At 60.6% G+C, this 56,186-nt stretch carries 56 protein-coding genes (2 of these 56 cut by a window edge); 33 read left to right on the top strand and 23 right to left on the bottom strand.

The genetic code is table 11. The features are described 5' to 3' along the window. Positions 1–1,114: the 5' portion of a DUF5050 domain-containing protein gene (locus ACSEXW_RS16395; RefSeq protein ID WP_438447249.1), read on the bottom strand. It extends 305 nt beyond the left edge of the window; only the first 1,114 of its 1,419 coding nucleotides appear in the window; it begins with the start codon at positions 1,112–1,114; its stop codon lies off the left edge, out of view. A gap of 180 nt (positions 1,115–1,294) precedes the next feature. On the opposite strand from ACSEXW_RS16395, the gene ACSEXW_RS16390 reads away from it, so the two are divergent. Both ACSEXW_RS16390 and ACSEXW_RS16385 read left to right on the top strand, forming a co-directional pair. Then, positions 1,295–1,531, top strand: coding sequence for a hypothetical protein (locus ACSEXW_RS16390; RefSeq protein WP_438447248.1), 237 nt, complete (start codon positions 1,295–1,297; stop codon positions 1,529–1,531). A gap of 92 nt (positions 1,532–1,623) precedes the next feature. After that, positions 1,624–2,115 (top strand): hypothetical protein, encoded by a 492-nt coding sequence (locus ACSEXW_RS16385; protein WP_438447247.1) that lies wholly within the window; start codon positions 1,624–1,626, stop codon positions 2,113–2,115. A gap of 63 nt (positions 2,116–2,178) precedes the next feature. Here the strand turns inward: ACSEXW_RS16385 and greA are convergent, their stop codons facing one another. After that, entirely contained in the window at positions 2,179–2,649 is a 471-nt protein-coding gene (greA, locus tag ACSEXW_RS16380) for a transcription elongation factor GreA (protein ID WP_438447246.1), read from the bottom strand. 125 nt (positions 2,650–2,774) lie between these two features. Further along, a complete protein-coding gene (locus ACSEXW_RS16375; protein ID WP_438447245.1) occupies positions 2,775–4,196 on the bottom strand; it encodes a hypothetical protein in 1,422 nt (473 codons plus the stop codon). 160 nt (positions 4,197–4,356) lie between these two features. Here ACSEXW_RS16375 and ACSEXW_RS16370 point away from each other — a divergent pair, with 160 nt between their 5' ends. The 7 genes from ACSEXW_RS16370 to yfcE all read left to right on the top strand — a co-directional run bounded on the left by ACSEXW_RS16370 (position 4,357) and on the right by yfcE (position 11,910). Continuing rightward, positions 4,357–5,811 (top strand): MFS transporter, encoded by a 1,455-nt coding sequence (locus ACSEXW_RS16370; RefSeq protein ID WP_438447244.1) that lies wholly within the window; start codon positions 4,357–4,359, stop codon positions 5,809–5,811. A gap of 33 nt (positions 5,812–5,844) precedes the next feature. Then, positions 5,845–7,074 (top strand): aminopeptidase, encoded by a 1,230-nt coding sequence (locus tag ACSEXW_RS16365; RefSeq protein WP_438447243.1) that lies wholly within the window; start codon positions 5,845–5,847, stop codon positions 7,072–7,074. 539 nt (positions 7,075–7,613) lie between these two features. Next, positions 7,614–8,240, top strand: coding sequence for a DUF4004 family protein (locus ACSEXW_RS16360; protein ID WP_438447242.1), 627 nt, complete (start codon positions 7,614–7,616; stop codon positions 8,238–8,240). A 17-nt stretch (positions 8,241–8,257) separates the two neighbouring features. Beyond that, positions 8,258–8,953, top strand: a complete 696-nt coding sequence (locus ACSEXW_RS16355; RefSeq protein WP_438447241.1) for a polymer-forming cytoskeletal protein — start codon at positions 8,258–8,260, stop codon at positions 8,951–8,953. A gap of 27 nt (positions 8,954–8,980) precedes the next feature. Continuing rightward, positions 8,981–9,655: a bactofilin family protein gene (locus ACSEXW_RS16350; protein WP_438447240.1), complete on the top strand. Its 675-nt coding sequence runs from the start codon at positions 8,981–8,983 to the stop codon at positions 9,653–9,655. Between the two features lie 23 nt (positions 9,656–9,678). Continuing rightward, on the top strand, positions 9,679–11,196 hold the full coding sequence (locus ACSEXW_RS16345) for an MDR family MFS transporter (RefSeq protein ID WP_438447239.1): 1,518 nt from the start codon (positions 9,679–9,681) through the stop codon (positions 11,194–11,196). Between the two features lie 168 nt (positions 11,197–11,364). Continuing rightward, entirely contained in the window at positions 11,365–11,910 is a 546-nt protein-coding gene (gene yfcE / locus ACSEXW_RS16340; RefSeq protein WP_438447238.1) for a phosphodiesterase, read from the top strand. A 38-nt stretch (positions 11,911–11,948) separates the two neighbouring features. Here yfcE and ACSEXW_RS16335 read toward each other — a convergent pair whose 3' ends face one another. Both ACSEXW_RS16335 and ACSEXW_RS16330 read right to left on the bottom strand, forming a co-directional pair. Then, positions 11,949–12,896, bottom strand: coding sequence for a DMT family transporter (locus ACSEXW_RS16335; protein WP_438447237.1), 948 nt, complete (start codon positions 12,894–12,896; stop codon positions 11,949–11,951). A gap of 176 nt (positions 12,897–13,072) precedes the next feature. After that, entirely contained in the window at positions 13,073–13,639 is a 567-nt protein-coding gene (locus ACSEXW_RS16330; protein ID WP_438447236.1) for an NAD(P)/FAD-dependent oxidoreductase, read from the bottom strand. A gap of 93 nt (positions 13,640–13,732) precedes the next feature. On the opposite strand from ACSEXW_RS16330, the gene ACSEXW_RS16325 reads away from it, so the two are divergent. Continuing rightward, a complete protein-coding gene (locus ACSEXW_RS16325) occupies positions 13,733–14,800 on the top strand; it encodes a glycerol dehydrogenase (protein ID WP_438447235.1) in 1,068 nt (355 codons plus the stop codon). A 132-nt stretch (positions 14,801–14,932) separates the two neighbouring features. Here the strand turns inward: ACSEXW_RS16325 and ACSEXW_RS16320 are convergent, their stop codons facing one another. From ACSEXW_RS16320 to ACSEXW_RS16300, 5 genes are all read right to left on the bottom strand, one after another. Continuing rightward, positions 14,933–15,583 (bottom strand): amino acid ABC transporter permease, encoded by a 651-nt coding sequence (locus tag ACSEXW_RS16320; RefSeq protein ID WP_438447234.1) that lies wholly within the window; start codon positions 15,581–15,583, stop codon positions 14,933–14,935. A 15-nt stretch (positions 15,584–15,598) separates the two neighbouring features. Further along, positions 15,599–16,258 (bottom strand): amino acid ABC transporter permease, encoded by a 660-nt coding sequence (locus ACSEXW_RS16315; protein WP_438447233.1) that lies wholly within the window; start codon positions 16,256–16,258, stop codon positions 15,599–15,601. Positions 16,259–16,276: 18 nt separating this feature from the next. Further along, entirely contained in the window at positions 16,277–17,158 is an 882-nt protein-coding gene (locus tag ACSEXW_RS16310; protein ID WP_438447232.1) for a glutamate ABC transporter substrate-binding protein, read from the bottom strand. Positions 17,159–17,193: 35 nt separating this feature from the next. Further along, a complete protein-coding gene (locus ACSEXW_RS16305) occupies positions 17,194–17,922 on the bottom strand; it encodes an amino acid ABC transporter ATP-binding protein (RefSeq protein WP_438447231.1) in 729 nt (242 codons plus the stop codon). 218 nt (positions 17,923–18,140) lie between these two features. After that, a complete protein-coding gene (locus ACSEXW_RS16300) occupies positions 18,141–19,082 on the bottom strand; it encodes a peptidylprolyl isomerase (protein WP_438447230.1) in 942 nt (313 codons plus the stop codon). Between the two features lie 1,217 nt (positions 19,083–20,299). Between ACSEXW_RS16300 and ACSEXW_RS16295 the strand changes: the two genes are divergently transcribed. The 5 genes from ACSEXW_RS16295 (at position 20,300) to ACSEXW_RS16275 (ending at position 24,950) form a co-directional block, all read left to right on the top strand. After that, on the top strand, positions 20,300–21,202 hold the full coding sequence (locus tag ACSEXW_RS16295) for a branched-chain amino acid ABC transporter permease (RefSeq protein ID WP_438447229.1): 903 nt from the start codon (positions 20,300–20,302) through the stop codon (positions 21,200–21,202). Between the two features lie 9 nt (positions 21,203–21,211). Next, positions 21,212–22,192 carry a branched-chain amino acid ABC transporter permease gene (locus ACSEXW_RS16290; protein ID WP_438447336.1) on the top strand — a complete coding sequence of 327 codons (981 nt, stop codon included), beginning with the start codon at positions 21,212–21,214 and terminating at the stop codon, positions 22,190–22,192. Further along, on the top strand, positions 22,161–22,943 hold the full coding sequence (locus ACSEXW_RS16285; protein ID WP_438447228.1) for an ABC transporter ATP-binding protein: 783 nt from the start codon (positions 22,161–22,163) through the stop codon (positions 22,941–22,943). Before ACSEXW_RS16290 ends, ACSEXW_RS16285 begins: the two co-directional genes overlap by 32 nt. 2 nt (positions 22,944–22,945) lie before the next feature. Continuing rightward, a complete protein-coding gene (locus ACSEXW_RS16280) occupies positions 22,946–23,650 on the top strand; it encodes an ABC transporter ATP-binding protein (protein ID WP_438447227.1) in 705 nt (234 codons plus the stop codon). Positions 23,651–23,726: 76 nt separating this feature from the next. Further along, positions 23,727–24,950, top strand: coding sequence for an ABC transporter substrate-binding protein (locus ACSEXW_RS16275; RefSeq protein ID WP_438447226.1), 1,224 nt, complete (start codon positions 23,727–23,729; stop codon positions 24,948–24,950). A 67-nt stretch (positions 24,951–25,017) separates the two neighbouring features. On the opposite strand, the gene ACSEXW_RS16270 is transcribed toward ACSEXW_RS16275, so the two are convergent. Continuing rightward, a complete protein-coding gene (locus ACSEXW_RS16270) occupies positions 25,018–25,842 on the bottom strand; it encodes a helix-turn-helix transcriptional regulator (protein WP_438447225.1) in 825 nt (274 codons plus the stop codon). Between the two features lie 124 nt (positions 25,843–25,966). Between ACSEXW_RS16270 and ACSEXW_RS16265 the strand changes: the two genes are divergently transcribed. From ACSEXW_RS16265 to ACSEXW_RS16240, 6 genes are all read left to right on the top strand, one after another. Continuing rightward, positions 25,967–26,743 (top strand): sugar phosphate isomerase/epimerase family protein, encoded by a 777-nt coding sequence (locus ACSEXW_RS16265; protein WP_438447224.1) that lies wholly within the window; start codon positions 25,967–25,969, stop codon positions 26,741–26,743. Positions 26,744–26,805: 62 nt separating this feature from the next. Continuing rightward, entirely contained in the window at positions 26,806–27,831 is a 1,026-nt protein-coding gene (locus tag ACSEXW_RS16260; RefSeq protein WP_438447223.1) for a Gfo/Idh/MocA family protein, read from the top strand. A 147-nt stretch (positions 27,832–27,978) separates the two neighbouring features. Continuing rightward, entirely contained in the window at positions 27,979–29,007 is a 1,029-nt protein-coding gene (locus ACSEXW_RS16255) for a sensor histidine kinase (protein ID WP_438447222.1), read from the top strand. Between the two features lie 13 nt (positions 29,008–29,020). After that, positions 29,021–29,566: a SiaB family protein kinase gene (locus ACSEXW_RS16250; RefSeq protein WP_438447221.1), complete on the top strand. Its 546-nt coding sequence runs from the start codon at positions 29,021–29,023 to the stop codon at positions 29,564–29,566. Positions 29,567–29,581: 15 nt separating this feature from the next. Next, complete coding sequence (locus tag ACSEXW_RS16245) at positions 29,582–29,968, top strand: DUF1987 domain-containing protein (RefSeq protein WP_438447220.1); 387 nt, start codon at positions 29,582–29,584, stop codon at positions 29,966–29,968. A 2-nt stretch (positions 29,969–29,970) separates the two neighbouring features. Next, positions 29,971–31,845: a SpoIIE family protein phosphatase gene (locus ACSEXW_RS16240; RefSeq protein WP_438447219.1), complete on the top strand. Its 1,875-nt coding sequence runs from the start codon at positions 29,971–29,973 to the stop codon at positions 31,843–31,845. 40 nt (positions 31,846–31,885) lie between these two features. On the opposite strand, the gene ACSEXW_RS16235 is transcribed toward ACSEXW_RS16240, so the two are convergent. Then, positions 31,886–34,291, bottom strand: a complete 2,406-nt coding sequence (locus tag ACSEXW_RS16235; protein WP_438447218.1) for a putative bifunctional diguanylate cyclase/phosphodiesterase — start codon at positions 34,289–34,291, stop codon at positions 31,886–31,888. Between the two features lie 201 nt (positions 34,292–34,492). Between ACSEXW_RS16235 and ACSEXW_RS16230 the strand changes: the two genes are divergently transcribed. Both ACSEXW_RS16230 and ACSEXW_RS16225 read left to right on the top strand, forming a co-directional pair. Then, a complete protein-coding gene (locus ACSEXW_RS16230; protein WP_438447217.1) occupies positions 34,493–35,254 on the top strand; it encodes a YheC/YheD family protein in 762 nt (253 codons plus the stop codon). A 157-nt stretch (positions 35,255–35,411) separates the two neighbouring features. After that, entirely contained in the window at positions 35,412–37,517 is a 2,106-nt protein-coding gene (locus tag ACSEXW_RS16225) for a sensor histidine kinase (RefSeq protein WP_438447216.1), read from the top strand. Here ACSEXW_RS16225 and ACSEXW_RS16220 read toward each other — a convergent pair. Continuing rightward, the gene (locus ACSEXW_RS16220) at positions 37,501–38,172 is read right to left on the bottom strand and encodes a response regulator (protein WP_438447215.1); all 672 of its coding nucleotides are present in this window, start codon (positions 38,170–38,172) and stop codon (positions 37,501–37,503) included. The genes ACSEXW_RS16225 and ACSEXW_RS16220 overlap by 17 nt on opposite strands. Positions 38,173–38,422: 250 nt before the next feature. Between ACSEXW_RS16220 and ACSEXW_RS16215 the strand changes: the two genes are divergently transcribed. From ACSEXW_RS16215 to ACSEXW_RS16205, 3 genes are all read left to right on the top strand, one after another. Continuing rightward, positions 38,423–39,565 (top strand): acyltransferase family protein, encoded by a 1,143-nt coding sequence (locus ACSEXW_RS16215; protein WP_438447214.1) that lies wholly within the window; start codon positions 38,423–38,425, stop codon positions 39,563–39,565. 33 nt (positions 39,566–39,598) lie between these two features. Next, positions 39,599–39,910, top strand: coding sequence for a hypothetical protein (locus tag ACSEXW_RS16210; RefSeq protein WP_438447213.1), 312 nt, complete (start codon positions 39,599–39,601; stop codon positions 39,908–39,910). A 120-nt stretch (positions 39,911–40,030) separates the two neighbouring features. Continuing rightward, positions 40,031–40,927 (top strand): DMT family transporter, encoded by an 897-nt coding sequence (locus ACSEXW_RS16205; protein WP_438447212.1) that lies wholly within the window; start codon positions 40,031–40,033, stop codon positions 40,925–40,927. Positions 40,928–40,976: 49 nt separating this feature from the next. Here ACSEXW_RS16205 and ACSEXW_RS16200 read toward each other — a convergent pair whose 3' ends face one another. The 3 genes from ACSEXW_RS16200 to ACSEXW_RS16190 all read right to left on the bottom strand — a co-directional run bounded on the left by ACSEXW_RS16200 (position 40,977) and on the right by ACSEXW_RS16190 (position 42,362). Further along, a complete protein-coding gene (locus tag ACSEXW_RS16200; protein WP_438447211.1) occupies positions 40,977–41,114 on the bottom strand; it encodes a hypothetical protein in 138 nt (45 codons plus the stop codon). Between the two features lie 31 nt (positions 41,115–41,145). Then, on the bottom strand, positions 41,146–41,454 hold the full coding sequence (locus ACSEXW_RS16195) for a YciI family protein (RefSeq protein WP_438447210.1): 309 nt from the start codon (positions 41,452–41,454) through the stop codon (positions 41,146–41,148). Positions 41,455–41,540: 86 nt separating this feature from the next. Further along, a complete protein-coding gene (locus tag ACSEXW_RS16190) occupies positions 41,541–42,362 on the bottom strand; it encodes a helix-turn-helix domain-containing protein (RefSeq protein WP_438447209.1) in 822 nt (273 codons plus the stop codon). A 186-nt stretch (positions 42,363–42,548) separates the two neighbouring features. On the opposite strand from ACSEXW_RS16190, the gene ACSEXW_RS16185 reads away from it, so the two are divergent. Then, complete coding sequence (locus tag ACSEXW_RS16185) at positions 42,549–43,979, top strand: hypothetical protein (protein ID WP_438447208.1); 1,431 nt, start codon at positions 42,549–42,551, stop codon at positions 43,977–43,979. Between the two features lie 390 nt (positions 43,980–44,369). Beyond that, the gene (locus ACSEXW_RS16180; protein ID WP_438447207.1) at positions 44,370–46,028 is read left to right on the top strand and encodes a glutamine--tRNA ligase/YqeY domain fusion protein; all 1,659 of its coding nucleotides are present in this window, start codon (positions 44,370–44,372) and stop codon (positions 46,026–46,028) included. Positions 46,029–46,109: 81 nt separating this feature from the next. Here ACSEXW_RS16180 and ACSEXW_RS16175 read toward each other — a convergent pair whose 3' ends face one another. Both ACSEXW_RS16175 and ACSEXW_RS16170 read right to left on the bottom strand, forming a co-directional pair. After that, complete coding sequence (locus tag ACSEXW_RS16175) at positions 46,110–46,724, bottom strand: PH domain-containing protein (protein WP_438447206.1); 615 nt, start codon at positions 46,722–46,724, stop codon at positions 46,110–46,112. A gap of 69 nt (positions 46,725–46,793) precedes the next feature. After that, entirely contained in the window at positions 46,794–47,672 is an 879-nt protein-coding gene (locus tag ACSEXW_RS16170; RefSeq protein ID WP_438447205.1) for a helix-turn-helix domain-containing protein, read from the bottom strand. Between the two features lie 172 nt (positions 47,673–47,844). Here ACSEXW_RS16170 and ACSEXW_RS16165 point away from each other — a divergent pair, with 172 nt between their 5' ends. Both ACSEXW_RS16165 and ACSEXW_RS16160 read left to right on the top strand, forming a co-directional pair. Continuing rightward, entirely contained in the window at positions 47,845–48,495 is a 651-nt protein-coding gene (locus tag ACSEXW_RS16165; RefSeq protein ID WP_438447204.1) for a TetR/AcrR family transcriptional regulator, read from the top strand. Between the two features lie 28 nt (positions 48,496–48,523). Next, positions 48,524–48,988 (top strand): DUF2269 family protein, encoded by a 465-nt coding sequence (locus tag ACSEXW_RS16160; RefSeq protein WP_438447203.1) that lies wholly within the window; start codon positions 48,524–48,526, stop codon positions 48,986–48,988. An 84-nt stretch (positions 48,989–49,072) separates the two neighbouring features. Here ACSEXW_RS16160 and ACSEXW_RS16155 read toward each other — a convergent pair whose 3' ends face one another. The 5 genes from ACSEXW_RS16155 to ACSEXW_RS16135 form a co-directional block, all read right to left on the bottom strand. Next, positions 49,073–49,633 carry a peroxiredoxin gene (locus ACSEXW_RS16155; protein ID WP_438447202.1) on the bottom strand — a complete coding sequence of 187 codons (561 nt, stop codon included), beginning with the start codon at positions 49,631–49,633 and terminating at the stop codon, positions 49,073–49,075. A gap of 41 nt (positions 49,634–49,674) precedes the next feature. Then, entirely contained in the window at positions 49,675–49,932 is a 258-nt protein-coding gene (locus ACSEXW_RS16150; RefSeq protein WP_438447201.1) for a glutaredoxin family protein, read from the bottom strand. A gap of 28 nt (positions 49,933–49,960) precedes the next feature. Beyond that, entirely contained in the window at positions 49,961–50,884 is a 924-nt protein-coding gene (locus ACSEXW_RS16145; protein WP_438447200.1) for an FAD-dependent oxidoreductase, read from the bottom strand. A 162-nt stretch (positions 50,885–51,046) separates the two neighbouring features. Beyond that, on the bottom strand, positions 51,047–51,832 hold the full coding sequence (locus ACSEXW_RS16140) for a winged helix-turn-helix transcriptional regulator (protein WP_438447199.1): 786 nt from the start codon (positions 51,830–51,832) through the stop codon (positions 51,047–51,049). Beyond that, the gene (locus ACSEXW_RS16135; RefSeq protein ID WP_438447198.1) at positions 51,811–52,203 is read right to left on the bottom strand and encodes a Fur family transcriptional regulator; all 393 of its coding nucleotides are present in this window, start codon (positions 52,201–52,203) and stop codon (positions 51,811–51,813) included. Before ACSEXW_RS16135 ends, ACSEXW_RS16140 begins: the two co-directional genes overlap by 22 nt. 325 nt (positions 52,204–52,528) lie before the next feature. Here ACSEXW_RS16135 and ACSEXW_RS16130 point away from each other — a divergent pair, with 325 nt between their 5' ends. The 3 genes in view from ACSEXW_RS16130 to ACSEXW_RS16120 are tightly spaced (each overlapping or abutting the next) and all read left to right on the top strand, a layout consistent with a single transcriptional unit that may run on beyond the window. Next, a complete protein-coding gene (locus ACSEXW_RS16130) occupies positions 52,529–53,038 on the top strand; it encodes a MarR family winged helix-turn-helix transcriptional regulator (RefSeq protein ID WP_438447197.1) in 510 nt (169 codons plus the stop codon). Further along, positions 53,032–54,759 (top strand): ABC transporter ATP-binding protein, encoded by a 1,728-nt coding sequence (locus tag ACSEXW_RS16125; protein ID WP_438447196.1) that lies wholly within the window; start codon positions 53,032–53,034, stop codon positions 54,757–54,759. The genes ACSEXW_RS16130 and ACSEXW_RS16125 overlap by 7 nt, the downstream gene beginning before the upstream one ends. After that, positions 54,756–56,186 carry the 5' portion of an ABC transporter ATP-binding protein gene (locus tag ACSEXW_RS16120; RefSeq protein WP_438447195.1) on the top strand. 477 nt of this gene lie beyond the right edge of the window, so the window shows 1,431 of its 1,908 coding nt (coding positions 1–1,431); its start codon is at positions 54,756–54,758; its stop codon lies beyond the right edge, outside the window. The genes ACSEXW_RS16125 and ACSEXW_RS16120 overlap by 4 nt, the downstream gene beginning before the upstream one ends.

The raw sequence follows: 56,186 nt of genomic DNA, 5'->3' as shown, positions 1-56,186 counted from the left end.
AGATCCATCCGTCGATGACGACGGCATGGGTCACCTCTTCACGAAGCTTCCGGTTGTCCGTACCGTCCAGGTTCATCCGGAACAAGGCATTTTGTCTGACATAATAAATCGTATCCCCCTCCAGGAAAAAACCGGCAAAGGACGAGGTTTGGTCTTTGGCCAGAAGCTCCTGATCCTCCGTACCGTCCGTCTTCATCCTGTGAATGCCGTCGGTCCAGAACGTGCCGCCGCTGTTGGTATCATGCAGGTAATAGATCCAGCCATCCTTGACCCAGAGCTTCTCGGCATAGCCGGTGAATAGCTGTTTCCGCCCTGTCCCGTCGGTCCGAATCTTGTAGATGCCCCCCGGTTCCTGACGGGAGGGGATCGTGTAATACAGCCAATCCCCTTCGAGGTTCAGATACGCGGCATTGTCGTCCGACAGCTTCACCTCTTCGCTGCCATCCCGTTTCCGTTTCACCAGATGACCGGGCTCGTAGGTCTTGATTTCCGGATTCATATAGATCCAGTCGCCTTGTACCACCAGCTGTCCGTTATTGGCCGCATTGAGCGCATCAGCCTGCTTGGCTTGCGCATTCGTTCGGCCTTCACAGGCTTCAAGCTCGAGGCCCTTCTCCGGATCCCAGCCCGTCGCCCAGCCGAATACATCGTGTGTATACCGCCACGTCATGGGGAAATACGTGATGCTGCGGTAAAGCAGCAGCGGATACGGTTCAGCCGAAGGGTGAATCTCTTGGCCGTCTATGGTGACCGGAAACGGAACAAGCTCGGCCATCGGCGGAGAGTCGTTGGAATTCACGGCCGAAGTCAGGTTCTGCTGGAGCGGCTGGCATGCGCTCGTGTGATTCAGGGACAGCCCGGCCTCTGCGTCCCACCGCACCGTGAGGCCCAGTGCGGCCGTATGGTTCCAGGTCATCGGGAAATAGGTGATGTCCTTATATACGAGAAGCGGATATTCCATGTGCCTGACATCCAGTGCGGTACCGTTCACGGTAACGGGGAAATCAGGAAAGCGGGCACTGACCGGATCGGCTGCGGCATGGGAGGGGGCCGGCTGCAAGGCCAGAAGCAGGCTCCCCAACAAGACACAAAGACAAAGGCGTAATTGGTTCATATCGAATTCATCTCCCACATAGAAGGTACTCTCTATGTATAAACGCCTTATGAATCCAAAATGTTCTGGATCATGCAACATTTACCTCCGAATAGAGGACACTAGTTCCTAGTACTAGAATCGAGCTCCGATGCATAGGCTAGGTTTAGAGTGTTGACCAAGCAGCAAGGAGGCAGGCACATGGCTATAGCCGTATTCATCCTCATCGTATTGGTTTCCGTCGTCATCTTTGTGCTCGTCGATATCAACAGCAAGCTGCCGGCAAGGGATTATGCGGAAGAGGCTCTCTGGCGGGACAAACGCAGGAAGGACGCCGCGTCTGTGGGAGGCCCCCTCCCCGTACCGGAGGCAGCCCGGAAGCCGGAGAGCGTCACGACTCCGGATCCGGATCCGGCCCAGCCGCCCCAAGCTCCGTGACGGGACACGGAGCTTTTTTTTGACCTTCCGGTGCAACCGGGAAGCGCCTGGAGCCGTATGGGAGAGTAGGAAGCATACGGGAGGGACGGAAGATGAAGCTGATATTCCGGGACAATTTTTTCTGTGCGGGGAAGACGGAGATCGTGGATGAGAACTCCCATCCTATGGGAAGTCTGGATCTGAAGAGCGCCTTCGGCTCCTCCTTGGACGTCTATGACCGGGAGGGCCGGCTCGTTGGCGGGGGAAGGTTCCGCTCCTTCTCCGGCAAATGGGAGGTCACCGGGGCCAACCGGGAGGTGTTGGGAGTGCTGCGCGCCCGATTCTCCTTTGTCGATAAGAAGTATGAGTACGACGCCGGGGCCCGAGGCATCTTCTCGATCCGATCGCCGGCCTTCTCGCGGGAGTATACGGTGACGGACCACATGGAGCGGAAGGCCGCCCATTTCGGCCGGGTCAGCGGGTGGTTCTCCGCGGGGGCTTACGCCCTGGAGAACAGCACTGACAAGCTGTCGGATGCCGAGCTGATCGCCGTCGTCATGGGGGTCCACTCGATTCAGAAGAGACAGAGCTCCGCCCAAGCGTAGTTTATCCGGATCAAAAAAAGGCTCTCCCGCACGGTCCATAGACCGGGGGAAAGCCTTTTTGCGTTACATCTTGATCTCGAGGATCTCGTAGACCAGATCTCCCATGGGGGCGTTGACGATGACCTTGTCGCCTGCGGCCTTGCCGAGAAGCGCTTTGCCCATCGGACTCTCGTAGGAGATCTTGTTCTCTCCCACATTCGCCTCGGACGGGCCGACGATCTTGTACTCGATCTTCTCGTTGAATTCCACATCCAGCAGGACCGCCGTCGAGCCGACCTGCAGGCTGGAGGAGTCGGTCTTCTCCACGACGCGGACCTTCTTCAGCATCCGTTCGATGGTCTGGATCCGGGTCTCCATAAATGCCTGTTCATCCTTGGCCGAGTGGTACTCGCTGTTCTCCTTCAGATCGCCGTAGCTGAGCGCAATCTTAATCCGATCGGCGATCTCTCTGCGCTTCGGTCCCTTGAGCTCCTCGAGCTCCGCTTCCAGGTTCGCCAGACCCTCCGCCGTTAATAGAATTTCGTCGTTTGACATTCACGCATCTCCCGGTTCGTTGGATTTCGTTTGGATGGTTCCGCCTAAGAGCATTTTACCCTATAACGGGGGCCAAAGGGAAATCGGCTTGTCAAAAAGACGGCGGAGCCCCGAAGAGCCTCCGGTCAGAGCAGGAACATGGCCACGACGGTGGTGACGGCCAGCCCGATAACGACGGGCTTCAGGTTGCGCCGGGCCAGCTCGAAGGGATCCACGCCGCAGATGGCGGCGGCGGGAATCAGCGCCCACGGGATCAGCGTGCCGCCGCCGACCCAGATGGCGGCCACCTGGCCCAGGGCGGTCAGCGTGGCGATGCCGTGGCCGATGGAGGCGGCGAAGAGGCCGGCCACCGATCCGGCCAAGGAGATGCCGCTGAAGCCGGAGCCGTCCAGGCCGGTGATGGCGCCGACGGAGGTCAGCGTGACCGCCGCCAGGCCAGCGTTGACGGGCGCGATGGAGGCGAGGGCGGAGCCTAGATCGTTCACGAGGCCGTGGGAGCCCTCCGGCAGAATCTTGCCGAAGACGTCCGTCAGGGCCGAGTCGCCGAGGTAGAAGAAGGCGGCGATGGGAATGACCGGGCTGAAGACCCGGAACCCGAAGAGGAAGCCGTCCGTGATGTAGGAGGTGGCCTGCTCCAGTCCGCGCTGCCGGTGGGCGGCCAGGGAGATCAGCAGCATGATCAGCAGAGCCGTGCCCCCGATCAGCGCCGTGGCGTCGCCGCCTTGCAGGTCTTGGGCGACCATGACGGCCACGTCCGCCGCGAACAGGACAGGCACCAGGACAGCGAAGAGGAGGCGGGAGCGTGCGTTCAGGAAGCTGGGGGCGTCCATGCCGCCGGCGGCTGTTCCGGATGCTCCGCCGGCCATGTCCGTGGCCTTCAGCCCGGTGGATAAGGTCAGGCTGCCGTTCTTCATATCCCGCCGCAGGTACCAGAAGGCGGCCAAGGTGGTCACGGCCCCCATGACCAGCACCAGCGGCACGCTGGCCGCCACCACGTCGCCCACCGGGATGCCCGCGGCATCCGCCGTCAGCTTCGGCGCGCCTTGGATGACGAAGTCGCTGGAGAGGGCAATCCCGTGACCGAATAGGTTCATGGCCATGGCCACGCCGAGAGCGGGCAGGCCCACCCGGACGGCGGCGGGCAAAAGGACGGCGCCCATGAGCGCCACGGCCGGCGAGGGCCAGAAGAACCAGGAGATGACCATCATGAGGATGCCGATGACCCAATACGCCATGGCCGGGCTGCGGATGAGCCGCGCGAAGGGCGAGATCATGGTGGCATTGATGCCGGAGGCGGTCAGCACCCGGCTTAAGGACACGATAATGGAGATAATCAGGATGGTTCCCAGCAGCTCCTTGATGGCATAGATGAAGCTGGCGAACACACCGCTGACCGAGTGGGACACGGAGCCGGTTCCCACCAGGCCCAGGAGGAAGATTCCGGCGATGCAGAGGATGGTCGTATCCTTGCGCCGGACCATAAACCCGATGATCAAGATGATAAAGGCCAGATACAGCCAATGGAGCGAGACCAGCGTCACGTCCATATGAGCACCCCCTATAGACTTTAAGCCCGGACTTCCGGTACTTCAGCCTATGTGAGACAAGTGCAAATGGTGCAATCGCAAGATCAGGAGTATAATGAACAAAGGTTAATTTTGCCTTGCGGGCCAGATAGACAACGAAGATAGGTTAGGAGATTATCGTATGCCGCACTCATCCAAGCCGCAGGAGAGCCTCGGATCGGCAGCCGCCAACAAATGGCTGATTCTGGCCAACCTGTGCATCGGCACCTTCATGTCCACCCTGGACGGGAGCATCGCCAACGTGGCGCTGCCCACCATCTCCACCACCGTGCATGCCCCCGTCCATGACGTGCAGTGGGTGCTGACCTCGTATTTGCTTACCATCTGCGCGACGCTGCCCATTATGGGCAAGCTCTCCGATCTCTTGGGCCGAAGCCGGGTGTACAACTTCGGGTTCCTCCTGTTCGCGGCGGGCTCCGCGCTCTGCGCATGGTCCGGCACCCTGCCGCTCCTGATCCTCTCCCGGATCATCCAGGCGCTGGGCGCCTCGTGCCTGATGACCAACAGCCAGGCCATCGTGGCGGAGGTGTTCACCTCGGGGGACCGGGGGCGGGCTCTCGGCATCGTCGGAACCATGGTGTCCGTCGGCTCCCTTACGGGACCGGGCATCGGCGGCGTGCTGGTCGATCATTACGGGTGGCCCTCCATCTTCTGGATCAACGTCCCCATCGGGCTTATCGGCTTCGCCGCCGGGCTGTTCATTCTTCCGAAGGACCGGGCGGCCGGCCGGCGGGAGCCCTTCGATGTGGCCGGTTCGATCCTCTTCATGGCGGGGATCGTCTCGCTGCTGTACACCTTGTCGAATGCGCAGGACTGGGGCTGGAGCTCCGCCTCCTCGGTGACGGGTCTTACGGCCGCCGGGCTGCTGCTCGTCGTCTTCTACCTGTGGGAACGGCGCCTGGCGCACCCGATGCTGGACTTCGGCCTGTACCGGATCCGGGCCTTCGCTACCGGCAACGTGGCGGCCCTGCTGTCGTTCGTGGCCCTGTTCTGCATCAACGTCATGATGCCCTTCTATATGGAGGACGTGCTGGGATTCTCCCCGGAGATTACCGGCTACACGATGATGATGAACCCACTGGCCATGGCGATCGTGGCCCCCTTGTCCGGCTGGCTCTCCGACCGGATCGGCCCCAATCTCTTGACCACCGCCGGATTGGCCGTCAATGCGCTGGGCTTCGCCCTCTTGAACACACTGGGTGCCGGGGCCAGCGCCTGGCAGGTCGGCGCCCATCTGGTGCTCTTCGGCATCGGCGGCGGCCTGTTCCAGTCGCCGAACAACTCCAGCGTCATGGGCTCCGTGCCCAAGCCTAAGCTGGGCATTGCGGGAGGACTGAACGCCCTGGTCCGCAACGTGGGCATGGTAACCGGCATTGCGCTGTCGGTCTCCATCTACTCCACCCGCTTGAGTCAATTGGGTGGCGGCAGCCGGATGGCCCCGGGCGTCAGCGCCGATCTGGTGATCAGCGCTCTCCACGCGGTATTCTGGACGGCGGCGGGCATCTGTGTGCTGGCGCTTCTGGTATCGGTCCGCAGGATGGGAGGCAGCAAGCCGTCTCCCCAGCAAGCAAGCTAGTGAGGAACATCAACTCAATGGAGGAATGAAACAATGGACGCTTTTACAACCCAATTGGAAAAATACGCGGAGCTCGTCCTGCGGGTCGGGGTCAACATCCAGCCCGGCCAGGTGCTGATGGTGGAAGCTCCCCTCGAGACCGTGGAATTCACCCGGATCGTGGTGTGCAAAGCCTACGAGGCCGGTGCCAAGTACGTCCAGGTCAACTGGGATGACGAGGCCATCACCCGCATTCGCTTCGAGAGCGCGCCGGACGAGTCCTTCAGCTACTATCCGGAGTGGACCGCCAAGATGATGGAGCAGCTGGCCGAAGGCAACGGGGCGCTCCTGAATATCAAGGTGCCGGATCCGGAGCTGTACAAGGGCATCGATTCGGCCAAGGTGAGCTCCGCCTCCAAGGCGGCTTCGGTAGCCCGCCAGAAGTTCCAGGGCTACGTGCGGAAGAGCACCTTCAGCTGGTGCTTGGTCAAGGCTCCGACCCGGGCATGGGCGGACAAGGTATTCGCGGATCTGCCGGAGGAGGAGCGGGTTACGGCCATGTGGGAGACGCTGTTCCGCATGAACCGGGTAGACCGGGACGATCCGGTGGGCGCATGGGGCGAGCACCTGGAGACGCTGCTCGCGAAGCGCAAGGTGCTGAACGCCAAGCAGTACCGCAGGCTGCACTTCCGCGCGCCGGGCACGGACCTGTCTGTGGAGCTGCCGCAGGGCCACATCTGGCTGGGCGGCGGCAAGGCCAATGACGCCGGCGTCGTATTCGTCGCCAACATGCCGACGGAGGAGGTCTACACGATGCCGCACCGTACCGGTGTCAACGGCACCGTCACCAGCACCATGCCGCTGAACCTGAACGGCCGGCTGGTGGACCGCTTCTCCATTACCTTCCGGGACGGCCGGGTGACCGGCTACAAGGCGGAGGTGGGTGAGGAGCATCTGGCCTCGCTGCTGGACACGGACGAAGGGGCCAAGTACCTGGGCGAGGTGGCCCTGGTGCCGTACGATTCGCCGATCTCCAACCTGAACCGGATCTTCTACAACACGGGCATCGACGAGAACGCCTCCTGCCACCTGGCCTTGGGCAGCGCCTATCCGACCAACCTGGAGAACGGCACCAAGCTGTCCCGGGAGGAGCTGCTGGCCCGCGGAGCCAATGTGAGCATGGCCCATACCGATTTTATGATCGGGTCGGCGGAGCTGGAGATCGACGGCGAGCTGCCGGACGGTACGGTGGAGCCGGTATTCCGCAAGGGAAACTGGGCATAGAACGCAGCGCATGACATCTTGCCGGAACCCGGAGCATCAGCCGGGCTCCGGCTTTTTTGATGATAAGAATCCCGCACTGATTATTTGGCATCCCCTCATCGGGAATGATGGCTCCGAGGCCTTGTCGCAACCAAAGGCACAAATGCCGTTAGCCGCCCGGATATAACCCTAAATTTGAGATCAAGGGCTAATTTGCCGTTGATTTTCCCTATAGACGGAAATAAGGGGGTACTTCCCCAGCCAAAGGCTTAAATGCCGCTGAGTGAGTAGGATGAAGGAGAACATGACGGACCAAAGGCAAATGTGCCGTTGATCAGATGGAAGAGCGGGGGATGGAAGGCACCGGCCGGTGGCTATGGCTTGTTGGCGATGTCGGATGCCGCCCTCGCATATCGGTCTCGAGACCGAGGCCGATTTCCATCCCGCGCCGCTGTGCCGGATTTTTGGCGGAGAGTATACTAAGGGCATCGACAGCAGGATCGTTATGCCGAGTCAGCGTAACAATGTTATGTTACATGGACAGCGGGGTGAAGCATCGAGTGGACGATCAAGAGCTGATCTCGAAGAAGGAGCTGCTGGAGGAGGCGGGCATCTCCTACGGGCAATTATACCGATGGAAGCGGAAGCAGCTGATTCCGGAGGAATGGTTCATCCGCAAGTCCACCTTCACGGGGCAGGAAACCTTTTTTCCCCGAGTCCTGATCCTGCCGCGGATCGCCAAGATCCAGGAGATGAAGGAGGAGCTGCCCCTCGACGAGCTGGCGGGAAAGCTGTCCCCTTATGCGGCGGATTACGCGCTGAGCGGCAAGGAGCTGGTTCTTCGCGGCATCGTGAGCGAACGGACCTTGCGCCGTTATGGCGCTCCGCAGAGGACGGCGGGTACCTACCGGTTCGACCGGATCCTGATCTTGTATACGGTGGAGAAGCTGCTGGCTGCAGGCGGGATGCTGGAGGAGGAAGGGGACCTGGTGCTGGATACGCTGGGCGAGCATTTCACCCGGTTCGAGAACGGGCGCTGCGACCTGCTGCTGCTCCGCAAGTCGGGCGTGTCGGTGTGCCAGCTGGTGCCGGCGGGTATTCTATGGTGCGCGGAACGGAGTGTTCAGCTGGTCCTCCGGCAGCCGATGGAGGTTGTCGCCGAGGAGCTTCACAGGCGGTTAGGATAACGGAAGGGGAGAGCAGGATGAGCGGGATGATCTCGAACAAGCCGGATCTGAATCTGAAGGGGATCGGCGGCGGTGCAGGCGGCATCTACCGTCATGTGCGGATGGAGGGCATAGCACGGGTCGATGGCTCCCTGGTCTGTGATACGCTCCGGGTGGACGGCATCGGTACGGTGGAGGGGGAGGTAACCTGCCTCGAAGGCTGCGAGCTCCATGGCAAAATCAAGGTGGACGGCGGCATGAGCGCCCCCAAGCTGTATGTGGAGGGTCAGGCGCGGTGGAACGGACGCCTTCGCGGCGGCGATGTGTTGGTCGAGGGCTTGGCCACGATCACCGGCGATTGCGAGGCGGAGCGCCTCCAGGTGGAAGGGGGATTCACCGTGGAGGGGCTGTTGAATGCGGGAGACATCGAGATTTTCCTGCAGGGACGCAGCGAGGTGCGGGAGATGGGAGGCGCCAGGATCCGGGTCAGCACCAGCGGCAGGTCCAACTGGACCCGGCTGCTGGGCTGGCTGATCCCCTACTTCCAGCCGCATCTGACGGCGGGACTGATTGAAGGGGATGACCTCGAGATCGAGGAGACGACGGCGGAGGCCGTCCGGGGCAACCGGGTGGTCATCGGACCGGGGTGCATAATCCGTCATGTGGAATACGGCGGGCAGCTGACTATCCATCCCTCGGCGCGGGTGGGTTCCAGCGTGCAGCGGTTGATGTAGATCCGAAGACATAGAGGAGGGATGACGATGGCAGGGGCAAGAGCATCGCGCAAGATCCGGATCACGGGAACCGGGGATGTGTCCGGAGGCGAGTACGGCAGCATCCATATCGTCGGGGAGTCCCATATGACGGGGGACGTCAGCTGCGGCACGCTGAAGTGTACGGGAAACCTTAAGGCGGCCGGCAGCCTCACGGCCGAGCTGATGAAGCTGAGCGGCGAAGGGGACGTGGAGGGTGATCTTCGGGCGGGAGCGGCCTTCTCTCTGGGCCAGATCCGGGTGCATGGCCGTGTGAAGGCCGGCCGCATGCGGATGAGAGGGTGGCTGGAGGCGGATGGAGATTGGGAATGCGAGCACCTGAGCGTCAAAGGCGGCTTCCGGGCCGCAGGCCTGTTGAATGCCGGGGAGCTGGATATTCGGTTGTTCGGTCCCTGCAGCGCACAGGAGGTGGCAGGGGGTACGGTCCGGGTGAGCCGAAGCCGGCTGCAGAGCATGAAGGAATGGTTCCGTCCCCAGGGACCTTCTTGTCTGACGGCGGCTCTCATTGAAGCGGACCGGGTGGAGCTGGCGCATACGAAGGCCGATACGGTCCGGGGCAAGCGCGTCGTCATCGGTCCGGGCTGTACCATCGGGGAAGTGGAATATACGGAGACGCTGGTGATTCACCGGAGCTCCAGGGTTCAACGGAAAACCAAGCATTAATCTAGAGGAGGAGCAATATCGCTATGAGTGTGAAACAAACCCATATGGGCTTCGTCCTGGCAGGTCTTCTGCTGGGAATCTTTACGGCGGCCATCGACAACACGATCGTGGCTACGGCCATGGGCACCATTGTGGCCGACCTGGGAGGACTCGACAAGTTCGTCTGGGTCACCTCCGCTTATCTGGTCACGGAGATGGCCGGAATGCCGATCTTCGGCAAGCTGTCCGATATGTACGGGCGGAAGCGGTTTTTTGTGCTGGGCATCCTGCTGTTCCTGGCGGGCTCTGTGCTCTGCGGGACGGCACACAACATTATCGAGCTGTCGGTTTACCGCGCCATTCAAGGCATCGGGGGCGGGGCCATGATGCCTATCGCCTTCACGATCCTCTTCGACATCATCCCGCCGGAGAAAAGAGGGGCCATGGGCGGAATGTTCGGCGCCGTCTTCGGGGCGTCCAGCCTCATCGGGCCGCTCTTGGGCGCCTACATTACGGACCATATCCACTGGCGCTGGATCTTCTACATCAATGTGCCGATCGGTCTGGTGGCGCTGGTTCTGCTCCTGGTCTTCTATAAGGAATCGTTGGAGCACTCCAAGCAGCGGATCGACTGGTGGGGTGCGGCCACGCTGGTGGGCGCCGTCGTCTGCCTCATGTTCGCCCTGGAGCTGGGTGGCCAGGAGTTTGCGTGGGACTCCTCCGTCATTCTCTCCCTGTTCGCCGGAGCGGCGGTGCTGACCGCCGTGTTCCTCTATGCGGAGACCAAGGCGGCCGAGCCCATCGTCAGCTTCAGCATGTTCCGCAAGCGGCTGTTCGCAGCGAGTACGATCATCGGCCTGTTCTACGGGGCGGCCTTCATCACCTTCGCCATGTACATTCCGATCTTCGTGCAGGGGGTCCGCGGGGGTTCGGCCACGAACTCGGGACTGATCCTGCTGCCCATGACGCTGGCTTCCGTGGCGGCGGCCCAGATCGGAGGTTTCGCCTCCACCAAGACCTCGTACCGGAACATCATGCTGGTATCCGCCGTGATCCTGATCGCCGGCACGTGGCTGCTGTCGACCATCGACCCCGGCACCTCCCAGACCGCTCTGACGCTGTTCATGATCGTCGCCGGATTGGGAGTCGGCTTCTCCTTCTCGGTCCTCGGCATGTCGGGCATCCATGATTTCGATATGCGCCAGAGGGGCTCCGCCAGCTCCACCATGTCCTTCGTCCGGTCCCTGGGCATGACCGTCGGCTTGACCGTCTTCGGCATAATGCAGCGGAACCTGCTGAAGGGCAAGCTGGAGGAGGTCTTCGGCGGCGCAGGCGGACCGGGGGGCCAGACGATGGGCAATACCCGGGAGCTGCTGTCGCCCGAACGCCGGGCGTCCATTCCGAAGGAAGTGATGGACCATATCGTGTCTGCGCTGTCCTCCTCCATCTCCACCATGTTCCTTTGGGCACTTGTTCCCGCCGTATTGGCTCTGGTGTTCGTACCCTACATGGGGAACTCCCGGCTCGTAATTCCAGGCAAGCCGGAGAAGAAGGCATCCTAGAGGCAAGTCGGCCGCGCCTGCGGCTCGCGGGGAGCTCCGGCTCCCCACCCGTTACGAATTCTTGTCAAAACCGTCCGTTCCCGTGTGGGGGCGGGCGTGTTTTGGTATAGTAGGCACATATGGACAACGAACCATGCTGGAGTAACTTAGATGCGGGAGGGCGAATCGATGAAGCTGCTGGTTATATCGGATATTCACGGGTCCTTGGCGGGCTTGGAGCGGGCGTTGGAGAAGTTCGGCGAGGAGCAGGCGGATTACATCCTGAGCTTGGGGGATCTATTGTATCATGGGCCCCGGAATCCGCTGCCGGAGGACTATAATCCGAAGGAGGTGGCGGCCCGGCTCAATGCGGTGAAGGATAAGATCATGACGGTCCGGGGCAACTGCGACGCAGAGGTGGACCAGATGCTGATCGACTTCCCGGTTCTGGCCGAATACGCGGTGTTGTTCCAGGGAGGCCGGCGTATCTTCGCCACCCACGGGCACCATCACCACATGGAGAGTCTGCCGCATCTGTCGGCCGGCGACATCTTCATCCAGGGGCATACCCACATTCCGGTGGCGGACAAGAGAGGGGACGTCTACGTGCTGAATCCGGGCTCCGTCTCCCTGCCGAAGGAGCATTATGCGGCCTCGTACGGCGTGCTGGAGGAATCGGGCTTCCGGGTGAAGGACTTCGCGGGGAACGTGTTGAAGGCCATTGCCTTTGAATAAAAAAACCGGCCTCCCGTGCGGGCTGCCGGAAGAGGGGCCTAGACGGCCCGGGCGGATATATAGCTGTGCAGCAGCATGCCGGCGGTGACGGTTCCGATGCCGACCCACGAGAGGGCGGAGGGCAGCGGGGCGGCGAAGAGCAGCGTCTCGCCGGCCAGGGTGAACAGCACCTCCGTGGACTGGGTCGCCTCCACCGCCGCCAGCCGGCTCATGCTGCCCTTCACCAGGTCCGTGGCCCGGAAGAAGAGGGCGGTGGCAATCACGCCGGACGATACGGCGACCAAGAGGGACTGGGTCACCTGCCCCGGACTGGGGGGGCCGTCCAGGGCAAGCCCGGCGGCGGACAGCACCAGCCAGACCGGCAGGCTGGCGACCGTCATGCCGAGAATGCGCTGGAACGGATCCAGTCCGCCGGCGGTCACCTCCATCATCTTGCGGTTGCCGAGCGGATAGGCGAAGGAGGCGGCCAGGATGGGAAGGATCCCGGCAGCGGTCTCCCATGGGGAGAGGCTGCCCGCCTGCTCCGCCTGGAGCAGGACGACGCCCGCCAGGATGATGCCGGACATGGCGATTCCCTTGACGGGGATCCGGCCTCTAACCTGGAGTGGCCCTTCCGGCGTCTGCACGGTCCGCCAGAAGAAGGGGGCCAAGAGAGAGCCGGAGATGATGGTGATCTGCCATGTGCCGGCGATGAGCCAGCCGGGAGAATAAGTGGCCGCATAGCAGAGAGGCGCATAGAACAGCCCGAATCCCACGGTGCTCCAGAGGAGCCAAGGGCCGGGCTTGGCGCGCATGGAGCGGAGCAAGGGAGTCAGTCCGTGGGCTCCGCGGAGGGAGACCACGCCGAAGAGCAGGGGCAGCATGAACAGGTAGCGGAGCGAGGCGCTCCACATCCAGCTTCCGCCGGACAGCTCCATCTCCCGGTTCAAGACGAAGGTGACGGAGAAGAAAAAGGCGGATGCAAGGCCAAGAAGCAGGGGACCCATCTGTAACGTTCCTTTCCGGATGCGGGATTGTGCGGGAAGAGCGGTTCCGATGTGAAAGAGTTTCACACATGGTACCCCGGCCGCAGGAGCCCGTCAAGACCAAAAAACACCGCCATCTCCGGCAGCTCCTGCGGGAGCTCCGTTGATGACGGTGTTCGTTGCCAAGATGAGGCGGCTTAGGCCTTCAGCACGTCATGATCGACATAACGCTCGCCGTTCAGCTCGCTCAGGATGTTGATGGCCACCCGCGCGCCGTCGCCGGCGGTGATGATGGTGTGCAGGCTGGTGCCGGCGGCGCCGCCTGCGGCATAGATGCCGGCCACGTTGGTTTGACCTGCAGCGTCGGTCGCAATGACGGTCTTCACGCGGGGCTCGGTGCCCGGCTTCGTGGCGATGCCGGAGGCTTCGGCCAGGTCAGTCAGAAGGCCGGTGGCCAGGATGACGCGCTTGGCGCTGTAGGAGGCGCCGGCCTCGGTCTGGATGGTGAAGCCTTCGCCCTCCGCTTGAACGGAGGTCGCTTTGCCTTCGATCAGCTCGGCGCCGAACTTGGCGGCCTGCTTCTTGCCGTTCTCCACCAGGTCCGGGCCGGAGATGGCGTCTACACCGTAGTGGTTCTCAAGCCAGGCGCGCTTGGTAATGCTCTGATTGCTATCGAGGACCAAGGTTTTCTTGCCGGCCTTGGAGGCGAACAGGGCGGCGCTGGCTCCGGTGGGGCCTGCTCCGATAATGGCGATATCGTACATGCAGAATCGACTCCTTTATAATTAAAGTATAATACTCACCTATTCATTGTAACAAAAAATAAGTAAGCAGACCAATAAATCGGAGGGTTTTCCATGATCCGGGTCTTTCAATCGCCTTCGCGATATGTTCAAGGAGTAGAAGCGCTGCAGGAGATCGGCACCTATGTGCAAGCGTACGGGGGAAGCGGCTTTCTGGTCGCTTCGGCAGAGGATCAGGAGCGGGTGGCCGGCGGGCTCCGGGCGGCCCAGGAGCGGGTCTCCTTCCGCCTCGTGTCCGGAGCCTTCGGCGGGCTCTGCACGGAGGCGGAGGTGGAGCGGCTGGCCGGGCTGTGCGACTCGGGCGGCGGCACGGTCGTGGTCGGACTGGGTGGCGGACGGGCGCTGGACGCGGCCAAGGCCGTGGCGCACGCGCTGGACCTGCCCGTCATCATCGTGCCGACCATTGCCTCGACGGACGCCCCCTGCAGCTCCCTGGCCGTGGTGTACCGGGAGACCGGGGAGCTCTCCCGGTACCTGCAGCTCCGGCGGCCGCCCGACGTGGTCCTCGTCGACACGGGCATCATCGCCCGGGCGCCGGTGCGCTTCCTGGTGGCCGGCATCGGAGACGCCTGGTCCACCTATTATGAAGCGCGGGCGAACCTGCGGTCGGCGGAAGCCCGCCGCACGGCGGGGCCCACCCTGGCGGCCATGGCCGTGGCGGAGCTGTGCCGCCAGACGCTGCTGGAGCATGCCGCCGCTGCCCGGGACGCCTGCGCGGCAGGTCAGGCGACGGAGGCGCTGGAGCGCATCGTGGAGGCGAACCTGCTCCTGAGCGGCCTGGCCTTCGAGGGCTGCGGCCTGGCGGCGGCCCATGCGGTGCACAACGGGCTGACGCTTCTGCCCGAAGCCCGCCGCCTGCTCCATGGGGAGCTGGTCGCCTTCTGCGTTCTCGTCCAGCTGCAGCTGGAGGGAGTGCCCCGTGCGGAGCAGGACGAAGCGGCCGCCTTCAACCGGGCCCTGGGGCTGCCGGTCTGCCTGGCGGACATCGGCCTGAGCGGCGCGGCTCGGGACGACTTGCTCCCCGCTGCCGTTGCAGCCTGCTCCGCCGACGGGCCGATGGCCCACATGCCCTTCGAGGTCACCCCGGCGGCCGTGGCCGACGCGCTGTGGGCGCTGCGGTAGGCATAAGGGCCGCCGGCGACCATCGAGTCCACAGACACGCCAAGCCCCTGCCCTGGAGGAAGAGATTCCCTCTTCTCCCGGAGCAGGGGCTTATTTGCCGTCGGCTGCGGCCACGGCCCGCCCGGAGTCCTTCTAGAGGGCGCGGGCCTCTAGACGCCGGGCGACAATGGACAGCGTGTAGTTGATGCCGAAGTACAGGAGCGCCGCCAGGATCAGAGCGGGGATCACGTAGTTGAAGTTGTGTCCGCCGACGATCTGGACGTTGTGCATGAGCTCCGGCAGCGAGATGATGACGGCCAGCGACGTATCCTTCAAGAGCGAGATGAACTGGCTGACCATCGGCGGCGACATGCGCCGGAGGCCCTGGGGCAGCAGGATGTGCCACAGCGTCTGCAGGTAGCTGAGCCCTGAAGACCGGGCCGCCTCGATCTGCCCCCGGTCGATGGACTTCAGGCCGCTGCGGACGATCTCCGCCACCATGGCGCCCTCGAAGAGAGAGAGTCCCGCCACGGCGGACCAGAAGACGGAGAGCTTCACGCCCAGCTGGGGAAGCACCATTTTGATGGAGAAGATGATAAGCAGCAGGGGCAGGTTCCGGATGATGTCCACCAGCAGGCCCGTCGCTTGGGAGACGGCCGGGATCCGCGTATAACGCAGCACGCCTGCCGCCGTTCCCAGGATGAAGCTGAACACAATGGAGAGGAACGCCACCTCCAGGGTGACGAGGAAGCCCTCCAGAATAAAGCGCAGGTTGTCGGACGCGTAAGCTCCGCTGAAATCCATGGTTCCGCCTCCTTCCTACGAGCTTCTGGCGAACCGGCGCTCCATATAGTGGACCGCCAGGCTGAGCGGAACGGTCAGCACCAGATAGAACAGGGCCACGAACGTGTACACGGGCAGCGGCAGGAACGTATCGGAATTGATCAGGTCCGCGTAGTACATCAAATCCATGCCGGCGACGACCGCCAGGATGGAGGAGTTCTTCACCAGGTTGATGAACTGGTTCCCGATGGCCGGCAGCACGATCTTGATGGCCTGGGGCAGGACGATGTGCAGCATGGTCTGCATGTATGTCAACCCCGAGGACCGGGCGGCCTCGGACTGCCCCTTCGGCACGGTCTGGATCCCGGCGCGGATCGCCTCTGCGATGAAGGATGCCGTATACACCGTCAATCCCAAGGTCCCGGACACGAACCCGTCCAATGGGATCCCCAGGGAAGGCAGCCCCAGGTAGAAGAAGAACACGACCAGCAGCAGCGGAATGTTGCGGATGAACTCCACGTACACCGTACCGACTGCGTTCAGCGCCTTGACGGGCGCGATGCGGAGAACGGCCACCAGCGCTCCCAGCAGGAAGCTGCCGACAAGGGCAATGAGACTGACCTGCACCGTGTTCCAGAAGCCCTCCATATACCGGTCCCAGTGGTTCACCAGAACGTTGAAGTCGAATTTGGTCATACCCTCACCCTTCCGGGCTTATTTGGACGGCTTGACGCCCATCCACTGTTCGTACAGCTTGTCGTATTGCCCGCTGGCCTTCAGGTCCTTCAGCAGCTCGTTGACTACGCCGGCGAACCCGGTGTCGCCCTTGACGATGGCCATGCCGTAAGGCTCCTCCGTGAACGTGTCGCCCACCACTTCATAGCCCGGATCCTGCTTCATCATCCCGAAGAGGATGGCGTTGTCCGTAGTCAGGGTGTCGCCTTGGCCGGCCTTCAGCGCGGTGAACGCATCCTGGTAGTTCTCGAACTCCAGCACGGTGGCGTCCGGCGCTTTCTCCCGGATGTTCTTGGCGGAGGTGGAGCCCTTCACGGACAGCACCTTGACGCCCTTCTTCACGTCGGCGAGGCTCTTGATCGGACTGCCCTTCTTCACCAGCAAGGCCTGGCCCGCCTTAAAATACACATCGCTGAACTCCACCTGCTGCTTGCGCTCCTCGGTGATGGTCATGGTGGCGATGATGATGTCGATCTCCCCGTTCTGCAGCATGGGGATCCGGGTCTTCGAGGTGACCTCCTTCAGCTCCAGCTTCGTCTCATCTCCCAGAATTTTCTTCGCCAGCGCTTTGGCGATGTCGATGTCGAAGCCCTCCACGTTGCCGTTGGCCGGGTTCTTCAGACCGAACAGATTGGTGTCGAATTTCACGCCGGCCACCAGCTTGCCGCGCTTCTTGATGGCATCCAGGGTCTTGCTGTCGATCTTCGGCTCCGCCGGTTTGGCGGAAGCGGCCCCCGCGGAGGCGGCCGGGGCGGTGGAGGCGGCGGGAGCGGAGGTCTCCTTATCGCCGCAGCCGGCCAGAATGGTGACCAGCATCAGCATAAGGGTCAAGGGCAGAGCCAGATAAGAGCGTTTGTTCATCGGATACAATCCCCTCTCGAATGGAATAATGAGCGTTAATGGTGCAGGAGCCGGCTTAAGAAGACGCGGGCGCGCTCCTCCTGCGGGCTGGCGAAGAACGCTTCGGATGGTGCAACCTCCAGAATCTGTCCCTGATCCATGAACACGGTGCGGTCCGCCACCTCGCGGGCGAAGCCCATCTCGTGGGTCACAACCACCATAGTCATGCCGTCATGCGCCAGGGAGCGCATCACGTCCAGCACCTCCCCGATCATCTCGGGATCCAGGGCAGACGTCGGTTCGTCAAATAACATGATCTTGGGCTTCATGGCCAAGCCCCGGGCTATGGCGACCCGCTGCTGCTGGCCGCCCGACAGCTGGGAGGGGTAGTGGTGCGCCTTGTCCGCGATGCCCACCCGATCCAGATAGGACATGGCCGTCTGGACAGCCTGCTCTCGGCTGAGTCCCAACACCTTCATTGGAGCCAAAATAATGTTATCCAGCACCTTCTTGTGCGGATACAGGTTGAAATGCTGGAACACCATGCCGATATTCCGGCGGAAGCCGTTGATATCGATCTTCTTCTCGTGCAGCGGCACGCCGTTTACGGCAAGCTCCCCGCCGGAGATGGTCTCCAGCCGGTTGATGCAGCGCAGGAGTGTGCTCTTGCCGGAGCCGGAGGGGCCGATGACGCAGACGACCTCGCCCTCCCGGATCTGCAGATCCACATCCTTCAATACATGGAACTTGCCGTAATGCTTGTTCACCTTCCGGAATTCAATCAATAGTCACCACCCCTTCAGAATCGGTTTGGGTTCGTTGGGACATGTCGTGTAATCTGACAAACCTTACAGTTTATCTTATGTTACAGCGGTCATTTTCAGAAATCAATGGTTTTTTATGTGAACATATATGACACAGACTTGTCCTGCTGCACGTCAAAAAGCCCGAGACTTGGGTCTCGGGCCTTGCTGCCGGCTGCTGGAGGCGGCCGGCACGGTGGTTATTTCAGGAAGGTTTGGATGGAAGCAGCGGCGGTCTTCTCCTGAATCCAGGAGGAGGACAGCGTGGAGATCTGTTCCGACACGAGCTTCTCGTGCAGCTCGTCTTTCTTTTGGTCCAGGGTGGGGGTGGCGGCATCCTTATGATCGGTGAGCTTGATGACGTGGAAGCCATTGCTGGTCTCCACCACACTGGAGAGCTCGCCTACCTTCAGGGCGAAGGCTGCGGTCTCGAACGGCTCCTCCATCATGCCCTTGGAGAAGAAGTTCAGATCTCCTCCTTGCTCCTTGGAGCCCGGATCCAGGGACTTTTCCTTGGCGATTGCGGCGAAATCGCCGCCTTTTTTGAGATCGGCCAGAACGGTCTCCGCTTCCTCCTTGGTCTTCACGAGGATGTGGGAGGCGCGGACCTGCTCGGGCGTCTTCAGGGATTCAAGGTTCTCGTCATAATATTTCTTCACGTCGTCATCAGTTACCTTAACCTGGGGCTCCAGCAGCTTGCGCAGCTGGGCTTGGACGGTCATGTCGGCCTTCAGCTTGTCCAAGGTCATGTTGTATTGGGTTAAGGCTGCCTGGAATTGTTCATCGCTGGAGAAATTCTTCTTGATGTCGGCCATTTCCTTCTCGAGATCGGCGTCGGTGATCTTGATGCCGGCCTTGTCGCTTTCCTGCTTCACCAGCTCTTCGCTGATCAGGTTCTGCAGCGTCTGGCTTCCGCCGGCGGCCACCAGGGCGTCATACAGCGCGGTCTTCGAGATGGACGTCCCGTTGACCTTGGCCACAGTCTCCTCCTTGGAGCCTTGGCCCGGAGGCACGGCAATAACATAGGCCGCGAGGGCGACGAACAAGGCGATGGAGGTGATCATCCAGATCCGGCTGCCCGGCTTCGTCTCTACGGTTTGAACCGCCCGGGGGGCGGATGCTGCTGCTTGGGGTTTGGTCAATGGGTAAACTCCCTTTCGTATGGGGTGGTTGGAATCGTCTTCATGGCCTCATTATGGGGGCCGAACCTGAAGGAGGGATGAAGGGAACCTTAACCCCAGCTTAATTTGGGCAGGGAGGTGCTGGCAGGAGGGGCACAGCTTCGAAGTGATTGAGAAAGATAATCATTATCATTTAGTAACTTTTCGTAAACCACTTTACAAAAGTAAGCATAAGTGTTATTATCATAACATAGTAATTCTAAATAATAGAGGTGGAGGTGAACGAAATGGCTCAATGCGGATGCGGCAACACTCAAAACGCTCAAGGTCAATGCGACGGCTCCCACGCAAAGAAAGGCAAGTAATGATCCATACATACGAGTCATGATGAGAAGGTCCCTTCGGGGGGCCTTCTCTTTTTTTGTTTTCGTTCGACTGTAGGGCGCCCGCTCTACGGGGAGCGTGATTCCGGGACCTATGTCGCAACCAAAGGCACAATTGCCGTTGATCACTCGGATCAAACCCATAGTCCGAGATCAAGGGCAAATGCGCCGTTGATTAGTTCGGTAAAAGGGAGAGAGGGGGGCCTCACCCCCTGAGCAACGGCATTAATGCCTTTCATCGAGTCCGATGAAGGGGAACAGGATCAATGAAAGGTAAATGTGCCGTTGATTAGGGTCCCGTCCGCTTAGCCGGTGGTTCTGACTTGCTTCGTGAATGCAGGGGAAGGGTAAACTGTGAACTGTATACAATACGTGGACAGATGCTCCTATACCTTTGCGAGTTAAGCTGACATGGCTTAAGCAGGATGCCTAATCGTAAGACGCAGGGCAACACGGGCTTAGAAGGCGATCCCCTGCAGGTGAGAGGAGGTTTGTCGCCCGAATCCGTCGGGTCCGCGGCACTGGAAGAAACTCCCGGAGGCCTCGTCCGCTAAGGGCGGGGGGTCACCACTTTCGCCCGCTAACGTTTCAACGCTGAAATAATTGACCAAAACACAATTGTTAAAAATCTGGACACAAATGCAAGATAAAGTCAAATCACAAAATAGCTCTTTTGTGTTATTGTATGTAACAATACAGAATTTTTGTCCGTATGCAGGAGACGTTTGTGTCCAAACGGTGGAAAACAGAAGGTGGTGTTAGGTTACTTGCCACGGGTCAATTAGTGTGTTATATTATATTACACACAACTTACACAATGATATTTATACACACAATTATCTAAGGGGTGCGGCAATGGAATATTTTATTCAACAGACCATCAACGGCCTGTCGGTAGGCAGCATTTATGCTCTGATCGCCCTTGGCTATACGATGGTATACGGCATTATTAAGCTCATAAACTTCGCCCATGGCGATGTCTTCATGTTCGGAGCCTTCGCCGGGTTGTACGTGACCAAGGGGCTGGAGAAGTACAATCTTCCCTCCGTGCTCGTGTTCCTGATCGCGCTGGTGTTCGCCATGGGAACAAGCGCCCTGCTCGGTATGGTCATTGAGCGCACCGCCTACCGTCCGCTGCGGGCGGCTTCCCGGATCGCAGTCCTGATCACCGCCGTCGGCGTATCGTTCCTCCTGGAGAACGGCGGCATCTTCATCGTCGGGCCTCAGGCCAAGGGCTTCCCCGAGATCATCGCCAAGAAGCAGATCAACCTCTTCGGCAGTGTCCAGATCGATACCAACCAGATCATGATTCTTATGCTTACGATCCTCCTTATGATCCTCCTTCACTACATCGTTCAGAAGACGAAGACCGGCAAGGCCATGCGCGCCGTCTCCTTCGATATGGAAGCAGCCCGTCTGATGGGCATCAACGTGGACCGGACCATCTCCTCCACCTTCGCCATCGGCTCCTCGCTGGCGGCAGCGGCGGGCGTCATCTTCGGGATGACCTACAATTCCGTGGATCCGCTGATGGGCGTGCTTCCCGGACTGAAGGCCTTCGTGGCCGCCGTATTGGGCGGCATCGGCAGCATCCCCGGAGCCTTGGTCGGCGGCCTGCTTCTCGGCACCGTAGAGACCGGCATTTCCTCCATCGGCTATTCCTTGTGGCGTGACGGAGTCGCGTTCGCCGTCCTGATCCTTATCTTGATCTTCAAGCCGTCCGGTCTGTTCGGGAAGAACGTCCGGGAGAAAGTGTAGGTGGCATCCATGCTCAAAGCGGCCAAACCTTTCGGCATTATGCTGGTTCTTCTTACAGCCGTGTACTTTATCGTACAAACGCTTGTATCCGGTGAAGTGATAAATGACGTGGCCGAAACCACGCTGATTCTGATCTGCATCAACATCGTGCTTGCCGTATCCTTGAACCTGATCAACGGGTTCACCGGACAATTCTCCCTGGGGCATGCGGGCTTTATGTCCATCGGAGCCTATATGTCGGCCATCCTCACGCTGGACTACAACGCGCCGTTTCCCGTTGCGCTGGCCTGCGGGGGCGCCCTTGCGGCGGTGTTCGGTTTCTTGATCGGCATTCCGACCCTTCGCCTGAAGGGAGACTACCTGGCCATCGCCACCCTGGGCTTGGGCGAGATCATCCGCATCATTCTGCTCAATACGGAGTATGTGGGAGGCGCTTCGGGCTTGAGCGGTATTCCTGCCAAGACGACCTGGACCTATGTCTTCTTCGTCACCGTCATCACCGTGGTCCTGATCCAGAATTTCGTGAAATCCACCCACGGACGGGCTTGCATCGCGATCCGCGAGAACGAGATCGCCGCCGAATCCATGGGGATCAACACCACCATCTATAAGGTCATCGCCTTCGTCATCGGCGCCTTCTTCGCCGGCGTCGGCGGCGGCTTGTACGCTCATAAGTTCTACGTCATCAATCCGACGAGCTTCAACTTCATGAAGTCCTTCGAGATTCTCGTCATCGTCGTGCTGGGCGGCTTGGGGAGCACCACCGGCGCTATCGTAGGCGCCGTCATCCTGACGACGGTGTTCACCCTGCTGCAGGATTACCCGGAGCTGCGGATGATCATTTATTCCGTGCTGCTGATTATGATGATGATCTTCCGGCCGGGCGGCCTGATGGGGACCAAGGAATTCGCCTACAGCATGTTCGGCAATCTCTTCAAGAAGAAAGGAGCGGCCGGCAATGACCGTGAAAACATCCCAAGCGCTTCTTGACGTTAAGAATGCGGGACGATCCTTCGGCGGCCTGAAGGCTTTGACCGATGTATCGCTGTACCTGGACAAAGGGGAGCTGATCGGCCTGATCGGTCCCAACGGCGCCGGTAAGACGACCTTGTTCAACCTGCTGACCGGCGTATACGAGCCCTCCGAAGGCCAGGTGCTGCTGGGCGGCGTATCCATCGGGGGCATGAAGCCGTACAGGATCAACCGCAAGGGGGCCGCCCGCACCTTTCAGAATATCCGTCTCTTCAGCAGCATGACCGTGGAGGACAACGTCAAGATCGCCTTCCATCAGCATGCCCGCCATAATGTATGGACCACCTTCCTCCGGCTCCCCGGCTTCTTCAAGGGAGAGCAGGAGATCACCAAGGAAGCGCTGGAGCTTCTGAAGATCTTCAAGCTGGACCATCTGCGCCATGAGGTCGCCAAGAACCTGAGCTACGGCAACCAGCGCCGGCTGGAAATCGCCCGTGCTCTGGCAGCCCGCCCGAAGCTCCTGCTTCTCGACGAGCCTGCCGCCGGCATGAATCCGCAGGAAACCACGGAGCTTATGCACCTGATCCGGTGGATCCGCGAGGAGTTCGATCTGACGATTCTCTTGATTGAGCATGATATGTCCCTCGTCATGGGCGTCTGTGACCGCATTTATGTATTGGACCGGGGGATGCTGATCGCCGACGGCACGCCGGAGGAGATCCGGTCCGACCCGAAGGTTATCGAGGCGTACTTGGGACAGGAGGCGTAAGCATGCTGAACGTAGACAACATCGACGTATATTACGGGGCTATTCACGCGCTGAAGGGAGTCAGCCTCGAGGTGAACGAAGGGGAAGTGGTGACGCTCATCGGAGCCAACGGCGCCGGCAAATCCACGCTCCTGAAGACGTTGTCCGGCCTCTTGAAGCCGAAGAGCGGTAGCATCACCTTCTTGGGCAAGCCTATCGCCGGGGAGAATCCGACCGCCATCGTATCCCAGGGGCTGGTCCATTGTCCGGAGGGCCGCCGGGTCTTCGCCAACATGACGGTGGAGGAGAATCTGGAGCTGGGAGCTTACCTGCGCAAGGACCACGCGGAGATCCGCAAAGATATGGAGGCGGTATTCACACGCTTCCCGCGCCTTCTGGAACGGAGAAAGCAGCTGTCGGGCACGCTGTCCGGCGGTGAGCAGCAGATGCTGGCCATCGGACGGGCGCTGATGGCCCGCCCCAAGCTCCTTCTGCTGGATGAGCCCTCCATGGGCTTGGCTCCGCTCCTGGTTGCGGAGATCTTCCGCACCGTCGAAGAGATCAACAAGCAGGGCACGACCGTCCTGCTCGTGGAGCAGAACGCCAACCAAGCGCTGAAGGTGGCGCACCGGGCCTACGTGCTGGAGACCGGTAAGGTCGTTCTGACCGGACCGGCCGACGAGCTGGCCCAATCGGACGAGATCAAGATGGCGTATCTCGGTCATTGATTCACCCGACTGCAACGTGTATCGGCACGTTCAGAATAATGGCACTCTAATTAGAAGAGAAGGAAGGGAAACCACCATGAAGAAATCTTGGTTAGCGGCAACAGCGGCCCTTGTATTGGCAGTGGCCCCCCTCGCAGGCTGCGGGGACAAGAAAGAGGAGACTACTGCAGCATCGCCGGCGGCGTCCACGGCTGCAGCATCCACAGCAGCGGCTACAGGCGGAACCATTAAGATCGGCGCCAACTTCGAGCTGACAGGCGGTCAAGCCTCCTTCGGCAGCTCCTCCCTGAAGGGCGTGAAGCTGGCGGTCAAGGAGATCAACGCCGCAGGCGGCGTTCTCGGCAAGCAGCTGGAGATTGTCCAGGCGGATAACACCTCCAAATCCGAAGAGTCCACCCGTGCCGCACAGAAGCTGATCTCCAACGACAAGGTCGTCGCTTTGCTGGGTCCGGTCACCTCCACCAACGTGCTGGCGGCGCTGCCGGTTGCCCAGGAGAAGAAGGTTCCGCTCATTACCCCTACCGCAACGAATCCGAAGATCACCGTAGACGAGCGGACGAATAAAGTGAATGATTTTGCCTTCCGCACCTGCTTCATCGATCCGTTCCAGGGGAAGGTAGCGGCTGATTTCGCACAGAAGGAGCTGAAGGCAGCGACAGCGGTGGTCTTCTCCGACTCCTCCAGCGACTATTCGAAGGGGCTTCTGAAGTACTTCAAGGAAACCTTCACCAAGAACGGCGGCAAGATTCTGGCCGAGGAATCCTACCAGCAGAAGGACACGGACTTCAAAGCCGTGCTGACCCGCATTAAGGAGAAGAATCCGGACTTCATCTACGTTCCGGGCTACTATGAAGAAGTGGGCAAGATCGTGAAGCAAGCCCGAGAGCTGGGCATCAAGGCCGCTATGATGGGCGGGGACGGCTGGGATTCCCCGCAGCTGTTCGAGATCGCAGGCAAAGACGCGCTGAACAACACCTATATGTCCAACCACTACGCAGCGGACGATACCTCCCCTGAGGTTCAGGCCTTCGTTACCGCTTATAAGAAGGACTACAACAATGAAGTTCCGGACGCGCTGGCCGCTCTTAGCTATGACGCGACCAAGCTGCTGGCGGATGCGATCAAGCGTGCAGGGGCTGCCGAGCCCGAGAAGATCAAGGATGCCCTGGCCAAGACCAAGGATCTGAAGCTGGCTACCGGTGTACTGACTCTTAATGAAACCCATGACCCTGTGAAATCTGCCGTCGTCGTGGAATTCAAGGATGGCAAGCAAGTGTTCAAATCCAAGGTTAATCCGTAATTTTCCTACACATAAAGGAGACCGCCCCACGGGGCGGTCTTTATTCATGGATGGGAGGTATGGCCCGTCACTCCTTAGTGATGGGGGCCGAAGCGGAAGCGGCTGCATTCCGGCGGTATTCGGAAGGAGACATGCGGTACTTGTCCCGGAACACCCGGTGAAAGTACGTATAGCTGGGAAAGCCGGAGGCTTCCGCAATCTGTTCCAGAGACATGTCGCTGTACCGGATCCGCTCCAGTGCGGATGCCAGCCGGACCTCCTGGGCATAGCGGATCATCGTCGTGCCGAAGATATCCTTGAACAGGTGGACCGCCCGGGAGACGCTTAAGTCCACGTGCCGAGCCACATCCTCGACTTTCAAGGGGGTGACGGCGTGCTCCGCGATGTAATTCTTCATGCGGAGGGCGGTATAGGAGCGTCCTTGGGGCGTATCGGACTCCTTGACCAACCGGCTGATGGTCAGGCACAGGGAGCGGAGGAGATAGGCCACCAGCTCCTCGTTCCGTTCCTCTGTCCGGCGGTGCTCCAGATTAAGATGGCGCCACAGGGAGATCAGATTCTCGTCCGGATGGATGCGGCACCGCCCTGATTTGGGGGATTCCTCCCACCATCGGTCGATCCAGCTCCCCCTGCAGTACAAGTAGAAATCGCCGCTCGCCACTTGACCCTTCCCGTGAGGCTCCGGGCCGATCTGAAGCTCGTAAGGCTCCCCGGGACGGTAGAGCAGCAGGTCTCCTGGGGCAAGCGTCGTCATCTCCCCGTTGACCAGTGCCCGGCAGCTGCCTTCCGTCTGCAGGCGGAACAAATAATAGGAGATCTGGCTGGAGGCATGCCCGAAGGGCTGCCTGTGATAGGAATAGCCGCAGGCTAACAGCTGGTCAAGGTGGTTCATGGCGTCCGCTCCTCTGCATAATAGCCAGATCGTTCAGGTATCAAGCAACATCGTTTATAGTCATTATAAAGGATGTTTTTTATAATGGGAACAACGGGAACGATGAAGATGGAGGGGTATGAACATGCGGAGAATGGGAATCGCGCTTCAGCTGTATACGCTTCGCGATGCGATGGCGGAAGACTTCGAGGGAACCCTGCGCAGGGTTGCGGCTATGGGCTATGAAGGAGTGGAATTCGCAGGCTACGGCGGCATGCCGGCGGAAGCCTTGAAGGCGCTTCTGCTGGAGCTGAATCTGAAGGCGGTAGGGGCCCACGTAAGCTTGGCTGCGATCAAGAGCGATCTGCAGGCTGAAATCGCTTACCTGAAGGGCATCGGTGCCAAATACTTGATCTGCCCCTGGCTGAACATTCAGGACTTCCAGTCGGAAGTGTCCTGGAAGGAGCTGTTCGCCCTCTTCGCGGAGGCGGGCCAGGCTTGCGCCAAGGAAAGGCTTGTTTTCTGCTACCATAACCATGCCTTCGAATTCGAGCATAAGGTGGACGGGGAATTCGTCTTCGACGCTATGTACCAAGCCACCCCGGCGGATGCCGTTCAGGTGGAGATGGATGCCGGGTGGGTGCAGTATGCCGGACAGGACACCCTCGGGTATATGGCCCGTTACGCGGGACGGCTGCCGCTGGTCCATCTGAAGGATTATAACGGCACGACGCCGGAGGGTCAGATCAACACGCTGGAGCTGGGCCGGGGCGTACTTCCGCTGGAGGACATCCTCCGCGCCGCCTCTGACGCGGGAGCTGAGTGGATCATCGTGGAGCAGGACCGCTGCGAGAATCCGCCGCTTGCCTGCGTCGAGACCAGTCTGGTCTGGCTGAAGAGCCACTATCTGCAATCCATCTGACCGGTCCTGAAGCCGCCAGAGGCAGGAACAACCATAATGGAACCTTAGGGAGCGAAACGAACATGTCGAAATTGATCAAAGTCGCCGTTGTCGGATGCGGGTCCATCTCCAAGCACCGCCACATTCCGGAGTATGCGGATAACGCCCATGTGGAGCTGGTCGCCTTCGTGGATCCGGTGCTGGAGCGTGCCGAGTTCTACGCCGAGAAGTATGGCGCCCGAGCCTATGCCGATTACGAGGAGATGCTGAAGCAGGAAAAGGTGGACGCCGTCAGCGTCTGTACGCCGAACTATCTGCATGCCCCCGTGGCTATCGCTGCGGCGAAGGCCGGGGCTCACGTTCTCGTAGAGAAGCCGATGGCCGTTACCGAGGAGGAAGGGCAGGCCATGATCGGGGCGGCTCAGGCCAACGGCGTGATCTTGATGGTCGCCCACAACCAGAGGTACATGCCGCCCCACCGGAAGGCCAAGGAAATTCTCGACTCCGGCAGGCTGGGCAGGGTGCTGACCTTCCGCACCGCCTTCGGTCACGGCGGTCCTGAGAACTGGAGCGTGGACGGCAAGGGCAGCTGGTTCTTCCGCCAGCCGGAAGCGGTCATGGGCGCCATGGGCGACCTGGGTGTGCATAAGTCCGACTTGATCCGCCATCTGCTGTCCGACGAGGTGTCGGAGGTATCGGCGTTCATCGGTACGCTGCATAAGGAAGGCACCGAGGTGGACGACAACGCCACCTGCATCCTGCGGATGCGAAGCGGCGCCATCGGCACGCTGGTCGGGAGCTGGACCTACTACAGAGGGGAAGACAATAGCAGCATCTTCTGGTGTGAGAACGGCGTTCTGAAGGTCGGCACCCACCCGGACGATCAGGTGATCGTGGAGCTGCGCGACGGCACGGTTGAGAAGTACAAAGTGGGCGCTATCGCCACCAATGCGAAGCAGGTGAACAGCTTCGTCATCGATGCCTTCGTCGATTGCATCGTGAACGGCAAGAAACCTCTCATCACCGGCGAGGAGGGGTTGAAGTCCCTGAAGGTCATTCTGGGCGCCTTCGAATCCCAAGCCTCCGGCCGCACCGTTAAATTGGATTAGCCGAACAGGATAAACGAATGAAGCCGAAAGCCGATCTTGACGGGCTTTCGGCTTTTTTTTGTCGCTTCAACGAAGGGTTATGACCTATAATAAGAAGATGGTTGTCAGATAATGTGACGTTAGAGCGTAAGAAAGGGGGAGAGGCTAGTGAGCGACAGCCGATTGGAGAGCAGGCAGCTGTTTCAGGATGAGCTGGAGGCTCTGAAGGAGGCCCGAAAGCGGCTGGAGATGCCGGATGTGACGGGATCGCAGCTGGAGGAGCCCTACCGGAAGCTGGTGGAGCAATACGGCAAGCTGCTGCGCACCTCGATGAAGCTGTCCCGGATCAGTGACATTCAAGGGCGCACCCTGATCGAGCGGGAGCATGAGATCCGTGTGGCCAACGAGAGCTTGAAGGAGATGGAGCAGCTGCGGCGGGACGTCATCTCAGACATCGCCCATGAGCTGGGGACGCCGATGACTGCGCTTCAGGGCTATGTGAAGGCCCTCCTGGACGGTATCGTTCCTCTGGACCGGCATTACCTGCAGACGATGTACGACAAGGTGCTGATCATGAACCAGCTCATCGAAGACCTGTTCGAGATGGCCCGGCTGAAGGGCAGCCGGATGGGCATGCAGCTTCGGGACCTTCTCCTGGAGGATGTGGTGGAGCCGCTGTCCCGGTTCGGCCTGCAGGAAGCGGAGAAGAAGAACGTCCGGCTGGACGTCCATCCGTTAAGCACCCCGGCTCCGGAGGGGCAGACCGCCATCGTCAAGGCCGACCTGATCCGGATCGAGCAGGTGATGAACAATCTGGTGGGCAACGCCTTGAAGTTCACTCCTCCGGGAGGCACGGTGCAGATCCGCTTCCTGCTGGAGAGCCCGCCCGACCCTGGCCGCTGGGAGAGAAGTCTCCCGGAGGGAGCATCACTTCCGGGGGCGGCCCTGGTGGTAGAGGTAGAGGACACGGGAATGGGGATCCCGAAGGAGGAGCTGCCCCATGTATTCGAGCGCTTCTACCGGGGTACGTTTCCCAAAGCGGCCGATATCGAGGGGAGCGGGCTGGGACTGGCCATCGCCAAGGAGATCATGGCCCGCCACGGAGGAGCCATCGGAGCTGACAGCAGGTGGAGCAGAGGGAGCGTCTTTTATTTCACATTGCCGGTTCAGATGATCGGTGATGATAAGATCCTATAAAGGGGGAAGGGTTGTGCTTGGTAACCGGCTATATGAAGTGCAGAAATTCCTGCGGGATAACGGCATCCTGATCAGCTTCTCGGGCAGACTGTCCCAAGGCTTGATTGAGGAATACGGCGAAGCCGTCAAGAAATACCTGGAGACGGAGGAGCGTCCCAAGAGCGAGGTATACAACGTGTTCGCCATCTATATCGAGCAGACGCAGAACATCAAGAATTACGTCAGTGCCAAGCTCGGCAGCCCGAACTATGAAGCCATTGGCAACTCCAGCATCGTGACCATCGGCAGGGCGGAGGACGGCTATTACATCTGTTCGGGCAACATGGTGGAAAATGAGGATCTGCCCCAGCTTCTGGAGCGGATCGACCGGATGGCCGGCATGGACAAGGCGGAGCTGAAGAAGCTGTACAAGGAAGCGATCATGTCGGAACAGCCTGGGGAGACAAGCGCCGGCTTGGGCATGATCGAGATGGCACGAAAAGCATCCAAGCCTCTTGAGTATACCGTAACCCCCCTGGAGGGCGCTTTGTCCTTCTTTAGCTTGAAGGCTGTGATATAGATGAAAGGAGAAGCCATGAAGCCATTACATCTGACGGCAACCAAGAGTACCCCTGAGGTCTGGTTTGAACCGGAGTCCAACATCCTGCGTTTCCTGGGGCAATCCTACCCGGAGAATGCGTTTAAGTTCTACGAACCGATTTTCGGGTGGGTGGATGAGTGTCTGAAGCAGCTGGAGGATCAGGCCCTTACCATCGAGATGCAGCTCCCCTATATCAATACCAGCAGCACCAAGTGCATCATGATGATGCTGGAGAAGTTCGACGAGGCTCATTCGGAGGGAAAAAGGGTGGCCCTGAACTGGTACTATGACCCGGAGAACGAGAATGAGCTGGAATGCGCGGAGGAGTTCAAGGAGGACTTGAGCCTGCCCTTCCGCATCATTCCGAAGGCGGCGGAGTAGGTATGGGCGGAACAGAAAAAGGTGCCGGGCCGGACCGCAAACCGGACAAGCCCTTGTACGGCTACGACCGGAGCGTCTATAAGGTCATGATACTGGCCAGCATTCTTATGGTTCTCTCCATGATCATGACCGGCTTCTTCGGCTACTGGTTCACTCGGGACGGCGTGGTCGATAAGCTGAAGAGGCAGGAGCTGGGCACCATAGCCCAGTCCATCGCAGGGCAGGTAGACGGCCGGCTGGAGCGGGCTCAGGAGACGGCCGTCATCTTATCGGACGATACCCTGCTTCGCCAATGGGTGGCCGGCGGGGAGAAGGACCCGGAGCTGACCGCTTACGCGGTGGAGCGCCTGCACTACCTGAAGGCCGGCTTCGACTACAGCAGCTCCTTCATCGTCAGCGGCACCACCCGGCAGTATTGGTCCGAGTCCGGAGCCATCATCGAGACGGTGTCCGAATCGGACCCGGACGATGTCTGGTTCTTCAACGCCATGAAGTCCAAGACCAAGGTCTTCGTGGATGTGGACTACAACGAGGTCCGGAAGGACACGTTCGCGTTCATCAACGCCTTGATGGGGAATCCGGATAAGCCCGAAGGCGTGGCCGGGGTCGGCATGAACCTGCAGGAGCTGTCCAAGGAGTTCCAGACTTATAAGTACGGACCGGGCAGCAACGTATGGCTGGTGGACCGTTCCGGACAGGTGCTCCTGTCGGACCAGACGGAGCATAACGGACGGAACCTGACCGACTTTGTTCCGGAAGAAGTGAAGAGGAAGGTGGAGGCCAGCTACGGCGGCCCCTCCGCCATCATGGAGATCCGCAACCAGCGGGGGAATCTGACGGATCTGATCAGCTTCCCTCTGAAGTCCACGGATCTTCGCTTGCTGGTGCTGATCGAGCGCAACGAGACGGTTTCGTTCCTGGAGACCATTAAGAACAATACCATTCTGGCCGTCATCATCACCGTCATCTCGGTGATCGTGATGTTCTACTTCACCTCGCGCCGGCTGGCCAATCCCTACAAGCGGGCGCTGGAGTTGAACCGGGAGCTGGAGCAGGTGGTGTCCGAGCGGACCCGGGAGCTGGCGCTGCGCAATGAAGAGATCATGGACGGGATCAGCTATGCCCACCGGATCCAGGAGACGATCCAGCCTTCGGAGGAGCAGCTGCACGGCTTCGTAGGCGAGGCGGCGGTGATCTGGAAGCCGAAGGACGTGGTCGGCGGCGATTTCTACTGGGTACGGCCCTACCGGGACGGCTGCTTGGTCGCCGTCGGAGATTGTACGGGCCATGGGGTGCCGGGCGCCTTCATGACCATGCTGTCCGTCTCCATGCTGGACCGGATCATCGAGCGCCAGCGGCAGCTGTCTCCCGGTGAGATCATCGGGCTCTTGAACACCATGCTGAAGACCACACTCCGGCAGGAAGAGCGGGGCGGGCGGACCGATGACGGGCTGGACCTGGGCCTCTGCTACATCGGGGCAGACGGCCGGGTGGTCTTCGCCGGAGCGGGCTGCAGCTTGTATGTCCGGACGGAGTCTGGCGTTACGGTGCTTGATGGGGAGAAGCGCAGCGTCGGCTACACCCGGACTCCGATGGACTTCGAGTTTCGCAGCCAGGAGGTGCCGCAGCCGTCCGGCTCGGACGCGGAGCTGCACCTGGTGACGGACGGGCTCTTCGACCAGAATGGCGGAGCCAAGGGCAACTCCTACGGCAAGAGCCGGTTCATCGAATGGCTGGAGCAAAACGGCGGCGGACCTCTGGCCGAGGTGAAGGAGCGCCTCCGCCAGGAGCTGGAGGAGTTCCGCGGCTATACGCCCCAGCGGGACGACATGACGTGGCTGGCCTTCCGGCCGTCGCGTAGAGATCAAGAGCTGTAGAGAGAAGCGCCGGGCTTGCTGCCCGGCGCTTCTTCATGGTTTATGCCGCAGGGGGGAGGGTCGGCGTATCTTGACGGAGCAGGGCCGTGACCTGGTCGGCCTCCACGGGGCGGCCGATCAGATACCCTTGTGCCTCCTGGCAGCCGAAGTCCTGCAGCAGCGAGAGCTGTTCCGGGGTCTCGACACCTTCGGCAATGACGATCATCTTCAGCCGGCTGGCCAGCTCGATGATGGTCAGCGCCACGTCAGCGTCCCGGGTATCCGCCACGATATTCTGGATAAGGGAGCGGTCGATCTTGATGTAGCGGAACGGGAACCGATTCATCATGCTAAGAGAGGAATACCCGATGCCGAAATCGTCAATGGCCAGCGACACGCCTAGCTCCGTCAGCTCCCTGCAGATGGAGAGGGACTTGTCCACATTGGTGATGGCCGCACTCTCCGTTATTTCGAGACACAGCATGGAGGCGGGAACGCCTGCATCCCGGATCAGCTCCGCCACGCGGCCCGCAAAATGGGGATTCTGCAGCTGGTTGGCAGATAGATTGACGGAAACAGTCAAACCGGTATACCCGGCTGCATGCCACAGTCTCGCTTGTCCGAGGGCCTGACGCAGCACCCAATCACCGATGCCCAGGATGGCCCCGGTCTCCTCCGCCAAGGGAATGAACTGGTCCGGGGACACGCGCCCCAGCTCCGGCGAGTCCCAGCGGATCAATGCCTCCACACCGACGATGCGGCGGGCGGCAATATCGATCTGCGGCTGATAATGCAGCAGAAACTCCTCGTTCTCCAGAGCCCGACCGAGCCCGTTGAAGAGGGAGAGATGGCGTTCGGCCAACGCCTTCAGGCTGGGGGTGTACCGGTAATAGCGGCTGCGTCCGGATTGCTTGGCCACGTACATGGCGGAATCGGCGTTGCGGAGAAGCTCCTCCGGAGCAGAGCCGTCTTCGGGATAAAAGCTGATGCCGATGCTGCCGGAGACGGTGTAGATTTTGCCGAACAGCTCTAGGGGAGTCTGCAGGGCGTCCATAACCCGTTCCGCATGCTGGAACGCTTCTGCCTCCTCATTCAGTCCGATACAGACGGCGAACTCGTCGCCTCCCAGACGGACTACAAGGGCCTGCTCAGGCAGTGCCCGACCGATCTGCCGGGCCACATGCTGCAGAACTTGGTCCCCTGCACTATGGCCCAGGGTATCATTGATCAGCTTGAACTGATCCAGATCGGCCATCATAAGGGCCAAGAGGTGTCCGCCGGACCCGGCCCCGTCCAAGAGAGGCGGCATGCTCTCGAAGAAGAAGGCGCGGTTGCCCAGTCCTGTCAGACTGTCCTGGTACGCCAGCTTCCGCAGCTTGTTCTCCGTGTGCTTCTTCTCGGTAATATCCCGGACAACCAGGTAGCACAGCATTTCCTCGTCCAGCTCGATGTAATCGCTGTCGAGCTGGAGGATCAGCGTTTCCCGGAGCAGATTCGTAATCTGCAGCTCCGTCTGAATCGGCGTCAAGGTGGCGAAGTGCTCCACGAACAGCTGTTTCACCGGCTGTGCTTCCTCCGTCTGGAGGAAGGGGACCAGATCGATGCCGTCGGCGGCGTCTTTGTTGGGCAGCCCCAGAATCCGGTGCAGAGCGGCATTGCTCTCCACGGCAGTCCCTTGAGCATTCACCAGGGCAATTCCTTGGTTGGAGAGACGGAACAGCAGCTCGAACTTGCGGCCTGCAGCGGCAAGGAAGTCGTATTTCACCATGGCATAGCGCACGGTTAAAGCCCAGACCAGAATACAGTAGGCGGGAAGCTCGCTTCGGAGAGCCGCATGAAAGGGGCCGTTCAGATACGGCTCTGCAGCATATCCTGCGGCAGTGGTCAGAAGGGCCCATGCTACCGTGTATACCGAGCCGATCAGCATGATCCGCAGTCGCTGGGTCTCCTTGAACCTGCGCTTCGTGGACCGCTTCTGCTTCCTTCCGATCAGAAGAAAGACAAACATCAGCAGGAAATTGTACGCCGCGGTGAGCTGCAGCAGAATCCACAGCCGGGAATCCAACTGCTCTACCGGCCAGCCGCCGTTGTTCTCCAGGAGCAGGGTCATGCCGGGCATCCGAAGATAAATGGCGGCCGCTCCGGCCATCGGCAGAAGCCGGAGGATGCGAAGCAAGGCCCGGTTCATCCGGATCCTGCTCACATGGCTGAAGAAAGCAAGTCCGATGGACATGGAGAAGAAGACGCTTGCATATTTCACATAGAGAGCAGACGGCCGGGCGTATTCGAACGGAAGCACATACACGCCCAGCCCGCCCAGGAAGAACAGGCTCAAGGAGAGCATGAGGATCATCGTATCCCGGTTCATGGGATTCGACGGATTCTTCACATAAATCTCAATTCCGAATCCAATCAATATAACAAATGGAATAAACAAGAAGATGATGTTGGTAATCATGCTGTCCATTCTGCATCCGCCTATCCATTAAATATGACATGTTGCGATAATTTTCTCACATATCGAAAAAAATTTCCATGGAAAATTGTACTATCTTGTTCATTCCTTAAAAAGGGGCGGAAACGATGCCAATTCGTCCACCCCTCTCTTCTGCGGGTGCATAAGGTATAAGGATGAGAGATGGAACCCGCATACAGAGGAGGAAGCATCGTGATTAGCAGAAGGGTGTGGCATGTTAGGGACAAGTGGAAGCGGCATCTCGCTCTGGTTCCAAACCGCAGCGTCGCTCGCCATATTCCTCCCACCAGGCTGTTGGGCAGGAGCAGCCTAAGGGAATATCTGAACCGGTACAACGTGGTTTTCGTCAAACCCGTCTTCGGTTCGTTCGGCAACAACATTCTGAAGGTCAGCAAACAAGGGCAATCCGTACTGATCCAGCGGGAGCGGCGAGTCCGGAGCTATAAGACGGAGCAGGTGCCCGAGGTGGTCTTCCGGCATGCCGGAAGACGGCCGTTTCTGATCCAGAAGGGAGTCCGGCTGGCGCAGATCGGCGGGAAGCCCATTGACTTCCGTCTGCTGCTTCTGCGGCCGAACAACGAATGGTTGGTTATGGGGATCATGGGTAAGATTGCGGAGAGCAACCGGGCCGTAACGAACTTCAATCACGGCGGGAAGCCGGTGGGGTATGAGAGGGCTATGCAGCTGGCCGGCTTCGCTCCGCAGGACATCCGCAGGATCAAGTCCGAGATGACCCGTATCGGCCTGTCCGCCGCCCGGACCTTCCAGCGCAGGTACAAGCACTGCCGAAGAATGGGCATCGATTTCGCCGTGGACCGGGACGGCCGGCTCTGGATTCTCGAGGTGAACACCAACCCGTATTACGATCTGTTCCGCTACCACCGGGACCGGAGTCTGCACGGCACCATTGACCGGTATATGAAGCAGATCGGACGGCTGCAATCGAATCGTTGATCGTCTTGGACGGGCGTATCCCTTAGGGGAGGCGCCCGTTCGTCTTGTCCGGAATTCCCGGCGCATGGTACGATCAGGGAAAAGGGTACGGCGCCCGGGGCATTCGCCGCCGTATCTTCGCAAAGGAGCCGATCTGTCCATGAGGGAGGCCCTCAAGTTGACCGGACAAGTGGCCGGTGCGGCTTCGGCCGTATTCCTGTTGAACGGCTGGGTGAATTACAGCCTGCTTCAGCCGGTGCAGGGATTACCCGAGCCGTTCCATTACATCCGCTACCGGCTGGATGAAGCGGCCTTCGTCCTGCTGTTCCTGTTCTTGGCTTTGCTGTTCGGTGCGATGTTTGCCGTGCTTCCCAAGGAAAGGGGCTATTTGTACCTGGCGGTGTTTGCTCTGTTGGCTGCCTTGCAGCTGTTCTCGGAGTGGGATGAGAAACGCTGGTTTTTCGGCGATCTGCCGGTCCTTCCCTACAGCTCGCTGGCTCTGAAGTGTATGGGAGCCTTCCTGGCCTTCTCCTTCGCCGGGTATCTGTTTGGCGTAGGAAACCGGAGGATCAACCGGCTGCTATTAGCTCTCTCCGGGGCACTGACGGCTGCAGTATGGGTGTCGGGGCTATGGGGAGAGACGGCGGGGGTGCTGGGGGCATTGAACCTGGTCTTTCTTCTCCTGGTTCTGGTCAAGCTGGCCGTAAGTGCCGTACAGTTCGCATCCCGGCTTCATTCGGCTGCGGACCGGGAGGAACTGCGCTGGAGTCTGCTCGCCTTTCTCAGCTTCATGGTGATTGTGCTGCCGGATGTGGGCAAGGATCTGCTGGAGAGCCTGACCGACCGGCAGTGGGGTTATCTGAATGTGTTCTGGGAGCAATGTCTGGAGGATACCTTCGCTTGGGCGCTCCTGGTGCTGATGGGGATATTCGGAGTCTTATTCTTCCGGCGCTTCACGGAGACGCTGAAGGAGAACCGCCGGACGGCGGAGGCGCTTCGGGAGCGGAACGCCATCCTCTCCAGGGAGGTGGAGATCCGGGAGCAGATGGACCGGCTTCTGGGGGCGATAGGCCGCAGCCGCAGGGGGGAGGAGCTGGAGGCGGTGCTGCTTCGGGAGGGCCGGGAGCTGTTCCGGCCCTTCGGCTTCCACCTGATCCGCATGGTGGAAGGCCGGGACGAATGGACCTCCGTCGGCGGCGGGGAGACACTGCCTGCGGCAGCGGAGGCGGCCTGCCGGGAGCTGGCCCTGGAAGGCCGCTTGGGCCGGGACCCGCAGGACGGCCTGCGGGTCCGCCCGGAGCTGGTGCTGTGCACGGCCGGCTCATCCGGCGGGGAGCTGCTGCTCCTGGTGTTGGAGGATGCGGAGGGGAGCCGGAAGCCGGAGGAACGCGAGCGCTTTATGCTGCAGCTGATGGCCAAGTATGCGGCGGTATTCCGCGAGAACTTCCGGCTGATCGACAGCCGGCTGCAGGAGATGCTGGAGCAGCGCAAGCAGGAGCAGCCTTGGGTGTCCAAGCTGTTCATGCAGCTGGCCGAACGGGAGCGGAAGCGGCTGGCCTCCGACCTGCACGACGAGGTGCTGCAGGAGATCATGCACCTCCGGCGGCTGCTGGATCCCGCGCGGGAAGCCCGTGCCGACGGCGCAGCGGACAGAACCGCGGCTGCCGGGAGCGGGACAGGCAAGCCCGGCGGACTGGAGCAGATCCTTCTGGGACTGGATAACGCCGAGTTCATGATCCGGGAGACCTGCCAGGAGCTGCTCCCTTCCTTCCTGCACGAACGGGGTCTTCTCCACGCCGTCTCCAGATTGGCCGAGAAAACCCGTCTTCGGGCCGACTTCGAGCTGGAGTTAACCCTGCTGCCGCCAGAGGGGCCGATGGGCAATGAGGAGACGCTGGCGCTATACCGCATCGTCCAGGAGCTGGTGAACAATGCGGTGAAGCATTCCGAAGCCCGTCATGTCCGGCTGACGTTGGGGCAGGACCGCAGCGAGTGGCTGGTCTTGTACGAGGACGACGGGGTAGGCATGGCTCCCGGTCCCTCGGTGTCCGGCCCCGGCGGGGCGTCAAGCCCGGAGCTTGGCCGGGAGCCGCTCTCGACGGCCATGGACCATGGAGTAGGGGGGCTGGGACTCCTCGGAATGGCCGAGCGGGTCCGACTCCTGAACGGCCGGCTTCAGCTGGACTCTGCGCCGGGGCGGGGCCTCCGGGTCCGCTGCACCATCCCGGTGCGGCAGACATTCTCTGATGGCGGCAAGCTAGCGATTCCTACGCATCCAGCTTGAGCCAGCCGCGCTCGATGCCCTTCATCACCGCATCCTGGCGGGACTGGACGCCGAGACGATCGAAGAGGCGGGAGATCAAGTACTCGACATTGCGCTGGCTCATGAAGAGCTTGGCGGCAATGTCTTTATTTTTGTGGCCTTGGGCGATGAGGCGCAGCACGTCCAGCTCCTTGCCGCCGGGGGGCATCAGCCCGGCCGCATCCGCACCGGGGATGCCGTCTGTCCCGCCGTCCCCGCCCGCCGTCTTGGTCCGCAGCTGGCGGGCCAGCGGCAGCGGCAGCACCGTCATCCTCCGGAGTGCCAGGCGCAGGCTCATGACGAATTCCTCTTCGCCCATGGACTTCTCGAGGATGCCGGTGACGCCGAGGACCATGAGCCGGTCGTAATGCTCCGGGAGCTCCTCGCCCGTCAGAATGACGATCGTGGCATCCGGCTGTATGGCAAGCGTCGCCTCCGTCAGCTCGAAGCCGTTCATCTCCGGGAGCTTCAGGTCATAGACATACAGGTCGAAGGCGGCTCCGGCCTCCTCCATCCGCTCCAGAGCTTCCCGGCCTCCGGCCGCCGTGGTGGTCCGGAAGCCGTGCTTTTCCAGAATCATCGCGGTTCCCGCCAGAAAGGTCCGGTGGTCGTCCACCAGCAAGATATGTGCGCCCATAGGGTCCTCCTGTTCATTCGTCCCAGGCAGATATGCCGCCGGGCAGTCGTACCTTCACTATACCATACGATAGCCGGGACGCTCACCGAAAGAGGACCGAAGCGGTGACGCTCCGTGTCCGAAACAACTTTTGCGGGGGAGACGGCGTGTTTTTCGGTGATGGGAGGGAGGGGGCATGGTACCCTTAATCCATCGGTAACAATACCCGTCACGGGGCAAGGCAAACCGTGGCGGCATAGGAGGGGTTCCCATGCACAGGCGGTATGCGTATCTGGATAAACTGAAGGTTGTGATGACGGCCCTGGTGGTGCTGCACCACATCTCCATCACCTATGGAGGCAGCGGGAGCTGGTACTACAAGGAGCCGGTGAATAGTCCGTTGGCCGAAGGACTCTTGACCATGTTCACGGCAGTGAACCAATCCTTCTTCATGGGCTTGTTCTTCTTCATCTCCGGCTGGGCGACGCCGTCCTCCTTCGACAGGAAGGGAGCGGGGCGGTTCCTGAAGGACCGGCTCCTCCGATTCGGCTTTCCCCTTGCCGCCTACCTGCTGCTCCTCTCCCCCTTGCTGCGCTTCGTCGCTTCAGGCTACGAGGGCTCCTTGGGCGGCTTTCTGAAGGAACGGCTGCTGCCGGAGCCCTGGATCCTTGTGACGGACCCGGACCTGGGTCCGCTCTGGTTCCTCTTCGCCCTGCTGCTCTTCAATACCGGGTACGCCCTGTATCGGCGGGTGATCCGCAGAGAGCCGGAGCCCGCTCGCCCTCTGACCGCTTCCCTGATTCTCGTCTACCTGCTTCTGACCGGCGCCGCCAACTTCCTGATCCGCCTGGCCATTCCGGTAGGCGAGACCGTGCTGTCCTTGCAGCTGGCGTACTTTCCGGCCTATATCGCACTTTATGCCGCCGGGATTACGGCCTTCCGCAGCGGCTGGCTGGAGCGTCTCAACGCCTCCGCCGCCCGACGGTGGCTCGGGACCGCCGCAGTGCTGCTTGTGCTGATGCCGGTGATCCTGGTGCTGGGCGGGGCGGCAGGGGAGGGCATCGCCCGTTTCGAGGGCGGGTTCACCTGGCAATCGCTCTTCTACTCCTTCGTGGACCCTCTCTTGGGGCTGTCCATCTCCTACGTGCTGCTGGTCCGCTTCCGGGACCGGCACGGGGAGGAAACCCCCGGCTTCCGGTGGCTGTCGGACCGGGCCTTCACGGTGTACGTGATCCATCCGCCGGTGGCGGTGTACACCGCCTATGCCCTCCGCGGGTGGGAGGCTCACCCGCTGGTGAAATTTGCGGCGGCCGGCTCAGCCGCGCTCCTGCTGTGCTGGATGCTGGCCGCATTCATGAGAATTTTGCTACAACTTAGGAGGATTTCGCATTCGAAACCGTCCCGCGTGGGATGATAATAGGAAGAAAACACGCAGGAGGCTGGACGAATGGATCAACAAGTGAAGGAATACGAGATGTTCCGGGACCCGTTTAGGATGCTGACGCTCCTGGTGGACCTGATCTGTCAGGAGAAGGGCTGCGAATTTCAGTGGGAGCAGCTGCCGTCGTATGAGAATGAGGTGTTCTCACTGAAGCCCGACGCTCCGGAGGGACAGCCCCAGTTCGTCTACAAGCCGGAGGGAACGGAGATCGGCTGGTACCAAAGCTTCGGCCGCGATATCCACTGCAACAAGCCGCTGACCCGTGCGGAGTATAACCAGATGTTCGTGGAATGTATGGCGTCCTTATACCGCAAGTGAGATGAGCAGCCAGGCTTCCTTCGGGGGCCTGGTTCTCTTTTTCGTCATCCACGGGCTGCAGGAGATGTGGTATGATAGGCAGAGAATTTCGGAACCTGGGAATGGAGTGTCTAGAGAGAGATGAAAACCAATACGGTCTGGTACGCGGTCGGCCTGATGCTGGTCGCGGCCATATGGGGAACCAACTTTGGGGTCTCCCGCTTGGCGATGGATACGTTCGATCCGGTCCTGTTCACGTTCATCCGCTTCGGCGGCGCCGTTCCGTTCTTCTTCCTCCTCTTGAAGTGGAAGGAAGGCAGCATCGGCATCGACTGGCGATCGGCCGGACAGCTGGCCTTGATCGGGCTCTTCGGGGTGACGGGCCTGGAGATCATCGTCATGTATTCCATCAAATATACGTCGCTGGCCAACGCCTCGCTGTTGAATGTAGCGCCTTGGCCCATCTTCGCCGCCTTGTTCGCGCCGCTCTTCACGAAGGAGCGCATCACCAAGGTGATCGTCATCGGCGGGGGCATCGCCCTGGCGGGAGTGGCCTTGGTCATTCTGGGCGGGGAAGAGGGGCTGGACCTGTCCGCCGGGCATATGCTCGGCAACCTGATGGCCTTCTCGGCCAGCATCGTCGGAGCGCTGTACAACCTGGCCAGCATGCCCTTGATGAGGAAGTACTCGGCGCTAAGGGTCAGCACGTGGACCATCGTCTTCGGCGCGGCCTTCATGCTTCCGCTCACCTGGGGCTCCTGGAGCAAGGTGGACTGGGCGGGGCTGGGTTCCACCGAATATACGGTGATCTTCTACAACGTGCTCGTGAGCACGGTGATCGCCTTCTTGATGTGGAACGCCTGTATGTTCAAGGTGGGAGCGACGAAGTCGAACTTCTTCCGGTATGTGGTGCCGGCGGCGGCTGTGGTGGCAGGCTACCTCATGTACGACGAAAAAGTGCTGCTCCTCCAGATGCTCGGAGCGCTCTTCATGGCAGCGGGCCTGGTTGTTATCCAACTGGAGAAGCCCCGCACATAACGAAACCGGCAGTTCCGGGAAGGTTCCGGGCTGCCGGTTTTTGCATGCTTCAGGTCATTCTGCCGACGTAGTAGCCGGCCAGGAAGATGCTGGCGATGAGGACGAAGTGCAGCAGGAGCCAGCCGATCCGTCCGAACCGCAGATGATGCGGGTCCAGAGGGCGGCGCAGCGATGGGGGAATCAGCAATCCGCCCCCTTATGCCAGGGGACATTTGGAATCAGGCCCTTCCCTCCATAATCATGATCCGGAAGGGGAACAGCTCCGCATGGACGATCCCGGCCTGCACGGCAGGGTCCTGGCGGAAGATGTGCTCCGCTTCCTCCTGAGTGCCGGCACGGAATACGATGATGCCGTAATCGCCGCCTGCGCAGGCCCCGGCCATCACTAGGGTTCCTTCGGCGAAGAGCTGCCCGGAGTATGCCGCATGGCCGCCCATGACCGCCATCTCCTCCGGGGTCAGCGTCTCCAGGAACCGTTCCCGCTTGGGCTTGAAGATGTACGCGTATTCTTGCTTGGTATGCTCCATGGAAGCTCCTCCTCGAACGTCACATTGTGGATACACCCTTACTATAGCTCATCGGGCGGCAGCGGGATTGTAAAAATGGGACCTGTTCATTCCCGGTGGAACACTTTTCCGAGAAGATGCTGCTGCATGGCGAATTCGCGGGGATTCATTCCTGTCCAGCGCTTGAACTCCTTGGCGAAATGGGACTGGTCGTAATAATAATCATACAGTTCCATCATATCCAGCACTCGTCCCGTGCTGAGATGACGATAAAACACCTGGAAGCGGGTGATCGCCGCCAGCTCCTTGGGGCTGATGCCTACGTGCTCCTGGAATAATCTGCCCAGGTGACGGCGGGTATATCCCGTGTCGGCGCACAATTCCTCGATCCGCAGGGTGCCCTGGGAGCGGATGATCCGGTCTACAGCATACTCCGTCAGCAGGTGGTCGCGGGAGGAGTCCTGCAGGCGCTGCAGGAGGAACTGCTGCACGGCTCGGAGCTTCGAATCGACGTCCGGCTCCTCCCCTATGCGATCCTGGAGCTCCCGGACGGCGGAGCCGAACAGCTCGTCGCCGAAGTGGAAGCCGTTGGTCAGTTCATGGAGTGCGAAGGGGAATAGCTTGTAGACACCGGCGGGGTGGAATTCGATCCCGATGGTCCCGAATGGGCCTAAGGGGTCGATCACCGACGGTTCCAACGTCTGGCCGACCACGGCCAACGACGATTCCGGAAAGAGCCGGCTGTGGCCCTCCAGCTCGCTGCGGACCTGGCCCTTGTAGATCAGAATCAGCTTGATCATGCCGTTGGGGGAGATCAGCTTGTGGGCATGGGCATCCACGCCGTATTCCCCCTCCAGCACCCACATTCTGCCGATATACGGTACAAGCTGCGGATGGGGTACCACCACCCGGAACTGCAGCTGCTTCATGCGCGTCATCCCCCTTCACATCCGATCGGATATGTAAGAGTATTCCATATATTCCTGGCATAATCCTGCCAAGAATATGCGGTGAGCGGATGATCCACAGGCGGGTTCCCGGATTCCCTTGCCATAGCGATTGGGGTATAGTGGGAATAAGGATTTGCAATAGGGGGCGTGGAGCAATTGTCCGGCATGAAGAGATGGATGGGGTGTATGGTGGTTGGGCTCCTGCTTGTGGCGTCTGCAGGATGCCGAAGCGGCGGGGAGCCGGCAGTAGGAGAGCCGGCGGGAGCCGGGGTAGCGGCCTCGCCGGCTGCGTCTTCGGCCTCTTCCGAGACGGCGTTTCCCCGTGTTGGGGTGTGGCACCGGTTCGGCACGGAGCACGGAGCCCCGGCGAGGCTGGCCATCACGGAGGTATCGCCCGAGGGGTTCCGGTTTGAATTGAGCTCGTCGCGCGGAGGCCATACCGGAGAGGTGGCGGGGAGAGCTGCTCTGAAGGACGGCCGGTTCGTCTATACCAGCACGGAGGTTAAGGCCTCCTTAAGCTTTGAACCTCTGGGCGGGGGGCTTAGGCTGACCAGTACCGGCGACATGGGCTATTACGGTGGGGTGGGAGTCACCTTCGACGGGGAGTTTCGCGAAGGAGAGGGCAAGGACGACAGTTCTCTGGTATCCCTTGGCGTTCTGCCGGATGCTGCTATGGAGGAGGAGTTCCGGCGGTTGGCGGGAGACCGGTATCCGGAGTTTATCTTGGTCATGGTTCAGATCTCCGAAGGCACGGATTTGGACGGCCTCGGCGCCAAGGTATCGAAGGGTGGCGTGCCGGGCTTGTTCACGATCATGGAAGGCATCGTTATGCATACGCCGGACCGCGGATTGTGGGCGGCCGTGTTGGACGCCGAAGACGGTAAGATACACTACTATACGAATCGGGATGTATCCAAGGAACCGCCCAAGACCATCCGGGAATGGATGAATCGGTTTCCTAAGAAGGCGGTTGTCAAGGAGGGCGGTGCTCCGGCAGCCAAGGAGCAAGCTCCGAGTCCCGAAGGCTTGATCCCTGCCGGCTGGCGGGTTCTGGAGGGGGTGCATGGGGAGCCGGGGATGGTTCGGGGGGATCTGAACCAGGACGGTATAGAGGATGCTGCCGCCGTGATCGTGGGTCCCTCCTCCGGTCCGCAGGCGGCTCCCCGGGCGCTCATCGCCGCCTTCGGGCAGCCGGACGGCACCTATCGGCTGCAGGTCCGGGCAGAACGAGCGGTGCTGCTGGCGGATGAAGGCGGGGCCTTCGGCGATCCCTTCTCGGGACTCAGCATCAATCGGGGCTCGATCCTGCTCCAATACTACGGCGGCGCCGGCTGGAGATGGTATGGGACCTACCGGTTCCGATACCAGGACGGAGGCTTCATGCTGATCGGCGCCACTACGGGCTCCTACAACGCCGGCTCAACGCTTCCGGAGGACGCGGATGAAACGGACTGCAATCTGCTGACCGGCGATTGCATCGTGAAGAAGACGAATGATCAAGGCAAACGAGAGACCGTCCGTACCAACCGCGGGGTGCAGAAGCTCCTGCCCCTGACGGAATTCGATCCCCGCACCTACAAGGCAGAAGGCGGTTGACAACCGGCCTCCGCAAGGTTACATTGGATGATAACTTCACACGAAGCGGCGATGATGAGAAGAGTACACTCGCAAGACTGTCACCAGAGAGCCCCGGGAGCTGAGAAGGGGTACAGGACGGCGGGTCGAACCAAGCCTCTGAGCCTCATACCGAGCCCTGCACGGCAGGGGGAGACTATGACGGGAGCTCCCGTTAACGAGCTAGGGTATCGCGCCGTCTGCCTCGATGCAGCGCACGCCGTACCTGAAGAGGCCGGAATGGCGACATGCCGGCAAACTGGGGTGGCACCGCGGAGCGACAGCTTCCGCCCCCAAGACAATCCAAGTCTTGGGGGTGGGAGCTTTTTTGGTTTGTCCGCATGTATATCGAATGGAGGTGCCGCATCACGCATGAGTGATTTTCTGGAAACGGTTATAGATGAGGTTCTGGCGCAATCGCAGGACCGGACCGTATGCACCCGGTTCCCGCCGGAGCCTAACGGTTATCTGCACATCGGCAATGCTTATGCCATCCGCATCAGCCATACCCTGGCCAGCCGGTTCGGCGGCCGGTTTCACCTGCGGTTCGATGATACCAATCCTCTGAGAGAGGATGCGGAGTACGCGGCCGCCATCCTGGAGGATATGAGGTGGCTGGGATATGATCCCGGCCCGCATGTGTACTATGGCTCCGACTATTCGGAGCGGCTGTACGAGTACGCAGAACGCTTGATCCGCCAGGGAGACGCCTACGTCTGCGATCTGAGCGCCGAGGAGCTGGCCGGCAGCCGGGGGACCCTGACGGAGCCAGGCCGGGACAGTCCGTACCGGACCCGCACGCCCGAGGAGAATCTGGAGCTGTTCGCCCGTATGCGGCAAGGGGAATTTCCCAACGGTGCCAAGGTGCTCCGGGCCAAGATCGACATGGCCTCGCCCAACATGAACTTAAGGGACCCGGTCCTGTACCGGATCCTCCATGCCCCGCACTATCGGACGGGGAACGATTGGTGCATCTATCCGATGTACGATTACGCGCACCCGCTGCAGGACGCTATCGAGGGAATCACCCATTCGCTGTGCTCCATCGAATTCAAGGACCACCGGCCGCTGTACGACTGGGTGCTGGAGAAGCTGGGCATCTCCCCGGCCCCGAAGCAGCGTGAATTCGGACGCCTGAATATACGGGGCACCGTCACCTCCAAGCGGTATCTCCGGGAGCTGGTGGCCGGCGGCTATATGGACGGCTGGGACGATCCCCGCCTCCCCACCGTGTCGGGGCTGCGGCGCAGAGGCTATACGCCGTCCAGCATCCGGCGCTTTCTTGATCGGATCGGGGTCTCCAGGGACGTGTCTGTCTTGGACATGGCCTTGCTGGAGCACACGCTTCGGGAGGAGCTTCAGCCTACGGTCCCGGCTCGGATGGCTGTGCTCCGGCCGCTGAAGGTGGTCATCACCAACTATCCGGAGGGGGAGGAGGAGTGGCTGCCCGTATCCAACCATCCGGACGATCCGTCCCTAGGCAGCCGGACGGTGCCTTTCTCGCGGGAGATCTATATTGAACGGGAGGATTTCCTGGAGGAGCCGGTGAAGGGGTACCAGCGGCTGGCTCCCGGCCGGGAGGTCCGCCTGAAGGGGGCCTACTTCATCGTCTGCGAGTCGATGGTGAAGGATCCCGCAACCGGGGAGATTCTGGAGCTTCGCTGCACCTACGACCCCCGCACCTTGAGCGGCTCCGGCTTCACGGAACGGAAGGTGAAGGGGACGCTGCACTGGGTATCCGCCCGTCACGCGGTCCGAGCGGAGGTTCATCTGTACGGGAAGCTGTTGGCCGATGGCGAGGAGGCGGTGGACGAAGAGAAGGGCTGGGACGAACGGATCCGCCCGGATTCCCGCATCGTGCTGAAGGACTGCCTGCTGGAGCCATCCTTGGAAGAAGCGGCGGTGGAGGAGCGGTTCCAATTCATGAGACACGGGTATTTCACCGTGGACCGCAAGCATTCCCGTCCTGGACGGCCGGTCTTCAACCGGATTGTGGCCTTGAAGGATTCGTGGAAAGGCGGGGCGGTCTGATTCCAGCCCCCGCGAAGATGCAAGAAGGCCCCGCCGCAGTTCAAGCTGCTGGCGGAGCCTTTTTTTGTTGGGATAACCGGATTATTGATTGATGAACTTCTCGAAGACGGCGCCGAAGTCCTTGACCTTCAACTGCTTGTGCTTCTCCTCCAGCCAGCCGAAGGCGGATTGGTTGATGGTGTTGAAGTGGTCCGACAAGGTGCCGTCCGTCTTATAGGAGCCGCCTACGGTATCGGAGGCCATCTGCAGGCTGCGGTTCGCGTACTCCATCAGAATCTCGTTCTCGTGCTGGATGGAGGCGATCTTCACCAGGGCCTTGTACAGGTCCTTCAGCTCCTCGATGTGCTTCTTATGTACGTCGATGGAGAAGGCGACGCCGCCGATCGTGAACTTGATCTCCACGTCCAGGTCGACGGTTCCCGCGGTCTCGAGAAAGACGCTCTCGATGGTGTTGGTGCCGTAGGGATAGCGGTACAGCGTCCGCTTCTTGCTGACGGCGCTGGTGCCGTCCAGATGGATGAGAGCCTGGTTGGTGAAGCAGTATTCATCGGTCTTGGACTTGATCAGGAAATAGATGACTTCTTGGTCCTCGTGCAGGACGTAATCGTCGGAGTCCACCTTGTCGAAATCCTGCTTCTTGATGACCGCGCCGATGTCGCTTAAACCGAGCAGATCTGCCGCAACTTTACCGAACATGGGTCCGTTCCTCCTTGTATGGATGAATGAGTGATCTTGCGCCAACGCAAGTATATTCCAATACGGCGCTTACGAGAATCGGTTCCGGTAATTTCTGGGGGGAACCCCCTCGTAGCGGGTGAAGCAGGTGGAGAAGTAGGCGGCCTGCTGGAAGCCCACCTCCTCGGCGATCCGGGCGATGGACAGATCGGTCTGCACCATCAGAAGCTTGGCTTGCTCGATCCGGAACCGGTTCAAATATTCGAAGGGCGAGACACCGAACTCCTTTTGCATGCAGCGTGCGATATAGACCGGGTGAAAATTCAGCTGCTCTCCCAGCTCCTTGGCCGTGATCTCGTCCTTGTAATGGCTGCGCAGATAAGAGGCCGCCCGTTGGGCGCACAGCTTGGCCGGAGAGGTAGCTTCGGGCTCCGCAGAGGCGGACAGCTGCTTCAGCACCCGCTGGAACAGCTGCTGCTGCTCCCAGATGACGCCGCCGTCCCCGCTGGGGAGGACGCTGGCCTCCAGCTGGATCAGCCTCTCCAGATCGCGGTACAAGAGCTCGGGCTCCCGAAGCGTCGCATACTGGGGGATGCTGATGGTGAACGGTTGGGGATTAAAGCCGCGGCACCGGACCGGAGGCAGGGGCTCGGGCATGAGAGGTTCGCCGCCTTCCGAATAGTCCGCCCACCAGGGCCCGTCGGTATGGAAGTGGAGCCAGAAGCTGTCCGTCTCCTCCGTGCAGCCCCGCACCGGATAATGGTGGCAATCGGGACGCAGCACCAGAGCCTGGCCCTGGGCCAGCTCATATCGGCGGTCCTCCTCGGCGATATAGAGACATCCCTTGGTCACGACCAGGAGATCGAAGACGCCGATGCTGCGCCGCCCGACGTGCTTGGTACCCACCGGCATGGAGGCGAACCCGTTCATGATGTAATAGGGCAGGGGAGGAGCGGTAAAACGAAGCATTCCCACGGGGCTCACCCTTTCGTCAACAGTTAAGCGATGCCCCCAGTATACCACCGGGCCCTTCCACCGCATAGACGAACAAAAACTTCTTATCGGATGGGGATTGCTTCCAGATACGGAATGTAGTAAAATCAATTTTAATGAACGGTGTTCATTATAAGGAGGGGTAATCATGACGGACCGCAAGGCCCCCCAGGAAGGAGGCTCGAGGCGTTTCGGACGGCGCCGGCGCGGCGGGGAGAAGGAGGAGCTTCGCCACCTGATCCTGGAGGAGGCCGGCTCCATGTTCGTGGAGCTGGGCTATAACGGCTTCTCCATGAGGAAGCTGGCGGAGCGGATGGAGTATTCTCCCGGCACGCTCTACCTGTATTTCACAGACAAGGACGATCTCTTGTTCACCGTGGTGGACGACGCCTTGAACCGGTTCCGGAATAAGCTTGCGGAGTCGGTGGAAAGCACGGACGATCCCTGGGAGAAGCTGAACCGGCTCGGAGAGGCTTACCTGCAATTCGGCTTTTCCCATCCGGCCTATTACCAGCTCATGTTCATGTGGCGGATCGATTATCTGATCGGTTCCCGGCAGGAGGAGGAGCTTCCCCGGATCCATGCGTTCCAGGTACTGGAGGATACCGTGAGGTATGCCTTGGAGAAGGGGGCCCTGCAGGACGGTGACCCGGAGGCATACAGCGATTATCTGTGGGCTTCCATGCACGGGATCGTGGCCCTGGCCATCCAGATGCCGATGTTCGACGAGGCCCGTATCGCCAAGCTGGCGGGATATACCAAGGAAATGATCTACCGGGCATTGGCCCGTACGCAATGATTCTTTTATTAAGAAGGAGGCCGTTAAGATGAGCGGATGGCTGTTTGTTCATATTTTGGGTGTCGTGATGCTGGTGGGGAACGCGCTGACGGCCGCCTTCTGGAAGATCCGGGCCGACCGGGAGGAGGACATGGGCCATTCCCTGCGTGTGGCCAAGAATATTATGGTGGCGGACTATCTGTTTACGCTGCCGTCGATCGTCATGATTCTCTGGAGCGGCCATGTGCTGGCGGCTGAAAGCGGGTATTCGGTGTTCGAGTGGAGCTGGCTCGGCGTGTCGTACGGGTTATTCGCCCTGTCGGGGGTCCTCTGGATGGCAGCCCTCCTGCCTGCCCAGGTGAAGATGATCCGGCAGGCGGAGCGTTCGCTTCGGGAGGGACGCTGGACGGCGGAATACCGCAGAGCCTCGGCTGCTTGGAACGCGTACGGCATCGCCGCCACGCTGGCACCGCTTGCTGCCATGGTGCTGATGGTGTGGAAGCCGGATTGGTGACCCGCAAAAAAACGGTTGAGACGGGGTGTGTGACCCCGGTCTCAACCGTTTTTTGTGGTGTGAAATGATCCGCCTGGATGATCCTTAGCCCAGGGTCTTGTCGCCCGGCTTCCAGTTGGCGGGGCACAGGCCGCCGGCCTGAAGGGCCTGGAGCACCCGCAGGGTCTCGTCGACGCTGCGGCCCACGTTCAGGTCGGTGACCACCTGGTAGCGGAGAATGCCGTCCGGGTCGATGATGAACAGGCCGCGGTGGGCGGCGCCTGTCGCTTCATCCAGTACGCCGTAAGCGCGGGCGGTTTCCTTGGTGAAGTCGGCGCCCAGCGGGTAAGCGACGGGGCCGATGCCTTTTTGGTCGCGGGGGGTCTGGATCCAGGCCCGGTGGGTATGCACGCTGTCGGTGGATACGCCCACGATGTCGCAGTCAAAATCGAGGAATTGCTCATAGGCGTCGCTTAAGGAAATGATCTCGGTCGGGCAGACGTAGGTGAAATCGAAGGGCCAGAAGAAGAGCACCAGCCACTTGCCCTTATAATCCTCCAGGGCGACGGTTTCCTCCAGGGTCTCCAGATTCTTGGTGGAGAGCAGCTTGAAGGACGGGGCGGGTTGGCCGATCTTTACGGCAGGAACGGTATCGTTAGGGGTCATTGGTTGGGTGCCTCCTTAGGAATTAGGATGGTGTGTTGGCCTTAGCCGGCCAAGGCTTTCTTGATACGGGTGGGGTTCATGCCGAGGATGGTCATGCCGCCGATGACGGTCACCGGAACGGAGCTCATGCCCAGCGCTTGAAGCTCCTCGGCAAATTTCTCGTCCAGGTCAACATTGCGTTCCTCGAATTCGACTTGGTTGTCGGTCAGATAGGTCTTCAACTGCTTGCAATAGGTGCAGTGGGTGCTGGAATAGACGATGGCTTTCAGATTGTTGGGATTCGGAATCAAGCTGCTCATGAGTGATCTCTCCTTGGATTTTGTTGGATTATTTGTACTGCGGGATCAGCGACTCCCGGCGGTTAATGAACTTGTCGACGGCCATTGCGGCGACAGCGCCATCCGCGGCGGCGACGACGGCCTGCTTCACGGGTGTCCGGCGCACCTCGCCGGCTCCAAACACGCCCGGCACCGGCGATTGCATGGAGGCATCCAGCTGCATGAAGCCGCTGTCGTCCAGCGGCACCTGGCCCTGCAGGAAGTCCGTGCCTGGCTTGCTGCCGGAGAGGAAGATGAAGACGCCGTCCACGGGGAGAAGCTTCTCTTCGCCCTCGGGGGTCTTGAGCCGTACGCCCTGGACCTTGTTCTCCCCGACGATCTCGAGGGGGCGGGTCTTGGTGTACCAGACCGTGTTCTCCAGCTCCGGGGTGTGATCCACGCCCTGCAGCTCGGCCCGGGGGATGATGAAGTGAATCTTCGAGACGAACTTGGTCAGGGCCGCCGCTTCCTCCAACGCTTCCTCGGAGTCGCCGATGACCGCTACCTCCTTGCCCCGGAAGAAAGCGCCGTCGCAGGTGGCGCAGGTGCTGACCCCGCGGCCCAGGAGCTCCTCCTCGCCCGGCAGCATCCGGTTGCGTCCCTTGGAGCCGGTGGCGACGATGACCGCCTTCGCCTGGAGCATGCTGTCGGAGGTGAAGACCGTCTTCGTCTCGCCCTCCAGATCCACCGCCGTGATGGAGGTGGTCTTGAACTCCGCTCCGAAGTCCTCAGCCTGCTTGCGGATGATGTCCAAAAGCTCCTTGCCGCTGATGTCTCCCGGCACCCCGGGATAGTTGGCAATCTTGTGGGTTAGGGCCAGCGCTCCGGCTCCGGGCGCTTTGTCGAGCACCAGGGTGGACAGATTGCCTCTGGCTGTATAGAGGGCCGCGGTTGCTCCCGCCGGCCCGCCTCCGATAATGATCACGTCATACATCGTGCATGCCTCCTCATCCGAATGAATCTCTGTCTTATTTAGAATTAGACTAAATACAACTTATGGATTCATTGTAACAAGCCGCGGCTGGTTCTGCATGAAGATTGGATGAAATCCTCATGAAAACTTGATGAAAGGCGGTTTGTTATAGAGAAGGACGGTTTACCGGTCGGCGGCACGGTAGCCGACGCCGCGTACGGTGACGATATAGCGGGGGGACTTGGGATCGTCGTTCAGCTTCTGGCGCAGCGTCTTCACATGTACGTCCACGGTATTGCTGCCGCCGAAGTACTCGTCGCCCCAGACCTTGTCCAGAAGCTCCTGCCGGGTCTGAACGGAGCCCTCGGCTTCGATCAGGACGCGCAGCAGCTCGAACTCCGTCTTGGTCAGATCGAGCCGGGCTCCCTGGAGAGCGGCCGTGTGCCGCTTCAAATCCAGCACCAGCCCGTTCAAGCGGAGGGTGCCGTCCACCGGAGAGGAGGGGCCGTCTGCAAGTCCCGCCCCAGAGGAGCGTCCGGCCTCCGATAGCTTGCGGACGGCGGCAAGCGCCTTGGGGAACGGGGACGGCCAAGCCAAGGCGCCTGCATCGGATGCCGCAGGGCTGCCGGCGGGCAGGAGCCGGAGCTTGGATACGCCGGCGAGCTCCGGGCTGTCGAGCCATTCGAAGCTAGCAGGTCCTTCTAAGGGCTGCGTGCAGTCGGCGATGAGTAGATCCGCCTGCAGACGGGACAAGAGCTGCGGTTCCCCATGGTGGAACACCATCACGTCATAACATGCGGCGGTCAGGCCCCGGATCAGCTCGTGGATTCGTTGGGGCAGGGGGCTGACGATGACGATGCGGTTGGTGATGCTGCAGTAGGCCTCCTCCGGAAGCTCGGGCATACTTGGGTCCGCAGACCCGAAGGCAGCATCCTCCCTTAGCTCCGTCAGTGCGTCTCTTTCCGGCATGCGGCGCACACTCCCTTCAATAATAGATGCTCTTGGTCGACCCGGTAGCCCGTGTCCTCGGCCACGGAGCGGAGCCACTCGGCGGGGATCTCGGCGAACACCTCGTCCACCCGTCCGCAGCTGACGCACTGGATGTGATGGTGATGCTCGGTCCGCGCATCGTAGCGGCAGGCTTCGCCGACCCGGAGCTCCTGGATCTGCCCGGTTTCAGTCAAGTATTTAAGCGTATTATACACGGTTCCATAGGCGAATTGACAGCCTCGCTCCCGCAAACGGTCCATGATCTCCGCGGCAGTGGGATGGTCGGGGGATTCCAAGATGACATCATAGATGGCTTTACGCTGGGGGGTAAGGAGTCCTTTGGGCTTCATGACGTCCCTCCTGAGTATAAATTAGATTAAGTCTAATTATAAACTTATTTTAATCCAGTGGCAACTGAGGGAAGCCTATCCGGATTTTTATACGGTCATTCGCCTCCCGTCCGACTACACACCCGCCTCCCAGCCCAACAGGTGCCCGGTTTAAATTCCGTTTACATTGCTGCGGTATTCTGGATCATAGAAACGGGGGAAGGGATATTTTAAGCTTAGGAGGGACATAAAAAATTCATAACCCCCTCTTGGAATGAAACCCGAGGAGCGCTACAATAGATTTTGTTTAGACGTCTAACTAAATTGACGGGAGGTGCCTTTACCGATGGATGTCCAACAGCCGGAAACCGTGTACCAGACCTTCACCCATGTGACCCGGCTTCACTTCCACCGGCTTCACGGCGTGCTGGAGCCGCTCGGCATTTACCCCGGCCAGCCGCCCTTGCTGTTCATCCTGGACCGTCATGACGGCATCAGTCAGAAGGATCTGGCCACGCGGCTGCATGTCCGGCCCGCCACCCTGACGGTGATGCTCCGGCGGATGGAGCAGAACGGATGGGTGGCGCGGCGGCCCGATCTTCATGACCAGCGGGTATCCCGCGTTTCCTTGACCGATCCGGGGAGAGAGCTGTGCGAGCAGGCCAGAGCCCGTATGCGGGTCATGGCCGAGGAGCTGTTCGGCTCCATGCCGGAGGAGGACCGCGCGGAGATGCAGCGTCTGCTTCACCGTCTTAGAGAGAATCTGCTGGCGGCGGGACCGGTTGAAAGCTTGCCAGGCTACGTACGGCCCGGCTGCCATAAAGAGAAACAGACAGGAGATGAATCGCCATGCTGAAATTATTCCGTTACCTGAAGCCGTATACCTTGCCGGTGCTTGCGGTGCTCGTGCTGATCTTCGTTCAGTCCATGTCGGAGCTGTATCTGCCGACGCTGATGTCGGACATCGTGGACAAGGGCATCGCCAAAGGAAATACGGATGTGATCTACAAATACGGGGGCTGGATGCTGCTGGTGGCGCTGATTGGCACCGCCTGCTCCCTGACCGCCATGTATTTGTCCTCGAAGTTCTCCACCGCCTACGGCCGCGATATGCGCAGCAGGGTCTTCCGGCATGTGGAGCACTTCACCTTGCATGAGTTTGACACCCTGGGAACCGCCTCGCTCATTACCCGGACCACCAACGACATCACTCAGGTGCAGCAGGTTCTGATCATGATCACCCGGATGATGATCATGGCCCCGATGATGTGCATCGGCGGCCTGATCCTGGCCTACCACAAGGACCCGACGTTGTCCTCCGTGCTGTTCGTGGCCCTGCCGGTCATGGCGGCGGTCATCCTCTTGATCTCCCGGACCGGCATGCCCTATTTCAAGGCCATTCAGGTGAAGATCGACAAGCTGAACCTGGTCCTGCGGGAGAATCTGGTCGGCATCCGCGTCGTTCGGGCCTTCAACCGGGAGGACCAGGAGACCGAGCGCTTCACCGGCGCCAACAAGGACTTGACGGACATCTCCATCAAGGTCAACAAGATTATGGCCGCCTTCATGCCGGCGATGATGCTGATCATGAACTTCACCAGCATCGCCATTCTCTGGTTCGGCAGCGTCCGGATCGATGAAGGGCATATGCAGGTCGGCGACCTGATGGCCTTCACCCAATATGTGTTCCAGATCATGTTCTCGCTTCTCATGATGTCCTTCATGCTGGTCATGCTCCCGCGGGCCCAAGCCTCGGCGGCCCGGATCAATCAAGTGCTGGACATGAACCCGGAGATTAAGGATCCCGCTGCCCCCCAAGCTTCGGGGAACCGGAAGGGCTATGTGGAATTCCGCGACGTCACCTTCCGCTATCCGGGTGCGGAGCAGCCGGCAGTGTCGGGCATCAGCTTCAAGGCGGAGCCTGGCGAGGTGACGGCCATCATCGGCGGTACCGGCTCGGGCAAATCGACGCTGATCCATCTGATCCCGCGGTTCTACGACGTGGAGAACGGCAGCGTCCTGGTGGACGGAGTGGATGTCCGCGAGATGACCCAGGAGACGCTGCGCGCCAAGATCGGCTTCGTTCCCCAGCAGGCGGTGCTCTTCACGGGCACGGCGGCCGACAACATCCGCTTCGGCAAGGACGACGCCACGGACGAGGAGGTCCGGCATGCTGCCGCGACGGCGCAGGCCCTCGATTTCATCGAGGAGATGCAGGACGGCTTCGGCTCCATGATCTCCCAAGGCGGGACCAACCTCTCCGGAGGCCAGAAGCAGCGTCTGTCCATCGCCCGGGCCCTGGTGCGCCGGCCGGAGATCTACATCTTCGACGACAGCTTCTCGGCGCTGGACTATAAGACCGACTCCCGGCTTCGGGCTGCGCTGAAGAAGGAAACCGCCGACGCTACGGTCCTGATCGTGGCCCAGCGGGTCAGCACCGTGCTGGATGCGGACCGGATCATCGTGCTGGAGGACGGCGAAGTGGCCGGAATCGGCACCCACCGGGAGCTGCTGCAGACCTGCCCCGTGTACCGGGAAATCGTATCATCCCAGCTGTCAGAGGAGGAGATTGCATGAGCGGCAACCAATCGCAGCAAGCAGCGGCGCGCCCGCAAGGCGGACGGGGGCCAGGCATGGGAGGCCCCGGAGGCGGACCCTTCGGCCGGCCGCCGGAGAAGGCCAAGGATGCCAAGGGAACCTTCAAGCGGCTGGTGCGCTATATGGCGCCTCACCGGACGAAGCTTCTCACCATCTTCCTGATGGCCATCCTGTCCACCGTATTCTCCATCGTCAGCCCCAAGGTGATGGGCAAGGCGACGACCAAGCTGTTCGAGGGCCTGATGGCGAAGATGCAGCATCTGCCCGGCGCTTCGGTGGACTTCGGCTACATCGGCCAGATTCTGATCATCCTGACAGTGCTTTATGTTGTCAGCGCCTTTTTCAACTATATTACGGGCTATATTATGTCCGATGTGGCGCAGAAGACCGTGTTCGATCTGCGGCAGCAGGTGAAGGATAAGCTGACCCGGCTGCCCTTGGGCTACTACGACGCCCGGAAGCATGGCGAAATCCTGAGCCGCGTGACCAACGACATCGACACCATCGCTACCACCCTGCAGCAAAGCGTCACCCAGCTGATCACCTCGGTGGTCACCATCGTAGGCGTCATCATCATGATGCTGACCATCAGCCCGGTCATGACCCTGATCGCATTGGTGACCCTGCCGGCCAGCGCCTTCGTTACGAAGGCCATCGCGGGACGGTCCCAGCGGTACTTCATGACCCAATCGCGGACCTTGGGCGAGCTGAACGGCCATATCGAAGAGATGTACACGGGCCATAAGATCGTGAAGGCCTTCGGCCGGGAAGGCGATTCCCTGAAGCGCTTCGACGAGATCAACGGCCGTCTGTACGAAGCCGGAGCCAAGGCCAACTTCATCTCGGGCATCATCATGCCGCTCCTGGGCTTCGTCAACAATATCGGCTATGTGCTGGTCTGCGTGGTTGGCGGACTCTACGTCTCCCACGGCCGCTTGCCCATCGGCGATATCCAGGCGTTCATCCAATATTCGCGGCAGTTCACCCAGCCCATCGTCCAGACGGCCAACATCGCCAACGTCCTGCAGTCCACCATCGCTTCCGCGGAGCGGGTCTTCGAGGTGCTTGACGAGCCGGAAGAAACGGCGGACCGTCCGGATGCCGTCGTGCTGAAGAGCCCCGAGGGCTCCGTCCGGTTCGAGAGCGTAGGCTTCGGCTACAAGGCGGACGCGCCGCTTATGGAGGATCTGAACATCGACGTGAAGCCGGGCCAGACCATTGCCATCGTCGGGCCGACCGGCGCCGGCAAGACCACCCTGGTGAACCTGCTGATGCGGTTCTACGAGGTGAGCAGCGGCCGCATTACCGTGGACGGCGCGGACATCCGGGATCTGAAGCGCGGAGAGCTGCGCAGCCTGTTCGGCATGGTGCTGCAGGACACCTGGCTCTTCAACGGGACGATCCGC

It is taken from the genome of Oryzibacillus soli (assembly GCF_051594765.1).
GTDB lineage: Bacteria > Bacillota > Bacilli > Paenibacillales > NBRC-103111 > Paenibacillus_AR.
The sequence above is the reverse complement of the archived record's forward strand: the minus strand, read 5'-3'. Positions and strand labels throughout refer to the sequence as shown.

Bases quoted from the DNA above. Each gene is read 5' to 3' on its own strand.
- ACSEXW_RS16145 (WP_438447200.1), bottom strand. From the start codon at position 50,884: ATGTATGACGTGATCATTATCGGAGGCGGGCCGGCGGGAGCAACCGCG.
- ACSEXW_RS16180 (WP_438447207.1), top strand. From the start codon at position 44,370: ATGAGTGATTTTCTGGAAACGGTTATAGATGAGGTTCTGGCGCAATCG.
- ACSEXW_RS16370 (WP_438447244.1), top strand. From the start codon at position 4,357: ATGCCGCACTCATCCAAGCCGCAGGAGAGCCTCGGATCGGCAGCCGCC.
- ACSEXW_RS16170 (WP_438447205.1), bottom strand. From the start codon at position 47,672: ATGCTTCGTTTTACCGCTCCTCCCCTGCCCTATTACATCATGAACGGG.
- ACSEXW_RS16325 (WP_438447235.1), top strand. From the start codon at position 13,733: ATGATCCGGGTCTTTCAATCGCCTTCGCGATATGTTCAAGGAGTAGAA.
- ACSEXW_RS16270 (WP_438447225.1), bottom strand. From the start codon at position 25,842: ATGAACCACCTTGACCAGCTGTTAGCCTGCGGCTATTCCTATCACAGG.
- ACSEXW_RS16245 (WP_438447220.1), top strand. From the start codon at position 29,582: ATGAAGCCATTACATCTGACGGCAACCAAGAGTACCCCTGAGGTCTGG.
- ACSEXW_RS16140 (WP_438447199.1), bottom strand. From the start codon at position 51,832: ATGCCGGAAAGAGACGCACTGACGGAGCTAAGGGAGGATGCTGCCTTC.
- ACSEXW_RS16330 (WP_438447236.1), bottom strand. From the start codon at position 13,639: ATGTACGATATCGCCATTATCGGAGCAGGCCCCACCGGAGCCAGCGCC.
- ACSEXW_RS16320 (WP_438447234.1), bottom strand. From the start codon at position 15,583: ATGGATTTCAGCGGAGCTTACGCGTCCGACAACCTGCGCTTTATTCTG.
- ACSEXW_RS16185 (WP_438447208.1), top strand. From the start codon at position 42,549: ATGAAGAGATGGATGGGGTGTATGGTGGTTGGGCTCCTGCTTGTGGCG.
- greA (WP_438447246.1), bottom strand. From the start codon at position 2,649: ATGTCAAACGACGAAATTCTATTAACGGCGGAGGGTCTGGCGAACCTG.
- ACSEXW_RS16195 (WP_438447210.1), bottom strand. From the start codon at position 41,454: ATGGAGCATACCAAGCAAGAATACGCGTACATCTTCAAGCCCAAGCGG.
- ACSEXW_RS16310 (WP_438447232.1), bottom strand. From the start codon at position 17,158: ATGAACAAACGCTCTTATCTGGCTCTGCCCTTGACCCTTATGCTGATG.
- ACSEXW_RS16240 (WP_438447219.1), top strand. From the start codon at position 29,971: ATGGGCGGAACAGAAAAAGGTGCCGGGCCGGACCGCAAACCGGACAAG.
- yfcE (WP_438447238.1), top strand. From the start codon at position 11,365: ATGAAGCTGCTGGTTATATCGGATATTCACGGGTCCTTGGCGGGCTTG.
- ACSEXW_RS16215 (WP_438447214.1), top strand. From the start codon at position 38,423: ATGCACAGGCGGTATGCGTATCTGGATAAACTGAAGGTTGTGATGACG.
- ACSEXW_RS16375 (WP_438447245.1), bottom strand. From the start codon at position 4,196: ATGGACGTGACGCTGGTCTCGCTCCATTGGCTGTATCTGGCCTTTATC.
- ACSEXW_RS16220 (WP_438447215.1), bottom strand. From the start codon at position 38,172: ATGGGCGCACATATCTTGCTGGTGGACGACCACCGGACCTTTCTGGCG.
- ACSEXW_RS16350 (WP_438447240.1), top strand. From the start codon at position 8,981: ATGGCAGGGGCAAGAGCATCGCGCAAGATCCGGATCACGGGAACCGGG.
- ACSEXW_RS16290 (WP_438447336.1), top strand. From the start codon at position 21,212: ATGCTCAAAGCGGCCAAACCTTTCGGCATTATGCTGGTTCTTCTTACA.
- ACSEXW_RS16235 (WP_438447218.1), bottom strand. From the start codon at position 34,291: ATGGACAGCATGATTACCAACATCATCTTCTTGTTTATTCCATTTGTT.
- ACSEXW_RS16260 (WP_438447223.1), top strand. From the start codon at position 26,806: ATGTCGAAATTGATCAAAGTCGCCGTTGTCGGATGCGGGTCCATCTCC.
- ACSEXW_RS16315 (WP_438447233.1), bottom strand. From the start codon at position 16,258: ATGACCAAATTCGACTTCAACGTTCTGGTGAACCACTGGGACCGGTAT.
- ACSEXW_RS16365 (WP_438447243.1), top strand. From the start codon at position 5,845: ATGGACGCTTTTACAACCCAATTGGAAAAATACGCGGAGCTCGTCCTG.
- ACSEXW_RS16385 (WP_438447247.1), top strand. From the start codon at position 1,624: ATGAAGCTGATATTCCGGGACAATTTTTTCTGTGCGGGGAAGACGGAG.
- ACSEXW_RS16390 (WP_438447248.1), top strand. From the start codon at position 1,295: ATGGCTATAGCCGTATTCATCCTCATCGTATTGGTTTCCGTCGTCATC.
- ACSEXW_RS16210 (WP_438447213.1), top strand. From the start codon at position 39,599: ATGGATCAACAAGTGAAGGAATACGAGATGTTCCGGGACCCGTTTAGG.
- ACSEXW_RS16335 (WP_438447237.1), bottom strand. From the start codon at position 12,896: ATGGGTCCCCTGCTTCTTGGCCTTGCATCCGCCTTTTTCTTCTCCGTC.
- ACSEXW_RS16135 (WP_438447198.1), bottom strand. From the start codon at position 52,203: ATGAAGCCCAAAGGACTCCTTACCCCCCAGCGTAAAGCCATCTATGAT.
- ACSEXW_RS16130 (WP_438447197.1), top strand. From the start codon at position 52,529: ATGGATGTCCAACAGCCGGAAACCGTGTACCAGACCTTCACCCATGTG.
- ACSEXW_RS16150 (WP_438447201.1), bottom strand. From the start codon at position 49,932: ATGAGCAGCTTGATTCCGAATCCCAACAATCTGAAAGCCATCGTCTAT.
- ACSEXW_RS16275 (WP_438447226.1), top strand. From the start codon at position 23,727: ATGAAGAAATCTTGGTTAGCGGCAACAGCGGCCCTTGTATTGGCAGTG.
- ACSEXW_RS16345 (WP_438447239.1), top strand. From the start codon at position 9,679: ATGAGTGTGAAACAAACCCATATGGGCTTCGTCCTGGCAGGTCTTCTG.
- ACSEXW_RS16285 (WP_438447228.1), top strand. From the start codon at position 22,161: ATGACCGTGAAAACATCCCAAGCGCTTCTTGACGTTAAGAATGCGGGA.
- ACSEXW_RS16295 (WP_438447229.1), top strand. From the start codon at position 20,300: ATGGAATATTTTATTCAACAGACCATCAACGGCCTGTCGGTAGGCAGC.
- ACSEXW_RS16175 (WP_438447206.1), bottom strand. From the start codon at position 46,724: ATGTTCGGTAAAGTTGCGGCAGATCTGCTCGGTTTAAGCGACATCGGC.
- ACSEXW_RS16205 (WP_438447212.1), top strand. From the start codon at position 40,031: ATGAAAACCAATACGGTCTGGTACGCGGTCGGCCTGATGCTGGTCGCG.
- ACSEXW_RS16155 (WP_438447202.1), bottom strand. From the start codon at position 49,633: ATGACCCCTAACGATACCGTTCCTGCCGTAAAGATCGGCCAACCCGCC.
- ACSEXW_RS16280 (WP_438447227.1), top strand. From the start codon at position 22,946: ATGCTGAACGTAGACAACATCGACGTATATTACGGGGCTATTCACGCG.
- ACSEXW_RS16160 (WP_438447203.1), top strand. From the start codon at position 48,524: ATGAGCGGATGGCTGTTTGTTCATATTTTGGGTGTCGTGATGCTGGTG.
- ACSEXW_RS16355 (WP_438447241.1), top strand. From the start codon at position 8,258: ATGAGCGGGATGATCTCGAACAAGCCGGATCTGAATCTGAAGGGGATC.
- ACSEXW_RS16190 (WP_438447209.1), bottom strand. From the start codon at position 42,362: ATGAAGCAGCTGCAGTTCCGGGTGGTGGTACCCCATCCGCAGCTTGTA.
- ACSEXW_RS16165 (WP_438447204.1), top strand. From the start codon at position 47,845: ATGACGGACCGCAAGGCCCCCCAGGAAGGAGGCTCGAGGCGTTTCGGA.
- ACSEXW_RS16125 (WP_438447196.1), top strand. From the start codon at position 53,032: ATGCTGAAATTATTCCGTTACCTGAAGCCGTATACCTTGCCGGTGCTT.
- ACSEXW_RS16265 (WP_438447224.1), top strand. From the start codon at position 25,967: ATGCGGAGAATGGGAATCGCGCTTCAGCTGTATACGCTTCGCGATGCG.